Origin of the sequence: Streptomyces sp. NRRL S-646, from assembly GCF_000720765.1 — a bacterium.
Taxonomy (GTDB): Bacteria; Actinomycetota; Actinomycetes; order Streptomycetales; family Streptomycetaceae; genus Streptomyces.
Genome location: NZ_JODC01000005.1, coordinates 566619 through 622313, shown reverse-complemented (window position 1 = coordinate 622313; position 55695 = coordinate 566619). Strand labels below are relative to the sequence as shown.

Sequence of the window (55695 nt, the reverse complement as noted above, 5' to 3'; positions counted from 1 at the left end):
AGCGGGTCCGCTCACGAAGGACCGCGGTCGCTCCACGAAAGACCAGAGCCGGTCGGCGACAGGCCGAGGTCGATTGGCGAGGGGCGGAGGCCGTCGGCGACAGGCCGAGGTCGATTGAAGAACGGGGGAAGCCGTCGGCAAAAGGCCGCGGTCGCTCCAAGAAAGGCCGAGGCCCGTCGGCGACAGGCCGAAGGCCATTGAAGAACGGCGGAGGCCGTCGGCGAGAGCCGAGGTCGGTTGACGAAAGGCGGGGCCATTGACGCGAGACGGGGGTTCGTTGGCGAAGAACCGGGCTCGGTCGGCCAAAGGCCGTGACTCAGTGACGGAAAACCCGGGCACGCCGACGAGATGTCCGGATACGCCGACGACAGGCCCGGATGCGCCGACGACAGGCCTGGCACGGTCGGCGAACGACACGGAACCATCGGCGAAAGGCACGGTGCCGTTGCCGAAAGGCGCGGTGCCCTTGCCGAAGGGAGATCGGGCCGCAGGCGGCCCGCCGGCGCTGCGCTCGCGAGCGGCGGCCGCCGGATCACGGCTGGACGCTCGCGTATGTGACCGCGTTCCTCGGCCATGGTCACTGTGCTCGTACGGGAATTCACTTGTGGTGACGGGAGGTGCCGGGGAAGATCTCGGCTCTAGGCGGGAGTGGACGACATGATCGATGGACCGTATTTCTGGCTGACGGTGCTGGGGGTGCTCGGGACCGGTCTGGTCGCCGGGGTTTTCTGCGGCTTCTCGACGTTCGTGATGAAGGGGCTCGCCGCGCTGCCGCCCGCGCAGGGCGTGGCCGCGATGAACGCGATCAACGTGACCGCGGTGATGCCGGCGTTCATGCTGGTGTTCGTGGGGTCGGCGGTGCTGTGCGCGGTGCTCGCCGTGGTGACGTTCGTGCTGTGGCCGGACGACGGGAGGGTGGAGCTGCTGGTGGGCAGCGCCCTGTATCTGTTCGGCTCGTTCGGGGTGACCATGGTTGCGAACGTGCCGCGCAACGACACGCTGGCCAAGCTGGACCCGGGCACCCCGGAAGCCGCCGCGTACTGGCCGTCGTACATACGCGAGTGGACGTTCTGGAATCACGTGCGGATGGTCGCCTCGGCCGGTTCCGCGGTGGCGTATGTGCTGGCGCTGACCTGAGTGCTGGAGGAATCCTGGGAAAGGCGGGGCGGAAAGCGCTGTCCGTCCCCTCTGCGCACGGGGCCGTGGAGTCGTATCGTGGCCGAAAGAGTGCCGCCCGATGACGCACGGCTCGTCGTACGCGTAGGCAAGGAACACGGCCATGGCCGATCCCAAGGGATTCATGACCACGCCTCGCCAGGACTGGCCCCGCCGCCCGGTCGTGGAACGGGTCCAGGACTGGGACGAGGTCTACGTCCCGGGGGCGCTGCTGCCCATCATCAACAAGCAGGCCGACCGCTGTATGGACTGCGGCATACCGTTCTGCCACGACGCCTGTCCGCTCGGGAATCTGATACCGGAGTGGAACGACCTGGTCAGCCGGGACGACTGGCGGCAGGCGGCCGACCGGCTGCATGCCACGAACAACTTCCCCGAGTTCACCGGGCGGTTGTGTCCCGCGCCGTGCGAGGCGGGGTGTGTGCTCGCCATCAACCAGCCCGCGGTCACGATCAAGAACGTCGAGGTCGCCATCGCGGACCAGGCCTGGGAGCTGGGGTTCGCACCGCCGCGGCCGCCGGACCGGCTGTCCGGGCGGACCGTCGCGGTGATCGGGTCCGGGCCCACCGGGCTGGCCGCGGCTCAGCAGCTGACGCGGGCCGGGCACACCGTCGCCGTGTACGAGAAGGACGACCGGCTCGGCGGGCTGATGCGGTACGGCATCCCCGAGTTCAAGATGGAGAAGCACCATCTGGACCGGCGGCTGGAGCAGATGCGGGCCGAGGGGACCAAGTTCCGTACCTCGACGGCGGTCGGGCGGGACGTCGGAGCGGCGGAGCTGCGGGCGCGGTACGACGCCGTGGTGATCGCGACGGGGGCGACCGCGTGGCGTGAACTGCCCGTACCCGGGCGGGAGTTGGCCGGGATACAGCAGGCGATGGAGTATCTGCCGCTGTCCAACCGGGTGCGTGAAGGGGACTTGGAGAGCTCTCCGATGTCCGCCGCCGGGAAGCACGTCGTCATCGTCGGGGGCGGAGACACGGGGGCGGACTGTCTGGGGACCGCGGTGCGTGAAGGGGCCGCGTCCGTCACGCAGTTGGACATCTACGCCCAGCCCGGCGCCGACCGAGACGAGGACGCCGAGCCGTGGCCGACGTACCCGAAGATCTACCGGTTGTCGGCCGCGCACGAGGAGGCGCGGGATCTGGAGACGGCGCCGGCGGCGGACGCGGACGCGCGGCTGTTCGCTGCGTCCACGCTCCGCTTCACCGGCGACGAGAGCGGGCATGTGCGGTCGCTGCACCTGGTCGAGGTGGACGCGGCCCGACGCCCACGGCCCGACACCGGGCGGACGCTCCCCGCCGACCTCGTGCTGCTCGCGCTCGGCTTCTCCGGACCCGACCGGGAGGACGGGCTCGTCGATCAGCTGGGGCTGGCGATGGAGACCCGCGGGACGATCACCCGGGATGCAGGGTTCGCGACGAACGTGCCCGGTGTGTTCGCGGCCGGGGACGCCGCGCGGGGGCAGTCGCTGATCGTGTGGGCGATCGCGGAGGGGCGGGCGGTGGCGGCGGCCGTCGACCGTTATCTGACCGGGAGTTCGCGGCTGCCGGCGCCCATCGGGCCGTACGACCGTCCGATGACGGTGTAGCAGCCGTCGGCCCGCCTAACGGCGCCGTTCGTCCGTCCCCGCCACCTTGCCCGTGGAGAGGGCCACCCGGTTCCAGGTGTTGATCGTGAGGATCAGGGCGAGGACGTGGGCCAGTTCCTGCTCGTCGAATTGGGCTGCGGCCTGTGCGTAGACCTCGTCGGGGACGCCGCCGTCGGCCACCAGCGTCACCGCCTCGGTCAGGGCGAGGGCGGCCTGTTCCCGCTCGGTGAAGAAGTGGCGGGCCTCGCGCCAGACGGCGACCATGTGCAGCCGGTCCTCGCTCTCGCCGGCCTTGCGGGCATCGCCCGTGTGCATGTGCAGGCAGTACGCGCAGTGGTTGAGGTGCGAGGCGCGGATCTGGATCAGTTCGACGAGGGCCGGGTCGAGCCCCTCGCGGGCAGCGGCGTCGAAGCCGATGAGCGCGCGGAAGACCTTCGGGGCGGACTTCGCGAAGTCCAGGCGGGCCGTCGTGATGTGCGTCGTGTTCGTCGTCATGCCCTTCAATCTACGGGCCTGAAAGACCGGCTGTAGGGTGCATTTTCATGGGGAAATCGTGGGTCAATTCTGCTGAGCTGATCGGGGCCGACCTGCATCTGGAGCTGGCCGGGTCGGGCGGGCGGCGGGCGGCGCTCATCGGGGCGTTGCGCGAGGCCGTGCGCAGTGGGCGGCTCGCTCCGGGCACCCGGCTGCCGCCGTACCGCTCGCTCGCAGCCGACCTCGGCGTTGCCCGCAACACGGTGGCCGACGCGTACGCGGAGCTGGTCGCGGAGGGCTGGCTGACCGCACGTCAGGGGTCGGGCACACGGGTCGCCGAACGTGCCGAACCCCTGCGTCACGCCGCCCGCGCGCCCCGGAACGCACCTGCACGCGCGCGTGGGTCAATGGCACCTCCACGCGCGCGTGGCCCTCGCCACGATCTGCGCCAGGGCACCCCGGATGCGTCCGCGTTTCCGCGTTCGGCCTGGCTGGCGTCCTATCGGCGGGCCCTGCAGCAGGCCCCCAGCGAGGTGTTCGGCCCCGGCGATCCCGCCGGCCGGATCGAGCTCAGGGAGGCGCTCACGGAGTACCTGGCACGCGCGCGTGGTGTGCGCACCGAGCCGGACCGGATCGTGATCTGCTCCGGCTTCGCGCACGGGCTGCGGCTCCTCTTCGGCGGCCGGGACCGTGTCCTCACCGGACCGCTGGCCGTGGAGGCGTACGGCCTGCCGTTCCACCGGGAGTTGCTCGCTTCCGCCGGCGTGCGGACCGTACCGCTCCCCCTGGACGACCAGGGCGCACGCCTCGACCGGCTGGCGCGGGAGCGGGCCGTTCTGCTCACGCCTGCGCACCAGTTCCCGACCGGAGGGCCGCTGCACGCGGAGCGCAGGGCCGCGGTGGTGGACTGGGCACGCGCGCGTGGCGGCGTGGTGGTGGAGGACGACTACGACGGGGAGTTCCGTTACGACCGCAGGCCCGTCGGGGCGGTTCAGGGGCTCGACCCCGAGCGGGTGATCCTGCTGGGCTCGGTCAGCAAGAGCCTGTCGCCGGCGGTGCGGCTGGGCTGGATGGTGCTGCCCGGGCGGTACGTGGATGGTGTGCTTGCGGCCAAGGGTGAGCGCGAGGCGTGGGCGAGCGTCCTCGACCAGCTGAGCCTTGCCGACTTCATCGTCTCCGGCTCGTACGACCGGCATGTGCGGCGCATGCGGCTGCGGTACCGCAGCCGTCGCGACCGCCTCGTCGCGGCTCTCGCCGCGCAGGCACCTCACATCGAGGTCACAGGGGTCGCGGCGGGGTTGCACGCGGTGCTGCGGCTGCCGCCCGGCACGGAACGGTCCGCCGTAAAGGCCGCCGCCTGGCAGGGAGTCGCCCTGGACGGGCTGGCCGAATTCCGCCACCCGGCAACGGACATGGCGGCTCAGGACGGCCTGGTCGTGGGGTACGCGACGCCCTCCGAGCATGCGTACGGGGCGGCGTTGGAGGCACTGTGCGGGGTGCTGCCGCCGGCGGCGGACAAGCCGGGTCCCGCCTCCGGATGAGCCGCCGCCCCGGGGCGGTCATTGCTTGCGGCCCACCGCCCCGTACCCCGGAATCAGCCCGCGTCCTGACCGGCGGCCTTGAGCTGCTCGGTCGGGGCCTTCGGCTCCTCGGAGGTGGAGTCGGCGGTCGCGTGGCCGGCCACCAGGTGGCTGCCGGAGGGGGGTTCGGACAGCAGCCGGCGGACGAGTTCGTGCGCGCCGTCCTCGTCGGGGACGAAGTGGAACAGCGCGATCAGCGAAAGGGCCAGAGGGCGGCCGAAGTCGAGGATCTTCTTCGCCCCGTCGAGCATGGCATCCGGCTCGCGGACGGCGGCCTGCAGATTCCCGGTGACGCCGTCGCCCGTGCCACGCAGCAGGTCGGTGGCGTCGGCGAACACGATCGGGTCGTCGTCGCAGCAGACCGGGACGGCCACCAAGTGGCGCGGTGCATGAACGCCCGGTTGACCCGCGCCATCACCGGCACCCGCGGGTCGAGGGCGAGCATCTGTGCCCCATGGCCTCGTCCGCCAGGTAGTTGTCCTTGCCGCCGAGGTACCAGCCGTACATCCGCGCGGGAAGCGGCTTGCCGGTGTCGATCTCAACCATTAATTGATGGTCCATCAGTTCGCAATCAGGACTTGGTTCACAGTCAAGAGGGGCAGTTGAGCAAGTGTCCGAGCAGGCGTCGGACCAACACGTCACGACAGCAGGAAGTCCGCCTCCCCCGCCTTGGCGCCCTCGATGAACGCCGTCATCTCGTCGGTGGTGTAGATCAGCGCCGGCCCGTCAGGGTCGGTGGACTGGCGGACGGCGATCCGGCCGTCGGCCAGCTTCATCGCCTCCAGGCAGTTGCCGCCGTTGCCGCCGCTCCACGGCTTGAGCCAGCCCTCGCTGCCCAACTCCCGCGCGGGCATGCCGTTGTAGACGTGTTTGCGCGGCTTGATGCGATCCATTCACAGCTCCTTGCGGAGATCCTCGAGGATCTCCTTCGTGCGATGTGCCGTAGCGGCCTGCGCCGCCATGCGGTCCATGACCTCGAGGTGGGCCGCCACCTCGGCGCGCGCGTCGAGATAGACGGCGCCGGTCAGGTACTCGCTGTAGACCATGTCCGGCAGTTCTGACATGGCAAATCGGAACAGCACGAAGGGCCCGTACGTGCCGGGGTGCGGGCCGCCCGCGAAGGGCGCGACCTGCACGGTCACGTTGGGCAGCTTCGTGGCCTCGAGCAGTCTGTCGATCTGGGCACGCATCACCTCCGGGCCGCCGACCGGGCGGCGCAGCGCGGTCTCGTCCAGGACGGCCCAGAAGCGTGGCGCACCCTCACGGGTGAGCAGTTCCTGGCGTTGTATGCGCAGGGCGACATGGCGCTCGATGTCCTCGGGGCTGGTCTGGCCGATCGCGCCCGACCGCAGGACTCCGCGGGCGTAGTCCTCGGTCTGCAGCAGGCCGGGGACGAAGTGGGGGTCGTAGGAGCGGATGAGGCTCGCGGCGCCCTCGAGGCTGACGTACATGGAGAACCAGCCGGGCAGGATGTCGTGGAACCGCTGCCACCAGCCGGGCCTGTTGGCCTCCTCGGCCAGCTGCACGAAGACATCGGCCTCCTCGTCGCCGACGCCGTAGGACTTCAGGAGCAGCTGGAGGTACGGGATTTTGAGGGCGACCTCGGCCATCTCCATGCGGCGGACGGTGGCGGGGGCGACCCGGAGGATGCGGGCGGCCTCCTCGCGCTTGAGGCCGGCGTGCTCCCGCAGGTCCAACAGACGACGGCCGAGGACGACTTGACCGACCGTCGGCGCGGACCGCGGTTCGCTCACCCTCCACCTCCCGTGGCCGCTTGGAGTCCAAAAAGCATGCTGACAGCCATACGGCGCCATCCGAAGACCTATTCGAAGATCTGTACGGTTTCGTACGGGTCTCCGTCGATCCCAACTGGCGCCGTCTGACGTGCTGTTGCGAGCAGTGTGCCACGGCCTTCCACACCGTCACAGGCCACTCTGTAATTTTCAGAGTGACACTTGCCAAGTGTTCACGCCGGGGCGATAGTGGCAAGCGTGATTCCGTCCGCGCCCTTAGGAACAGACGCCGCCGAAGGCCACCCCCACAGCCTCGGTGCACGCCACGAGGGGGCTCCTGCCGAGCGCCGGTTCCGCTTCGAGCTGGCCGCGCACCCGGCTTCTCCCGCGCAGGCCAGACGCCTGACGAGGGCCCGGCTGAACGTCTGGTCGGTGTGCGAGGACATCTGCGACACCGCGGCTCTGGTCATCACCGAGCTGGTCACCAACGCCCTCGTGCACACAGCGAGCAGTCACATCGTCTGCGAGCTGCGCGACGGCGACGAACTGGTGCGCATAGCCGTGCGTGACGAGGGCTGCTCCCCGGGTGCGCCCCGTGCGTCGCGGGCGCGGCCCGAGGAGGAGCACGGGAGGGGTTTGCTCCTCATCGACGCGCTGTGTGACGCATGGGGCGCCCATGAGCACGGTCCGGGGCTGCTGGTCTGGGCGGAGCTGCCGCGCCAGGCCGATACGCCCCGCCATGACTGCGGGCCTTGCAACGACCTCGGCTGGGGGGCCCGCCCCAAGCCGGGTCCGGCCGGTGGTTCGGGCGACGAGGACGAGGCGGCCGCACCGCACGGTCGGGACGCACGCCACGGGCAGCACGGGACGGGGGCCGCATGGCGGTGAGCGCTGCGTCCGGCGGCCGGGTGCTGAGCCTGGACACGCTGGTCCGCCTCCGGCGCGGAGTGCACACGCCGGGCACGCCCCGGCGGCTGCCCGTGCCGGACGGCATGACGGCCCCGATGGGCTGCGACGCGGTGGAGGTGCCCGCCCGCTTCGGCCCGCTGGTGCTGTCCCGGCTGCCGCGCGCGGGGTGCGTGTACGCCGATGCGGCGCACTGGTGGTGGCTCGTCCCGTCCGACTCCGACTACGCACTGGAGTGGCCGACGCCCGCGCAGTACGCCGCCGGGGCGCTAGTTCCGGACGCCCCGGCGGTCCCCGACCTCATCCACCGGCCGACCGGCACACTCCCCTACACCCCGCCGATCCCGCTGTATCTGGTGCTGTGCCGGGTGACGGGGACGACGCCGACGTGGTCGCGGCCGGCCGTCGCATGACCCGCGTGGTTGCGTAAACATCGCGCCCCAGCAGGGCGCACGCCCGCGCGCTCGACCCACCGCGGCATGCGCTCTCCCCCGAGGGGTCCGGCCCCGCGATAGTGGCCGTTCGTCGACGTGGATCGGGGGAGGCCGACGTGGCGGAACCACAGGACTCGGGCGGGCGCAGGAAGGCACGGAGCTCGGGCAGGCGGGAGAAGAAGCGCGGCGACGGGCCGCCCGAGGTCTCCGAGTCGGAACAGCTGCTCTTCGGTGGGCCGTTGCGCTACGACCTGGGCTGGAACCAGCACCGGGACGCGTTTTTGGAGCTGAACTTCCGGGCCATGGTGACGCGGCTGCCGGCCCTGCTGGGCTCCAGTTTCCGGCTCGCCTGGCAGGCCGACCGGCGGGCCGCGCGGATCGTGCTGGCGGCCGAGGCGGGCCGGGGTGCGGCCCAGGCGGTGGGTCTGCTCGCCATGAACAGCGTGCTGGGGCGGCTGATCGGCGGCGGTGCGATCGCGGACCGGCTGCGCGAGGCCGTACCGGTGCTGGCCGCCATGGCCGCCGTGGCCCTGCTCGGAGCGCTGCTGCGGGGTGCGTCGACGTATGCGACCGGACGCCTTGAGCCCAAGGTGGAGCGGGTCGCGACCGAGCTGTATCTGGAGCGCGCGGCGGCGGTCGAACTGGCCGCGATCGAGGACCACGCCTTCCACAAGCTGCTGGACACCGCGCAGTACGGCGCCGGATCGGCGCGGCGGATGATCTCGTACTCCACGCGCGTGGTGAGCGCGCTGATCTCGCTGATCGCGGCGGCGGGCGTGCTGACGGTGCTGCACCCCGTGCTGCTCCCGCTGCTGGCGACGATGACGCTGCCGACCGCGTGGAGCGCGCTGACGAATGCCCGGCGGCGCTACGAGTCCTGGCACACCTGGGTGCAGCATGCCCGGGCCGGCTATCTGCTCAGCGGCCTGCTCACCGAACCGGCCGCGGCGCCCGAGATCCGGGTGCACGGCGTCGGCCCCTTCCTGCTGCGGCACTATCACGCCATGTCGGAGACTGCAGAGGCCGAGCAGGCGCGGCTGGCCCGCCTTGCGGCACGCACCGGGCTGATCGCCGCGGCCTGGACGGGCCTGGCGAACGTGGCGACGTATGCGACGCTCGGCGGACTGCTGCTCGCCGGGGCGATGGCCCTGTCCGTGGCCGGCACGGCGGTGATCGCGATCCGCACCGGCTCGTCGAGCCTGGACAACCTGGTCGTGGCGGTCAACTCGCTCCACGAGGACGCCCTGTTCGTGGGCGATCTGCAGAAGCTGTACGTCGAGGCGGCCGAGCGGGCGATCCCGGTCGGCGGCGACACGCTGCCCGAGGACCCGCGGGAGATCCGCTTCGAGAACGTCACGTTCAGCTACCCGGGAGAGTCCGCCCGCCCCGCCCTCGACGACGTCTCGCTCACTCTCCCGCTGGGCCGGATCGTCGCGCTGGTCGGTGAGAACGGCTCCGGCAAGACCACTTTGATCAAGCTGCTCGCGGGTCTGTACAAGCCGGACGGCGGCCGGATCCTGTGGGACGGCGTCGACGCGGCGACCGCGGACCGGCACCAGCTCGCCGAGCGGGTCGCGATGGTGGCCCAGGACTTCAAGCGCTGGCCGTTCACGGCTCGCGTCAACGTGGCCATCGGCCGCTCCTCCGCGCCCCTCACCGAGGAGCGCATGACCACGTCGCTCGCCGAGGCCGGCGCCGAGGACGTGGTGGCCGATCTGCCGCGCGGCCTGGACACGCTGCTGGCCCGCCAGTTCAACGGCGGCCACGAGCTGTCCGGCGGCCAGTGGCAGCGGCTCGGCGTGGCACGGGCCGCCTACCGGCGCGGCCGGATCCTGGTCGTGGACGAGCCGACGGCGGCCCTGGACGCGCGCGCCGAGCTGGAGGTCTTCGAGAAGATCCGCGCCCTGGCCTCGGCCGGGCAGACCGTCGTGCTGATCACCCACCGGCTGGCGTCGGTGCGCCACGCGGACCTGGTGCACGTCCTCGACCAGGGCCGCCTCGCGGAGTCCGGCACCCCGGACGAGCTGCTGGCGAGCGGCGGTATCTACGCGGAGCTGTACTCGCTCCAGGCCGAGCAGTACACGGCGCCGGTGCCGAAGCCCGGATGAGCCGGCGCCGATGCGGAGCGGTCAGGCGACCGCGTCGATGCTCGCCTCGCCGCGGACGACCACGAGAAACATGTCCGTCGCAAGGTCCATGACGACCTCCGCGGCCAGCCCTTCCAGGCGCCGCGCATGCGCGAACTCCTCGGCCGGCCACGATCCCCGCGGCCCGCCCGCGGGAAAGCGTTCGAGCACTGTTCGCCCGTTCACCATCCTGCACCTCCAGAAAGCGTCGTACTTGTAGGAGTTAACGCCTTCCAGGGGCCGAACGCCTCGCTCAGTTGCCGGACTGAGACGTAGTTGACACTCGTTCACCGCGGAGTGTGAGGATCCGGTCACTTAGTGAAGATCCCGGCCACATATCGACTACTTTCTGTTTCATTCCTCGTACGCGGCGTACAGAGGTGCTCGACGGGACGTCGGCCAGGGCCGTGCGTACGCCGTCGTGTCGGCGGGATCCATGGGACCAGCGCAGGGCACCGGGGCTCACGGGTTGGCCGACTGCGTGATCCCCTGAGCGAGTTGTCCGACGACGTGGAAGACGCCCTGACCGAAGGCGGTCGGGGCGATCAGCACGCCGAAGGCCAGGGCGAGAAAGACGGTCAGCCACTGGTCGGAGCGGCTGCGGGCCTGCACATCGCGATGCCGTATTCGCACGAAGACGACGACAGCGAGCAGCACCGCCACATCGATCGTGAGTTCCACCGACCGACCTCCCGTCAGACGAGACGTCCCGTACGTCCCGGCCTTCCTGTGTAGCGTGAAACCACTTGGCGCGACTTCCCGATCACCCGCGGTTGGCGCCAAAACGCTTCTCCTGGGCCGATTTCCAGGTCTTGTAATCCTGGATCCGGCGGCCATGGCTGCGATCGAGGAGTGCGGGCATTCGCTCCCCCAGCTCCCGTACCACCGCCGGGACATCGAGGGTGAGCAGCTCCCGGTCCCGCATCAGTACCCGTCCGTCGACGATCGTCGTCCGTACGTCGAAGGAGCGGGCGCTGTGCACGAGGGTGGCGGCGAGGTCGTGGACGGGCTGGGTGTGCGGGCCGGTGAGGTCGACGAGGACGATGTCCGCGCGCCGGCCGGGGGCGAGGGTGCCGAGGGTATCGCCGAGGCCGACCGCACGGGCGCTCTGCAGTGTTGCGTGGTGCAGGGCTTGACGGGCTGTCAGCCAGCGGGGGTCGCCGGCGGTCTGCTTCTGGATGAGGGCGGTGAGCGCCATCGACTCCCACACGTCGAGGGAGTTGTTGGAGGCGGCGCCGTCCGTGGCGAGCCCGACGGGGATGCCGATGTCCCGTAGGGCACGGATGGGCGTGGTGGTGGGCCAGGCGAACTTGAGGTAGCCGCGGGGCGCGGTGGCGACGGCCACCCGGCCTGCGGCGCGTTCGAGCACGGGCAGGTCGCGCTCGGTGATGCCGGTGCCGTGGGCGATGAGGACGTCGGCGTCGAGGATGCCGGTGCGCTCGAGGACCTCGATCGGGGTGACGCCGTGGCGTTCGAGGCTGACGTCGGTCTGGTCGCGGTTCTCGGCAGCGTGGAGGTGGACGGGCAGGCCGTGCGTGCGGGCGAGTTCGGCGGTGGCGGTGAGGTCGGCGTCGTCGACGGTGTACGGCGCGTGCGGGGCGAGCGCGGTGGTGATGCGACCGCCGGCGCCGCCCCGGTGTCGTAGCGCGAACTCCAGGGATTTCTCCCGCCCTTGAGGCCCCTGGGAGGAGAAGTACGCCTCCCCCAGATGGGCCCGGATCCCGCACTCCTCGACCACGGCGGCGACCGCGTCCATGGCGAAGTAGTGGTCCGCGAAACAGGTGACGCCGCCGCGGATCATCTCGGCGCAGGCGAGCCGCGCTCCCAACTCCACATCTTTTTCGGTGAGGTTGGATTCGACGGGCCAGACGACGTCGTTGAACCACTCCTCGGTGGGCAGGTCCTCGGCAACACCGCGCAGCGCGACCATCGGGGCGTGGGTGTGGCAGTTGATCAGGCCGGGCATGGCGACCTGGCCGCGCCCGTCGATGCGCTCGGCCGCGGCGAGGTGCTCGACCGCGGAGGCGGCCGTCACCGACTCGACGACACCGTCCCGTACGACGACGGCGGCGTCCTCCTCGAACCCGACCCGTCCCCGATCGTCGTGCACGAGGACGGTGCAGCCGGTGATGACGAGCTCGGCGGGAGAGTCGGTCATCCCGCCAACGTACGACGCCGTCGTCAGGTGGCGTGAGCCGAACCGCGCATCCTGTCCCGCCCGGTCGCGGAATGGGCCGGTCTCGGGGACCCTGTCCTCACCACAGCTCGCCGCACGGCTTCTGGAAGGGGCCCGGCATGCTCCTCGGCACCTGGAACCTGGAGAACCTGTACCGGCCCGGCGGCCCCTTCGGGCCCAAGGACAAGGCGGCCTACGAGACGAAGCTCGCCTCCCTCGCCGCCGTGATCACGGAGCTCGACCCGACGCTGCTCGGCGTGCAGGAGGTCGGCGAGCCCGAGGCGCTGGACGACCTGGTCGGCATGCTGGACGGCGACTGGCATGTCGCGCTGTCCGGGCATCCGGACGGCCGGGGCATCCGGGTCGGCTTCCTCAGCCGTACGGCGGTGGAACTGGTGGCCGACACGAACGCGTTCCCGGCGAAGCTGCGGCCCGTGCAGGAGGACGACTCCGGTGCGCCGGTGTCGGCGGCGGGGCGCGGCTTCCTGGCGGTCGAGGTCGCGACGGACTTCGGCCCGTTGCGGGTGGCCGTGGCCCACCTCAAGTCGAAGCTGCTGACCTATCCGGGAAACCGTTTCTTCCCCCATGACGAGGGCGAACGGGCCCGCTACGGCGCCTACGCCCTCTACCGGCGGGCCGCCGAGGCGGCGACCCTGCGCGCGCTGGCCGACACCCTGCTGGCCGGGGACGGACGCGAACGGGACGTCGCCGTACTGGGCGACCTGAACGACGAGGTGCAGGCCGCGACCACGCAGATCCTGCTCGGCCCGCCCGGCTCGGAGATCGGCACACCGGGCTACGACCGGCCCGACGAGGGCGATGCGGAACGGCTGTGGGACGTGGCCCCGCTGATCCCCGCCGAGCAGCGCTACTCCCGTATCAACTCCGGGCGCCGTGAACTGATCGACCACATCCTGGCCGGCCACCGCCTGGTGAAGCGGGTGACGGCGGCGGGGACGGGCCTGCCGGGCGAGGGGAAGTTGCGGCTGCCGTCGGTGGGGCCGGATCCGGCGGACCGGCGGGGGCAGCCGGGGTCGGATCATGCGCCGGTGTGGGTGCGGGTGGGGCAGTGACGGAGCCGGCGGGGCGCGCCCCAGGCAGACCCGGGAGAGCACGCCCCGCCGCAGGGCCGGCTAGCGGTCGAGACGGGCAAGGAGCAGGTTCGGGTCCTGCTGGGTGAAGTACGCGGCGCTGTTGACGTAGAGCGTGCTGCCGCACACGGCCAGGGAGGTCGGGTTGGACAGGCCGTCCGCCTGCGTGAGGACGACGGAGTGGGTGCCGTCGGGGCGCACCTCGACGACCTCGCTGAGGCCGATCAGGGCGGCGAGGACGGTGTCGTCGTGCGGTCCGGGGAAGGCGAAGTCGTCGACGTTGGTGAGCCCGGTCGCCCGGGTCTCGACCGCCCCCGCGGAGCCGTTCGGCCGTACGGGAATGCGCAGCAGCGTGCCCCGGTCGCTGTTGGACACCCATACGGCTCCGCCGTGGACCTTGACGCCGTTGGCGCCGAAACCGGCGCCCGTGACCGGGACCGGATCGAGGGCGGTGTCCTTGGCCCACACGGTCGGTGTGCCCCCGGCCTGCGGAACCCGCCACACGATGCCCTGTGCCGAGTCGGCGGCGTAGAGCACTCCGTGGCGCTCGTCGAGGGCGAGGCCGTTGGGCAGTGCGGTGGTCGGAAGCTGCGCGATCTGCCGGGGCGCGCTGCCGTCGCGGGCGATGCGCCAGATGCCGGTCTTGGCGGTGCCGGTGGCGTAGTCGACGTAGAGCGTGCCGTCGTGGGCGCGGGCGATGCCGAAGACGGTCGCGGCCTTCAGCACGGGGGTGTTCGGGTTCGGCTCCTCGGGCAGGGTCGCGCGGACCGACGCGTGCCCGTCCCGGGTGACATGGGCGACCTGCCGGGCGGAGGCGAAGGTCAGGTCGGCGGAGCCGTCGGGTTCGACCGTGATGTTCTCCGGTGTCTGTCCCGCGGCAAGGTCGAAGTGGGCGACTATGCGGGGCTGGGACACGGTCGGTTCGTCTGCGGACGCGGGAGCGGTTGCGAGCACCGCCAGTGCAACGGCGGCCGTGGCGGTACCGACCAGGTGCGGGAGTCTGGGCATGAAGCTCTGCTTGGACATGAACCTCTCCTGGGACTGGGGCACGAAGGCACCAGTCTGCGACGCGCGACAGGAACTGTCGTACGAATTTCCTTGCCCCGCCCGGGAGTTCACCCTGCGGTCACCCGGATCTTCGACTGCCCGCGCGGGAGTTTTCCTCCCAGTCATCCATGAACCACGCCCGCAGGACACGAGATCCTCGGCCGGCCGGCCCGCGGCCTCGGCGTTCGCGGTCGCGGCGCGGGTGTCAGACGGCGACGGGCAGCTCGGGCAGTCGTAGCCCCGTCCGTTCGCGTCCCTTCTCGAACTGTCCGAGCAGCTCGGCGAGTTGCTTTCGCTGACGGGCGGACAGACATCCCGAGTCGTCGAGCTGCACGGCACAGGCGGTGGTCGTGTCGACGAGTTGCTCGAGGATGGCGACGACGTCGTCCGCGCCCTCCGAGTGGCGGGCCAGTGCCGGGAGTTCGGCGGCGGCGAGGGCGATGGCGGTGTGGGCTTCGGCGAGTGTGCGGTAGGCCTCACGGCGGAGGGTCCAGCGGGTGGCTCGGGAGTCGGGGCCGGCCATCGGGTCGCGGGCCTCACGCAGCACATGGGCGAGGTAGGCGTGCGCGGCGCTGCCCGCCACGACGAGCCGGGCCTGCACCGTCCCGCCCTTCTGCCCCGGCATCGACAGATGCCCGACGATGAGGACGATCGCGCAGGCCAGCAGGGTCTCACCGATCCGGCTCGCGGAGGCCTGCGGCTCCCCGCCGACCATCACCAGGGCGAGCACGAGCACGGTGACGACGGCGGTCTGCGCGGCGAAGTGCCGTGTGGCGACGGGGATGAGAGCCCCGCTGACGGCCACGAGCGCGACGAGCCCTTCGGGCCGCGGCAGCACGGCGGCGAACCCGGCGAAGACGAGGGCCCCCAGCACCGTCCCGGCCGCCCGGCACAGCACCCGCGAGACGAGCGGCCCGAGGTCGGGCTTGACGAGGAAGACAGCGGTCGCGGGCAACCAGTACCAGTGCGCGTGCTGCCCGTACCAGCGGGCGTGGTGCAGAGCCTGCGCCACGGCCGCGCTGGCCCCGAAGCACAGGGCGACCCGCAGCCCGTACTCGCGTCCGCCGGCCCCGAAGGCGATGCGGAAAAGGTCCTTGGCCGTACGCCGCCGGGTGTGCAGGTCGCCCCCCTCCCCCTGGTCGAAGGCGTCGGCGGCATGGAGCAGGGCGTCGTCGAGAGCGCGCAGGGCGGGAGCCGAGCGGTGGGGTGCGGGCAGCGGCCCGGTGTGCGTGTTCTCCCGTACGGCGGCCGCGAGCCGCCGGGGCCCTTCGGATGTCCGCCCGCCGACGGCCTCCCCGGCCCACGCGAGAGCCGTCGCGGCCTCTGCGAGAGGGAGGGCGGCGGCGTACTGCGCGTGCAGCCGCCGCTCCGCGGAGGAGGAGGCGTAACGCCGCAGCCGGGGGCCTGCGAGGGCGTCCTGCGCATGGTCGAGGGCCGCGGTCAGCGCGGCACGGCGCGCGATGCCGTCCTCCGAGCCCGCCGCATCGAGCAGATCGGCCACGGCGTCGTACACGGCCGCTACGGCATCCCGCTCCCCGTCGAACCGGAAGTCACCGGCGGTGGCACCGGGGGTGGGGAGCAGCAGCCGCAGGGCGAGCAGCCACCCGGCGCCCGCGAGAAAGGCAAGGGCACGCAGCCATCCCGCCTCCGGGACCGGCATCCCGGCCCCGATCGCGGAGGCGACGAGCAACTGCGTCCCGGCACCGGAGGCGACGGGCCCGACGGCGCTGATGCCTCCGGCGAGCAGCCCGATGCCGGTGAGCAGGAGGGTGAGCACGACCGCTCCGACATGCTCCCCGGCATACGTCCCGGCGAGCAGCCCACCGGCCCCCGCGAGCGCGGGCACCCCGAGCCGCTTGACTGAGGCGCGCCGGCTGCCGGGCCGGTCGTTGATCCCGGCGAGCATGGCGGCGATGGCGGCGACGACACCGAGGGAGGTGCGATCGATGAGCACCGCGGCGAGGAGGAGCGGCCCGGCGGCGAGAGCACCGCGCACCACGGCGCTCCAGGGGATGGGGCCGCGCTGGGCGCGGAGGGTGTGGGCGAGCCAGGGCGGGAGGGCGAAGGGGCGGCGATCACCGGTGCGGGCGGTGGGGCGGGACACGGGGCTGGGCTCCTGTCGTCTCGGCGAGGGCGAGGGTGGGCCTTCGGGCGACGGTGGCCGAATTACGGGTTGTGGTCCCCACGGTAGATCGCGTCGTTGGAGCGAACGGGACGATTGCGTTTCCTGGATGTGACGGTTGGCCGGAAGGCCGCGTTCTTTATGAACGCAATTCCCCGACGAACGCAGGCGGACCCGGGGGCGTAGCCTGCCCCCGGGCCCTGGTATGCCGTCCACATTCACACGCCGGCACGCTTGAGAACCCAGATCAGTCGTTAGGTCGTCGCGTCCTGCCTTTGGACCACCGCACATCGAGCTGTGCGGACTGGACTTGAACCAGCATTTCGACGCGCTGGGGCCTGGGCCCGGTCGATCCGGCGATCGACGGCGAATGCTGAGTCTGGAGCGAGAGTCTGAGTTTGATCGCGGTCTGCCTCTGCCAATTGGGCTACCGCGGCACGGGGATCACTGCAATTGGGGATCACAGCAATTGCTCTTGATGCCGCGGGGAGGGTTCGAACCTCCACTGGAACCGCGCAGTCACGACAAGCTTCAGCTTCAGCTTGCGCTCTTCGCGCACCCCGGCCGCAAAGGACCGGGGAGTCTCAAAGGCTACCCGAACAGGTAGCCGAACACGGCGTCACCGACCCGCTGGTCGACGACGTCCGTGCCGTTCGCCTCCTCACGTGCGAACTTCACGGCCTGCTGCAACTTCTCGACGCGGTCGAGGAGTTCGTTGACGCGGCGGGCGGGGAGAGCACCGGAGAACTTCACGGTGGTCCAGTACCCGACGGGAATGTCCTCGTAGTAGACCTCGACCTGAGCGGGATGCTTCTCGGTCGCCTCGGCCTTGACGTGGTTCCGCGGCACCTTCTTGGTCCGCAGCGTCCGTACCGGCTCCGTCTTCCAGGCATCCGTGGAGGGGTCCTGCACCCACGACTCGGAGGCGTCGAGAACGGGAAGCTTCCGTACGAAGGTGTTGAGATCGACGAGCTGCTTCTCGAGAAACAGCAGATAGGAGACGGGAACGTCCGCCACAAGCACCCGCCCGTCCACCTTCACATCGGCACGGGCGGCGCAGTTGGCCCAGTCCTTGGTGGCGGTCACGTCGAACAACCGGGTCAGGGTCGCCGCGGTTTCCCGCAACACGTCCTCGGCCTGCACCTGCACCCGCGTCGACTCGGGCGGCAGCTGCTCGCCCTCCTCGTCCTTCGGCTGGTACGTACGCGAGATACCGGCCAGCAAAGCGGGCTTCTGCAGCCCGTGATGAGCGGCCGTCAGGTCCTGGTGCGCCTTGGACTTGATGCCCTTCTCCACTGCGATGATCTGATTGAGTTTCGCCACGTCCGGGACGTTAGCAGCGACAACTAGGGTCTCTCGAAGGATTATTCGCCGCCATCGGTGGACGTTGCGCCCGCCAGGACGCCTGCCTCGGCGACGAACCCGGAAGGGACCGTCTGCCCGAGTGAGCGCGCTGCGCACGTGAGCCGCGACAGCTGGGTTGGATCACTGCGGTGATCGTGCGTACGAGATCAGGGGGCCACAGGGGCACACTCGAAGAGCGCCTCCGCGTCGACGATCACCCGCATCAACACCTCAGGATCCGAGCCCAGCTGCTCGAGTACCGAATCGATCCCCCGCAGCCCGGCCCGCTCCAGCAACCGCTTCTCATTCGTCACCCACTCCCCTCGTGCGGCCAGCACGGCGTGCCCGGTCTGTACGGCCGCCGTGGCGACGGCCCCGGCGACCTCGGTGAGGCGGCCGTGTGGGGCGTGGTTGGCCTTCGCGTAGGCGAGCGTGACCCGGGCGGTGCCCCGCCAGCGCTTGGCGGCGGAGACCCGCAGCTTCTCCGGATACGCGGCCGGCCTGGGCGCCTCACCCCGAAGCACTCGATTGACCGCCAGTTCGGCGACGACCAGATAGCTCGGGATCCCGGCGAGATGGAACATCAACGGTTCCACCCGGAACCGCCCCTCCTCCGCCTCCGCCAACTCGTGCTCGACGACATCGAGATCGCGGTAGTGGACGTCGACGCGACGCCCGTCGATCGTCAGCCAGGCACCTCCGTTGAAGACACCGCCGCCCCATCCCCCGACTTCGGAGACCTCACCCTCCCAGCCGAGGGCACGCAGGTCGGCGGGGTCGAAAGGCCCTCGGTAGTAGACGGCCAGGTCCCAGTCGCTGTCGGGCCGGTGCGTGCCCTGAGCGCGGGAACCGCCGAGGGCGACGGCCCGGACAGCAGGAAGGGTGGCGAGGCGGTCGGCGACGGTGTCGAGGAACTCCTGGTCGTCTCTGGTCATCTCCACCATGCCGGCCATCCTGCCAGGGCGTGACCGACACCACCTCATCGACGTGGGCAGCGGCCGCAGCGCCTACGGCACTCTCACCCTGTACGACGACGACCGCCCTCGAGGGGAACAGCATGCAGACCGAAGACGGACGAGTACTTGCGCAGTTGGAGCAGGCTCTCCAGCCCTCCGCCACCATCCCACCGGGTGACAACTGGGCCGCAGCCCCCGATCTGCTGCTGTACCTCGTGGAGCAGATACGGTCGCGGCGCCCCGCACTCATCGTCGAACTGGGCAGCGGCACCTCCACGTTGTGGCTTGCGACTGCCCTGCGCACCTTCCGCATACCAGGCCGCGTTGTCAGCCTGGAACACGATCCGGCCTATCACGAACAGACCGCGCAGGGACTCGACCGCCTGGATCTCGGTGACTTCGCCGAGGTGCGGCTTGCTCCGCTGGAGCGGTTCACCATCCAGGGCGAGACCTGGCCCTGGTACGCCGAATCGGCCTGGCGCGATCTGAGGGGTTGCGGCCTGCTGTTCGTGGACGGCCCTCCCGGATGGTCCGCGCCACTCGCCCGCTACCCGGCCGTCCCCCTGCTCGCCGACGCCCTCACCCCAGGAGCCGCGGTCCTCCTCGACGACCACGATCGCGCCGATGAGCAGGTCATAGTTGCCCGCTGGCTCCAGCAGCACCCCACCTGGTCCCTCGAACGCCTCGCGCACCGGAAGGGAACGGCGGTGCTGCACGTCCCGGACACGGAACCGAGTTGAGAGCTCGAAGAAATGGTTTGAGCGAGGCCGAGCCCCCTGTTACTTTCCTGATGGACCGTGAAGTCGTCGTATGGAGGTGAGACCCGTGAACACAGTTACCCATGGGTGCTCCCTCAACCCGTCACGGTCCGGCGGCTGACGTTCGGTGTCGCCAGGAGCGCCTGAGATCGAGGCACTCCTGGAGGGAGACTCCGATGAACACAAAGCCTTTCACATCCGGCCTGGGCGAGAACGCGGTAGTGATCACGCGCGTCGCGGACAGGCAATGGCATGCACTGGAGGACGACCTGGTGGTCGGCCGCGGGCATGCGCAGCGCAGGCCCGACGGACGCCTGTTCGTCAGTATCGACGCCTGGCACGACGCCACCTTCGACCGGCTCGCCGAGGCGATGCTGGCCCAACTGCCGACGCCGCTGTACACGGTGGTCGACGAAGCCGACGTCGAACTGACGGCCGGCTGGCGGCGGGCGGGTTTCACGATCCGGCGCCGCGAGTGGGAGTACGTCGTGCCGACCGACCCGCAGATCACAGGGCTCGAAGCGGTCCTGCCGCCCTCGGGCGTGACGATCGTGCCCGCCGGCCAGGTGGACGAGGGCCTGCTACGGGCGGTGGACCGCGCGATCCGTGACGAAGTCGAGGCGAGCGTCGGGTGGCAGTCGATGCCCGCGGAGGTGATTCCCCGCCCCGAAGGGGACACCATCGTCGACCCGTCGAAGTACGCGGTGGCCGCGGCGCCGGATCGCTACCTGGGTCTGATCCGGGTGGTGACGGTGATCCGGCCGCGCATCGGGCTGGTCGCGGTGCGGGCGGGCGAGCAGCGCCGCGGCATCGCGCGGGCGCTGCTGGCCCACGCGCTGGGGACGCTGCACCGCTCCGGGTTCGCCACGGCGTGGGCCGAAGTCCACGAGTCCAACCGAGCAGCCTCGGCGCTGTTCGAGGGCATCGGCGCCCGGCCGGCGAGCAGCAATCTGGAGCTGGTGCGATGACGAAGAACAAGAACGTCATCGAGGTAGAGGGCAAGGTCGTCGAGTGTCTGCGAAGCGCCATGTTCACCGTGGAGCTCGAAAACGGCCACCAGGTGCTCGCGCACATCAGCGGGAAGATCCGCAAGAACTACATCAAGATCATGCTTGAGGACCGGGTACTGGTGGAACTCCCGCCGTACGACCTGACGCGCGGCCGGATCGTGTTCCGGTACCGGAACTAGCGACGGCCGGCGTCTTCCGCGGTGGCTGATCCCGGGGTCCCGGTCACGGCGTTTCCGCGTGACCGGGGCCCGACCTGATTCTGGGGGAAATTCGGATGCGCTCCCTGCGGCCGGACTGGACCATCGGTGAGTTGTCCGTCGCCCACTCCGGGAGCCACCCCATGGTCCGTCGCGTCACCGTCCCGTCCCTCTTCCCGCCGCCCCGCTACTCGCACGCCTCCGTCGTCGAAGCCGGCACCAAGTTTGCGTTCCTCGCCGGCTCCGTCCCCCTCGACGCCGAGGGAAAGCTGGTCGGCGAGGGCGATCCGGTGCGGCAGGCCGAGCAGGTGCTGGCCAATCTTGAGGTGCAACTGCACGCGGTCGGCAGCGACTTGTCCCACGTTGTGGCCACGGACGTGTACGTCGTCAGCAGTGAGACCGCCGTGCTCTCCGCCGTCTGGGACGTCGTCGAGGCGTCCGGGCTGAGTGTCGGGCCGCACTCGTCGACGCTGATCGGCGTGGCGTGTCTGGGGTACACGGGGCAGCTGGTGGAGATTACAGCCACCGCCGTAGTTCCCGAGCTTTCCCGAGTCTCGTAAGAGGTCGCATGTTGATCGAGCATCGCGGGCGGCGTCCCGTCGTCTCCGATTCCGCGTACGTCGCCCCGTCAGCTGTCCTGTGCGGTGCCGTGACCCTCGGCGAGCGGGCCAGGGTGCTGCACGGTGCCGTGCTCACCGCCGAGGACGGGGAGGTCCGCGTCGGCTCGGACGTCGTCGTCATGGAGAACGCGCTGGTGCGTGGGCGGGCCGGCCACCCCGCCTTCATCGGTGACGCCGTGCTCGTCGGACCGCACGCCCATGTCAACGGCGCGACCATCGAGGACGAGGTGTTCGTCGCCACCGGGGCCTCCGTCTTCCCGGGGGCGGTCGCGGGCGCCGGCTCCGAGTTGCGGATCAACAGCGTGCTGCACGTCAACTCGGTGCTGCCGCCCGGCACCGTCGTACCCATCGGCTGGATCGCGGCCGGGACGCCCACCGCTCGGCTCTTCGCACCCGGCGAGCACGACGAACTATGGGCTGAGCAGCAGGAGTTGGACTTCCCCGGCACGCTCTACGGAGTCCCGCGCGGCACCTCCATGCGGGACATCATGGCGCGCCAGGTCGACTACTACGGCGCCCATCACCACGACCTCACCCTCGACGACTGACGGGATCGCACTTGCCTTCCGAAGCCTTTCCCATAGCTCTCCGCCGAGCCGCCTCGGGCCCCGATGCCGCCGCCGCGGCCGACGTCTGGCTGTCCTCCTTCGCCGCCGCCCTGCCCACGGTCGTCAGCCCCCGCTCCGCCGACGAGGTGCGCAACTACTTCCGGGACGTCGTCGTACCCCTGCGCGAGACCTGGGTCGCAGATGCCGGAGCGGAGGGTGGCATCGTCGGCTTGATGGTGCTCCGCGGCGACGAGCTCTCCCAGCTGTACCTGCGTCCCGACTGGCGTGGGCGCGGCATCGGTGACCGTTTCGTCGCGCTCGCCAAGGAGCGGAGTCCCGGCGGGCTCAGCCTGTGGACCTTCCAGGTCAACAAGCCGGCCCACCGGTTCTACGAGCGGCACGGCTTCGTCGCCGTCGAGTACACCGACGGCGGCGGGAACGAGGAGCAGGAGCCGGACGTGCAGTACGTGTGGCGCCCATGAACGCCCCTGAATACCCTTGAAGGCCCTTGATGTTCAGGGCCTCCCAGGACCGTGGTCCCGGTACGCCCATGCCGCCGCCTGTGCCGCGAGCCCCACGACGTCCACTTCCCCGGCGTCGCCGTCGAGGTGCCGGTACTCCACCGCCGTGAGGATCACGATCCGTTCGCGCAGGCCCAGGTGGTCGTGGAAGCCGGAGGCGAGGATGTCGGCGGCGGCCTCGCCCGCCGGGACGCCGGCCGCATGGTGGGCGTGGACGAGGGCTTCCAGCTCCCGCAGGTAGGTGACGTAGCTGCGGACGTCCTCGACGCTCATCACCGGCCCGTGTCCGGGAATGACCACCTCGGGGTCCAGGGCCAGGATCGTCTCGCAGGCCGCGGCGACCCGGGCGAGCGGGCCGTCCCAGTGGACGGGGTGGTCGTCGGCGAACAGGACGTCCCCCGCGCACACGACCCGCTGCCCGGGCAGGTGGACTATGAGGTCACCGGCCGAGTGCGCGGGGCCCACCTCGATCAGTTCGGCCTCGATGTCGCCCACCGTCAGGGCGTGCCGGCCCGAGAAGGTGGTGGTGGGCGGGACGGCCTCCGCGCCCTCGTACGTGTAACGGCCGAAGTGCTCGCGCGCATACCAGCCCAGCGGCTGGTCGGCCGGTGTCTGGTGGGTGAGGAAGTGCATCTGCTGCGGGGAGGGTTCGCGGCAGAGGTGCTCCGCGCTCGCCTTCGTGGCGATGATCTCGGCACCCGGGAAGCAGCCGTTGCCGAACGTGTGGTCACCGTTGACGTGGGTGTTGACGATCGTCGTCACGGCTGCCGCGCCCGCGGGCAGGACCGGGCGGGCCGCGGCGAGCAGGGCCTCGGTCATCGGCTGGTCGTAGGGGGTGTCGACCAGGGCCGCCTGCTCGCCGGAGGTGATGAGCAGGCAGTTCGCGAAGCCCCAGGTGCCCGCGTGGCCCGGGGACCACAGGTGGAGTCCGTCGGCGACCGGGAGGAGTCCGTCAGGAAGGTTCATGGCGCTCATTGTCGGGGACGGTGATCGCGAGTTGTGCGGTCGGGTGCGCCCCACGTCCTCCTCTTCGGCACCGGCTTCGCATAACTCCCCGCCCGGCTGGTCGTCAGTTTCAGCGCCACCAGCGACTCCGCCAGTTTCACGGCCGCCCCGACCCCGTCCACCACTGGCAGCCCGAGCTTCTCCCCCACCACCCGCTGCAGTCCGGTCATCCCGGCGCACCCGAGCACCAGGACCTCGGCCCCGGCCTCCCGTGCCCGTTCGGCAGCCGTCAGGAAAGCGGCCTCCGTGCGGTCCGCGTCGCCCAGGTCGAGGACTCCCAGGCCGGTCCCGACGACGGCGGCGCAGTTGCGCCCGACCCCCGCCAGTTCGAGGCTGTCCTCGATCTGGCCGCACGACCGCTCCAGCGTCGTCACGACCCCGTACCGGCGCCCCAGCAGGCAGGCCAGATGGGCCGCGGCCTCCGTGATGTCGACGACCGGTACGTCGACCAACTCCCGTACGCCTTCCCGCCCGTGCTCCCCGAAGCCGGCCATCACGACGGCGTCGTACGACGGGCCCTCGTACGTGCGCAGCAGGTCGATGACGGCCGTGGCCGACAGATGGCTGTCGAGCCAGCCCTCCGCCGACTCCGGGCCCCATGCGGGGGTCAGACCGAGCACGGTGGTGCCCGGGCCTGCGGCGGCCCGGGCACCTCGTACGATCTCCTCGGTCATCTCCTGCGTGGTGTTGCAGTTGGTGACGACGATCCGCACGCTCGTCAGACCTCCACGGCAGTCGGCTCGGTGGCGCGTTCGGTGGCTCGCTCGGACCGGCAGATCACCAGGTACAGGCCGGCGCCCAGGGCCGTGCCGATGAACCAGGAGTACGGGGCCACGTCGCTGAAGGTCTTCACCAGCGCGAGCACCGCCGCGACCGCCGCCGATGGCAGGAACGCCGCCAGGGCCTTGGGGTTGACGCCCTTGCGGTAGTAGTAGCGGGAGCCGGGGCGGGCGTCGAAGAGCTCGTCCACGTCGACGCGGCCGCGCTTGACGAGGTAGTAGTCGACCATGATCACGCCGAACAGCGGGCCGAGGAAGGCGCCGAGGCCACCGAGGAAGTAGTTGACGACCGTGGGGTTGGAGAACAGGTTCCACGGAGTCACGACCAGGGCCGCCACCGTGCTGATCATGCCGCCGACCTTGAAGCTGATCTTCTGCGGCCAGACGTTGGCCAGGTCGTACGCCGGTGAGACGAAGTTGGCGACGATGTTGACGCCCATGGTGGCGACGGCGAAGGTGCACGCGGCCACGACCAGCACCCAGGTGTTGCCCACCTTCGCCACCAGCTCGGCGGGGTCCGTGATCGCCTGGCCGAACACCTTCAGCGAGCCGGCCGTGACGATCACCGACACGACCACGAAGGCCGTCGAGTTGATGGGCAGGCCCCAGAAGTTGCCGCGGCGGACGGTGCGGTAGTCAGGTGCGAAGCGGGAGAAGTCGCAGAAGTTGAGCATGAGCGTGCCGTAGGTGGCGAGGATCAGGCCGATCGCACCGAACCACTGCCGCCACTGCTCGCCGGTCGAGACCGGGTGCGGGGTGGAGGTGAGCGAGATGCTCCAGTCGGCCTTCGACAGGACCCAGATCGCCAGCGCGATCATGACGAGCCAGATCGCCGGGCCGCAGAAGTCCTGGAACTTGCGCACGGACTCCATGCCCTGGCTGATGATCAGCGCCTGGATCAGCCACAGCGACAGGAACGACACCCAGCCGAGCGCGTTGAGACCCAGGAAGGAGTGGTGCGTCCAGGACTCCAGGCCCGGCCAGGCGGCCAGCAGCATCACGTTGACGGCGACGGAGGCGAGGTAGGTCTGGATGCCGTACCACATGATGGCGATCACGGCCCGGATGAGGGCCGGGATGTTGGCGCCCCAGACGCCGAAGCTGATGCGGCTGACGACCGGGAAGGGTACGCCGTGGCGCTGGCCGATCTTCCCCATCCAGTTCATGCCGATGTAGATGATCACGAAGCCGACGAGCAGGGAGGTGAAGACCTGCCACACGTTCATGCCGAGCACCAGCAGGCCGGCGGCGAAGGTGTAGTTGCCGAGGTTGTGGACGTCGGACATCCACATGGCGAAGAGGTCGAAGACCTTCCAGTTGCGCTTCTCTGCGGGCGCGAGGTCTTCGTTGGTGAGCCGGGGATCGGGGACGAATGCTGGTGCGCCGGTGGCTTCGGCACGGTCGGCGAGGGACACGGGGCCTCCATGGGACGGGAGCGGAGGGTGGAGACGGCAGCCGTTTGGTATACCAAACTGCGGACATGGTCCCGCCGTCAAGCATTCCGGCCGATGTCGTCATTGTTAACGCTCGGTAAAACAGCCCCGGTGTCGGAGAAGATGGCTTCATGAGTTCCACGACGACGAAGATCGAACCCCTGGGCGCGGTCCGCGAGCGGGTCCTGGCGAGTCTGCGGCAGGAGATCATCGCGGGCAGCCTCCGCCCTGGTGACCGGCTGGTCGAGCGGGAACTCGCCGAACGGCTCGGGGTCTCCCGGGTGCCGGTCCGCGAGGCGATCCGCGCTCTGGTCGCCGAGGGGTTCGTCCACTTCGAGACGCCGCGCCGCACGGTCGTACGCCGTCTCACCCCGCACGACGTCCAGGAGCTCTTCGAACTGCGCGAGGCCCTGGAGGTGTACGCCGCCGGGCTCGCCGCCGCCCGCGCCACTCCGGAGGACCTGGCCGAGGTCCAGTCGCTGCTCGACCTCGCGGCCACCGCGACCGAGGCGGGGGACGCGGAAGTGATCACGGACGTCAACAGCCGCCTGCACGACCGCATCGTGGCGATGGCAGGCAACAGCCTGCTGACCGAAGCCCTGGAACCGGTCGCCGGGCGACTGCGGTGGATGACCCGGCGGAACGAGGAGTGGCCGCAACTCCTCGTGGAACACCGCGAGTTGTACGAGGCGATTGCCTCCGGAGACCCGGACCGCGCCCGCACGCACGCCCTCGCCCATGTGCGCACCAACTACCGCTCGACGGTGCGGCACCTGTTCGGCGAGGCCGAGATGCCCGACTGACATCGCCCTGGAAAATCCCGCCCCGACTCGACCATGGACGCAGCTGGTGACGGAAGCCGGATACGACGACGCCGTCCGGGTTCCGTACGCGCTGGTGGCCGTCCGGCAGGGGGCGACGGTCGCCATGATCAGCACGTCGGACCGGGGCAAGGAAGCGGCCGCCGTACCGGACGTTGTCGTCGGCACTCAGCTGAAGAAGCTCGGTGCGCAGCTCACCTCCGAGTGACCGCGTACTTGTCCGTCGACGCCACCAGCGCATCGGCGACTCCCGGCGCCCGCGTGTCGTGCCCGACCTCGTCGACGACGATCAACTCACTGCCGGGCCAGGCGTGGTGGAGCCGCCAGACGGTGCCGAGGAGGTTGCCGAAGTCGAGGCTGCCCTGGACGAGGGTGCCGGGAATGTCCTTGAGCAGCGGCGCGTCCCGCAGGACCACGCCTTTGTCGTTGCCCTCGCCGAAGAAGCAGTCGTTGCCCCAGTAGTGCGTGACCGTCCGGGCGAAGCCCATGCGGAACTCGGGGTCCTCGAAACGCCGGACCGAACGCGGCGGCGCGGGAATGATCGCCGTCTCCCAGTCCGTCCAGGCGCGCGCCGCCCGCTTGCGCACGGCGGGGTCGGGGGACTCGAGGAGGCGGTTGTACGCGGCGGCGAGGTTGCCGTCCCGCTCGCCGGCGGGCAGTTCGGCCAGGAACCGCTCGAAGGCTTCCGGGAAGATCTTTCCCAGTCCCCGGGTCAGCAGCGCGTGTTCGGCGTCGGCGCCGGTGGCGACGAGGGTCAGGAGCAGCTCGGACACCGCCGCCGGATGCGTCTGTGCGTACCGCAGCCCGAGCACCGAGCCCCACGACGCGCCCCACACCAGCCAGCGCTCGATCCGCAGGTGAGCACGGAGCAGCTCCAGGTCGGCGATGAGATGAGCCGTGGTGTTGACACTCATGTCGGTGTCGTACGCGCTCGCATGCGGCGTCGAGCGTCCGCAGCCGCGCTGGTCGAGCAGCACGATCCGGTAGGCGGCGGGGTCGAAAAGGCGCCGTGAGTAGGGGGTGCAGCCGGACCCCGGCCCGCCGTGCAGCACGACCGCGGGCTTGCCGCGCGGGTTTCCGCAGGTCTCCCAGTACACGCGATTGCCGTCGCCGACGTCGAGCATGCCGTGGTCGTAGGGTTCGATGTCCGGGTGGAGGGGCATCCGGGCACCGTAACGCGCCTACGGCAGTCCCCGCCCCTCATTTCACGCGCAGCCCCGCCGCCGCCCCCGCCCTGCGCAGCACGTCCCGCAGCATCTCGGGGGTGAGCTTGCCGGTGAAGGTGTTGCGCTGGCTGACGTGGAAGCAGCCGAAGAGGTCGAGGCCGTCGAGCGGCACGCGTGCGCCGTGGGCGAAGACGGGCCGGGGCCGGGGCACCGTCCAGCCCGCCTCTGCGAACGCGGGCAGCGCGGCCTGCCAGCCGAACGCACCGAGCACAACGACCGCACGCAGGGTCGGCCGCAGCAGCGTGAGCTCCTGGACCAGCCAGGGGCGGCAGGTGTCGCGCTCCCCCGGGGTGGGCTTGTTCTCGGGCGGGGCGCAGTGCACGGGCGCGGTGACGCGGACGCCGTGCAGTTCCAGGCCGTCGTCTGCGGCCACCGACGTGGGCTGCGAGGCGAGGCCGACGTCGTACATCGCCCGGTACAGCACGTCCCCGGAGCGGTCGCCGGTGAACATGCGGCCGGTGCGGTTGCCGCCGTGGGCGGCGGGCGCGAGGCCGATGATCAGGAGCGAGGCGTCGGAGGGACCGAAGCCGGGCACGGGGCGCGCCCAGTACGTCCACTCCTGGAAGGCCGCGCGCTTGGTCCGCCCGACCTCCTCCCGCCACTCCACGAGCCGCGGACACGCGGCACAGCCCGCGATACGGGTGTCGAGCTCGGCCAGGCTGTCCATGCCCCCACCGTATGACCACCGGATGGGCGGGCGTCGAGCGGCGGGTCCGCCGATCCCGGCCCATGCTGGAGTCATGGACGTGCAACCCCCTGTCGTCCCCCCTGTCGTCGTGCTTCCGCCGCAGTCGGACGGTGGACGGCGCGTGACGATCCGCGGCAAGCGCGTAGGCACCGCCTACACGCTCTTCGACGTGCTGGACTTCCTGCACAGTGCGGGCCTGCCCGCCGAGGAGGACCGGGCCGTCGACGACCCCGAGCTGATCGAATGGCGTGGTGGCGGGCCGTACGTGTGGAACGGCACGACGTAGCCGCCGGGCGCACACTGGGGGCAACAGGCCATGCGGCAGGAGCCGAACCTGGAGGTGGGCCATGAGCACCCTCGAAGAACACGTCGACGTCGGAGTTCCGATCGACCGGGCCTGGGACAGCCTCCACCGGGTGGAGAACTACTCACGCTTCGTGGAGGGAGTGCGCGAGGCCCATGCGGAACCGGAGGGGCGGGCGCATCTGGACGTCGAGGCCGGCGGCCGGGGCCGGGGATTCGACGCCGAGGTCTCCGACCGCAGCGGGGAACGCGTGATGGAGTGGCACACCATGGGCACCCCCGAGCTGACGGGCTCCTTCTCCCTGCAGCCGATCGACCGGAACCACACCCGGGTCCAGGCACGCCTCGAGTACGACCCCGACGCCCTGAGGGCAGCCTTCGGCGGTCCGAGGGGCTTCGCCCAGGCCAGCACGATCGAGCGGATCGTCCGCACCGATCTGCAGCACTTCAAGAAGTACGTGGAGCGCGGGCGCTGACACGCGGCTGCCGCCGGGACACCTGACCGGCACGGAAATCCGCCCGGTTCACCCGCTTCGGAGAGCTAAGGTCGGGAGCATGGCTTCCGAAGCTGACGAGGAGAAGGGCGGGCGGGGCTCCACCGAGCCCGAACAGGCCGCACCCAAGGCCGTCGAGCCCGAGGCGGCCGGCCCCGAAGCGATCGACCCCAAGATCGCCGCCGCCATCGCCGCCGCAGAGGCCGCGGGCCCGGCGGACGGCGTGACCGTGCGGATCGACAGCTGGATCTGGGCCGTGCGTCTGGCCAAGACCCGCTCGGTCGGCGCGGCCGCCTGCAAGGGCGGGCATGTGCAGGTGAACGGGGTACGTGTGAAGCCCGCGCACACCGTGCGGATCGGTGACGAGGTGCGCGTGCGGCAGGAGGGCTGGGAGCGGATCGTCGTCGTCAAGCGGCTGATCCGCAAGCGGGTGGGCGCCCCCGTGGCCGCCCAGTGCTACGTCGACAACTCGCCGCCCCCGCCGCCCCGCCAGTCCTTCGCCCCGGCCGGCATCCGCGACCGTGGCACGGGCCGCCCGACCAAGCGGGACCGCCGCGACATGGAACGCCTGCGGGGGCTCGTGGAGGGCGGCAAGCCGAGGCCGAGCGGACGATGACACACGGAGGTGGCGTCCGGCTCGGACCGGACGCCACCTGCGGCTTCGGGGCTCACACCCGTCGTCGTACGAGCTTCAGCAGTTCCCCGGTGGAGCCCCGCCGGGCCCAGGCGATGAGGGCCAGCGGCACGATCAGGATCAGCGGGGTCGCGGCGTTCTGACCGTCGAAGACGGTGGTCTGGACGACGAACGCGCCCACCATGAGACCGCTCAGTGCAATCGCGGCGACCGACTGCAGCACCGGGATCAACAGGGCCACCGCACCGGCCAGTTCGAGGGCGCCGATGGTGTACATGCCCGTGCTGCCCCAGCCGATCTTGTCGAAGGCGTCGGCGGCGTAGTGGTTCCCGATCAGCTTGGGCAGGGCGCTCGCGATGCCGTAGAAGAGGGCGAGCAGCACCTGCAGGGTGCGCAGCGCGATCCGGGCGCGGCGGCCGCGGGCGGTCGCGGACTCGGCGACGACGGGGGCGGAAGCGACGCGGGCGGTGGTCTCGGACATGGGGTTCTCCTGTGGTGAGCGGTTCGTCGTGCTGTCACAGGGATAGACCGGCCGTCGCTTCGGAACTCATCGCCGCTGAGCGGACTTTCGCGGGGTTCCCTACAACGGGAACCAGCCGTGCCCGATGTACCAGTGGCGGCCCGCCCTCAGGTGGTCGCCGACCGCCCGCTCCACCGCCGTACGCCGGGGCAGGCTCTCGACGGGCAACTCCGGGTCGCCGAACACGAACTGGACCGGTTCCTTGTCGGCCGGCTCCCGGTCCTCGCGGGCGACCCGGAAGCGGTCCTGGAAGCGCACGATGTTGGAGTCCGCCGGCAGATACTCCTTCAACTGCGCATCCAGCAGCCAGGAGTGGCACAGCGCGGCCCGGTACTTCTCCTCGGGGTAGTGCAGCGCGAAGAACTCCGTCGCCAGCGCGAGCGAGCGCTCGCAGGCCGCCGGTGACAGCGGGCCGAGGTAGTCGGGGATGTGGACGTTCAGACAGGGCGTACCGGGCGCCGCGTCCAGGCCGGCCGCCGCGAGGACCCGCGACGTGCGCTGCCCGTGCCGCGCCCGCTCGAACTGCAGCCGCCCCAGCTGGTACAGCTCGCCCCGGAAGTGGTGGGTCAGCCACCACGGCGCCTGCACACCCGCCCGGCGGTGCCGCCTGCGGTGCACGGCCATGTTCCGTCCGAGGTCGGCGAGGGTGTGCCGGGAGACCTCGTCCGGGACGCCCCGCGCACGGTGGTACGCGCGCGTGTACGGCAGCGCGGCCACGAACACGTACACAGGGAAGCAGCGCTGCAGCGGCCCCGACGCCCAGTCCAGCTGGGGCAGGTCGACGGCGGTGCCGACCTCCCCCATCCCCCGGACGAGTTCCTCCACCGACGTCTCGAGGGCGCGCGACAGCTCCGGGTCGTCCGTCACCCGTCGGCCCATCCGTACGAGTTGGTTGATGTCCTCGTGCGGTACGGCGAGGTCCAGCAGCACCTCGGCGAGCTCATCGGCATCCGGCAGCACGCGGCGACCCCCTAGTCCCGTTCCCCTTGGTGAACGTCCGTCCCGAAGAGTACGTTGCAAACAGGAGTAGTGATCCCGATGCGTACGGGCAGTGAGCCGACGACCGCGCGCAGTGCACTGCGGGCGCGCTTCTGGCTGAGCGTGTGGGGGCTGGTCTGGGCGATCTTCGGCACGGCCGCGTTCGCCCTGGTCGGACGCCCCGGGTGGGCAGCGGCGTGCGGTGTGCTGTGGCTGGTGGTCACGGTCGACATGACCGTCATCGTCAAGCACATGCGCGAGGGCCCGCACTACCAGCCCGGCCGGGACATACCTCCGTACCGGCCGCCGGAGAGCAGGCCGCGGCCCCACTAGCCGGTGCTCACGCGTCGAACCGCGCCGCTTTCAGGTACTGCGGGTTGGGGTCGAGCGCGGCCGCCAGTCTGAAATGGCGCTTGGCCAGCTCGGCCTCGCCCCGGCGCTCATAGGTCCGGGCGAGCGCGAAGTGCGCGAACGCGTTGTCCGGCTCGCGCTCCAGGACGATCGTGAACTCCAGCTCGGCGGGCCGCAGTTGCGCGGCGGCGAAGAAGGCACGCGCGCGCAGCAGGCGGGCCGCGGTGTTCTCCGGGTGGGCGGCGATGACCGAGTCGAGCAGCTTCACCGCGCCCCGCGGGTCCCGTGCGTTGAGCAGCTGCTCGGCGGCACGGAAGTCGATGACATGCGTCTCCGGAGTACGTCCGGTCGATCCGCTGGTCTCGGGCACGGCAGAGTCCTTCCCTCACTCGAAGGGTTCAACGCCCCGATCAGGGGGCCCTATTCCTGCGGCGACCGTGGCGTACCGGACGACCCGGACGCGGCCTGCGCTCTGCGTACGAGGTCCGCCCAGACGTCCTTCACCCGGCGCTGCAGCTCTTCCAGCGGTACGTCGTTGTCGATCACGACGTCCGCGATCTCCCGGCGCTTTTCGCGCGCCGCCTGGGCGGCCATGCGCGCGCGGGCGTCCTGCTCGGTCATGCCGCGCAGCCGTACGAGCCGGTCGAGCTGGGTCTCGGGGCTCGCGTCGACGACGATCACGAGGTCGTACAGCGGGGCGAGGCCGTTCTCCGCGAGCAGCGGCACGTCGTGGACGACGACCGCGTCCTCGGCGGCGGCCGCCTCGAGTTCGCGGGAGCGCGCGCCCACCAGGGGATGCACGATCGAGTTCAGGACGGCCAGCTTCTCCGGGTCGGCGAAGACGATCGAGCCGAGCTTCGGCCGGTCGAGACTGCCGTCGGCGGCGAGCACCCCCTCGCCGAAGGCCTCGACGACCGCCGCCAGCCCGGGTGTCCCCGGCGCGACGACCTCGCGAGCGATCCGGTCGGCGTCGATCAGCACGGCACCGCACTCGACGAGCAGCCGCGACACCTCGCTCTTGCCGGCACCGATCCCGCCGGTCAGCCCCACAGTCAGCATGAGCGGCAGCTTAGGGCCTGCCACTGACAGCGGGACCACCGGAGGTCAGTTGTCGCCCTCCCGTTCCGCCAGGAAGCGTTCGAACTCGAGGCCGATCTCGTCCGCCGACGGGATGTCGACGGGCTCGGCCAGCATGTTGCCCCGGCTCTCGGCGCCCGCAACGGCGTCGTACTGGTTCTCCAGGCCCGAGACGAGGGTGGTGAGCTCCTCGTCGCCCTCCTGGATCTGCCGGTCGATCTCGGTCTGGGTGCGGTGCGCGTCCGTGCGCAGGGAGTGCGCGATGCCGGGGAGCACCAGGCCGGTGGCGGCCGTGATGGCCTCCAGGACGGTCAGGGCGGCGTCCGGGTACGGGGACCGCGCGATGTAGTGCGGCACGTGCGCGGCGACACCGAGGACGTCGAAACCGGCCTCCATGAGGCGGTACTCGACCAGGGACTCGGCGCTGCCGGGGACCTGCGCCTCGTCGAAGGGGCTGCGGTGGCCCGGGACGAGGTCGTTGCGGTTGCCGTGCGGGGTCAGGCCCACGGGGCGGGTGTGCGGCACGCCCATCGGAATGCCGTGGAAGTTCACGGACAGGCGCACGCCCAGCCGCTCCACGATCTGCTGGACGGCCGCGGCGAACCGCTCCCACTCCACGTCCGGCTCCGGGCCGGAGAGCAGCAGGAAGGGCGCTCCGGTGGTGTCCTGGACGAGCCGTACGTCGATCGTGGGCTCCTCGTACTCGGTCCACTGGTCGCGCTTGAAGGTCAGCAGCGGACGGCGGGCACGGTAGTCCACGAGCCGGTCGTGGTCGAAGCGGGCGACGACCTGGTTGGGCTGCGAGTCGAGGATCCGGTCGACGATCTGGTCGCCGGTCTCGCCCGCGTCGATGTATCCGTCGAAGTGGTAGAGCATGACAAGACCGGCCGACTCCTGGGCAAGCGCCATGTCGACGACAGCCAGCCCCTTCGGCTCCCATGCGTACAAACCCTGCGGATCAAGCACAGTGACCGCTCCTCCTCGTGTTCGTACGTTCCAACACGCCCTGGAACAGCGGCATTCCCACCCAGCCCCCTGATCAGCCCTCTCTTACGCCCTTTTCATGACAGGGGGAGGGCCTTTCATGGCAAGGGGGGGAAGGGCAGCGCCGCCCCGACAGGGGCGCGGGGCCGTATCGATTTGCGGCTCCGCCGCGTGGGCGCGACAAGCCCCCACCGGCCTGCAGACGAACGACACCCCCCTGGGCAACGCTGAAGGGCCGCACCTCGAAAGGTGCGGCCCTTCAGTTACCGGCTAAGCCTCAGCGAGCCAGCGTTCAGCTCTGCCCGCCAGCCAGCTTCTCGCGGAGAGCGGCAAGCGCCTCGTCGGACGCCAGCGCGCCGGAGGTGTCCGCACCCTCGGAGGAGTACGAACCGCCGCCGCCACCCGCGGCCGGAGCCGCACCCGCAGCGTCGCCGCCCTCGGCCGCAGCAGCGGCGTCGGCCTCGCGGGACTTGATGACCTGCTGCTGGTGCTGCTCGAAGCGCTGCTGCGCCTCGGCGTACTGGTGCTCCCACGCCTCGCGCTGGGTCTCGTAGCCCTCGAGCCAGTCGTTGGTCTCGGGGTCGAAGCCCTCGGGGTAGATGTAGTTGCCCTGGTCGTCGTAGGACGCGGCCATGCCGTACAGGGTCGGGTCGAACTCGACCGTGGCCGGGTCGGCACCGAAGGCCTCGTTGGCCTGCTTCAGCGAGAGGCTGATGCGACGGCGCTCGAGGTCGATGTCGATGACCTTGACGAAGATCTCGTCGTTGACCTGGACGACCTGCTCCGGGATCTCCACGTGGCGCTCGGCCAGCTCGGAGATGTGGACCAGACCCTCGATGCCCTCGTCCACGCGGACGAACGCACCGAACGGAACCAGCTTCGTGACCTTGCCGGGCACGACCTGGCCGATCTGGTGCGTGCGGGCGAACTGCTGCCACGGGTCTTCCTGGGTCGCCTTCAGCGACAGGGAGACGCGCTCGCGGTCCATGTCGACGTCGAGGACCTCGACGGTGACTTCCTGGCCGACCTCGACAACCTCGGAGGGGTGGTCGATGTGCTTCCAGGACAGCTCGGAGACGTGGACCAGACCGTCGACGCCACCCAGGTCCACGAAGGCACCGAAGTTGACGATCGAGGAGACCACACCGGAGCGGACCTGACCCTTCTGCAGGGTCGTGAGGAACGTCTGGCGGACCTCGGACTGGGTCTGCTCCAGCCAGGCACGGCGGGACAGGACCACGTTGTTGCGGTTCTTGTCCAGCTCGATGATCTTCGCCTCGAGCTCCTTGCCCACGTAGGGCTGGAGGTCGCGGACACGGCGCATCTCGACGAGGGAGGCCGGCAGGAAGCCACGGAGGCCGATGTCGAGGATGAGACCACCCTTGACGACCTCGATGACGGTACCGGTGACGATGCCGTCCTCTTCCTTGATCTTCTCGATGGTGCCCCAGGCACGCTCGTACTGGGCGCGCTTCTTCGAGAGGATCAGGCGGCCTTCCTTGTCCTCCTTCTGGAGAACAAGGGCTTCGATCTCGTCACCGACGGCGACGACCTCGTTCGGGTCGACGTCGTGCTTGATCGAGAGCTCGCGGCTCGGGATGACACCTTCGGTCTTGTAACCGATGTCGAGCAGGACCTCGTCCCGGTCGACCTTCACGATGACGCCGTCGACGATGTCGCCGTCGTTGAAGTACTTGATCGTCTCGTCGATCGCGGCGAGGAAGGCTTCCTCGTTACCGATGTCGTTGACCGCAACCTGCGGGGTGGTGGCGGTGGTCTCGGTGCTGCTCGTCATGTGGGAAAGGGCTCCGGTACGGACATTGAAGTCGTAGGTACTGCTACGCCGGGAGCCCGTATCGCTCTGAAGAAGCCGGACAGCCAAGGAAGCGCCCCAACAGCCAACTGGAAATCCAGATACTGGTGATGGCGCCTCGACAACCGAGGGGACATGCAACAGATGCGAGCGCAGCCTGCTACGTCTGAGGTGCGCAGGCCCGCAGCGCAACTTGTAGCATACGGGGGCAGCCGGACAGGGTCAATGCGCGAACGCGCACACCCGGGGCGGATCGCCGCATACCCGGCACAAGAACTGTCTCTGAAGGCCACGCAGGCCTGCGAGACCTCTTCCGTGACACTGCCGCGAGGCCGACTGCGCCATAAGGGTGACGGAAGAGTACGACGAGGGAGCCGATCATCCAAGAGCCCGTATCTTCCGATTCCGCGTTCGAGCCGGAGGCCACCCGCCGCGCGTCCGACGTCACGGAGAGCGCCCGCGCCAACCGGGGCTGGTGGGACCGGAACGCGGACGAGTACCAGGTCGAGCACGGCACGTTCCTGGGCGACGACCGTTTCGTGTGGGGTCCCGAGGGCCTCGACGAGGTGGAGGCGGAGCTGCTCGGCCCGCCGGAGGACCTCAAGGGCAAGGCCGTCCTGGAGATCGGCGCCGGTGCGGCCCAGTGCGCGCGCTGGCTGGCCGCCCAGGGGGCCCGCCCGGTCGCCCTGGACATCTCACACCGTCAGCTGCAGCACGCGCTGCGCATCGGCGGAACGTTCCCTCTGGTGTGCGCCGACGCGGGTGCGCTGCCCTTCGCGGACGGCTCCTTCGACCTGGCGTGCTCGGCGTACGGGGCGCTGCCGTTCGTGGCCGATCCGGTGCGGGTCCTCACGGAGGTGCGGCGGGTGCTGCGTCCGGGCGGGCGTTTCGTCTTCTCGGTGACCCACCCGATCCGCTGGGCGTTCCCGGACGAGCCGGGCCCCGAGGGGCTGTCCGTGGCCGCCTCCTACTTCGACCGCACTCCCTATGTCGAGCAGGACGAGGAGGGCCGCGCGGTCTACGTCGAGCACCACAGGACGCTCGGCGACCGGGTCCGGGACATCGTCGCGTCGGGTCTTGGGCTGGTGGACCTGGTCGAGCCGGAGTGGCCGGCCTGGAACACCTCCGAGTGGGGCGGCTGGTCGCCGTTGCGCGGGAATCTCATTCCGGGGACGGCAATCTTCGTGTGCGTACGAGACTGAGTGCGTGATCCGTTACGACGCCCTGGACGCGCTGCCGGTACGTGGTGCGCTGCCCGCTCTGCACGACGCGCTGGAGGGGCACGGCACGGCTGTTCTCGTGGCGCCGCCCGGCACCGGCAAGACGACGCTGGTGCCGTTGGCGCTTGCGGGGTTGCTCGGGGACGGGCCGGCGCGCCGTGTGATCGTGGCCGAACCACGCCGTATCGCGGCCCGTGCCGCTGCCCGGCGCATGGCGTGGCTGCTGGGCGAGAAGGCCGGCGAGAGTGTCGGGTACACCGTGCGCGGCGAGCGGGTCGTCGGGCGGCACGCGCGCGTGGAGGTCGTGACGACCGGGGTGCTGCTGCAGCGGCTGCAGCGCGATCAGGAGCTGGCCGGGGTGGACGTGGTGGTGCTCGACGAGTGCCATGAGCGGCATCTGGACGCGGACACCTCGGCGGCCTTCCTGTGGGACGTGCGGGAGACGCTGCGGCCGGAGCTGCGCCTGGTGGCCGCCTCGGCGACCACGGACGCCGAGGGGTGGGCCCGGCTGCTGGGCGGGGCGCCCGTGGTGGAGGCCGAGGGCGTCTCGCATCCGGTGGAGGTGCTCTGGTCGCCGCCGGCCCGCCCGGTGCCGCCGCCGCACGGCATGCGGGTCGATCCGGCGCTGCTGACGCATGTGGCGTCGGTGGTGCGGCGGGCGCTGGCCGAGCGGGACGGGGACGTGTTGTGCTTCCTGCCGGGCGTGGGCGAGATCGCGCGTGTGGCGGGGCAGCTGGGGGACCTGGGCGGCGTGGAGGTGCTGCAGGTGCACGGGCGGGCGCCGGCCGCCGTGCAGGACGCGGTGCTGGTTCCCGGGCAGCGGCGCCGGGTCGTCCTTGCGACCTCGGTGGCCGAGTCGTCGCTGACGGTTCCGGGAGTGCGAGTGGTCGTCGACTCGGGCCTGGCGCGGGAGCCGCGGGTGGATCATGCGCGCGGGCTGAGTGCGCTGACGACGGTGCGGGCCTCGCAGGCGGCCGGGCGGCAGCGGGCGGGCCGGGCCGGGCGTGAGGCGCCGGGTGCGGTGTACCGGTGCTGGACGGAGACCGAGGACGCCCGCCTGCCGCGTTTCCCGGCGCCGGAGATCAAACTGGCCGACCTGACGGCGTTCGCCCTGCAGACGGCGTGCTGGGGCGATCCGGAGGCGTCCGGGCTGGCGCTGCTGGATCCGCCGCCGGGCGGGGCGATGGCGGCGGCGCGGGCCGTGCTGACGGCGATCGGGGCGGTGGACGCCGACGGGCGGGCCACGGAGCGGGGCGCCGCGCTGGCCCGGCTCGGGGTGCATCCGCGGTTGGGGCGGGCGCTGCTGGACACGGCCGGCAAGGGCGCCGAGGCGGTTGCGCTGCTCTCGGAGGAGGCGCCGCGCGAGTACGGCGACGACCTGGCCGCCGCTCTGCGCGCCGCGCGCCGCGGCGGTGACGCCTATGCGAAGCGGTGGCGGACGGAGGTGCAGCGCCTGCGGGCCGTCGCGAAGGAGTTCGCGCCGCCGTCGGGCGAGGGGTCTGTTCCGGGGGCGGGCGCACGGGCCGGCGGCGGAGACGACCGTCTCGTCGGTCTCGTGGCGGCCCTCGCCTTCCCCGAGCGTGTCGCCAAGGCCGACGGTGGCTCCTATCTCATGGCCTCCGGCACCCGGGCCGAACTCCGCGACGGCAGTCCCCTGCGCGGTGCCCCGTGGATCGCCGTCGCCGTCGCGGACCGTCCCGTGGGCAGGGGCCACGCGCGCGTGCAGCTCGCCGCCGTGGTGGACGAGGACATGGCCCGGTCGGCGGCGGCCTCGCTGTACTCCGGGGGACAGGAGGTCCACTGGGCCGACGGGGACGTCGTGGCGCGGCGGGTGGAGCGGCTGGGGGCGATCGAGCTGGCGGTGCGGCCCCTCGCGGACGCCGACCCCGTGCTCGTACGCAATGCGCTTGTGGACGGGCTGCGACAGGAAGGGCTGGGCCTCCTGCGGTGGTCGGCCGATGCCGACGTGCTCCGACAGCGGCTCGCCTTCTTGCGGCTGCATCTCGGGGAGCCGTGGCCCGAGGTCTCCGACGATGCGCTGCACGCGCGCGTGGACGAGTGGCTGGAGCCCGAGCTGGGCCGGGCCCGGCGGCGGGCCGACCTCGCACGGATCGACGCCGGCCAGGCACTCACCCGCCTGCTGCCGTGGGCCTCGGGAGAGGCGGGGCGGCTCGACGAGCTCGCCCCGGAGCGGATCGCCGTCCCCAGTGGGTCCAGGATCCGGATCGACTACGGCGATCCCGAACAGCCGGTGCTCGCCGTGAAGTTGCAGGAGATGTTCGGGCTGCAGGAGTCGCCCGCCGTCGCGGGGGTGCCGCTGCTGGTGCATCTGCTCTCCCCCGCCGGCCGTCCGGCGGCCGTCACGGCCGACCTCGCCTCCTTCTGGAGGGACGGCTACAAGGGCGTACGGGCGGAGCTGCGCGGCCGGTATCCGAAGCATCCGTGGCCCGAGGATCCCGCCGGTGCGGAGCCGACCCGGCGCACCAATGCGCGGCTCAGGCGGTGACCGGTTCCGGCGTGGTGGACTCGGCCGGTTCCGGGTCGCCGGGGCGGCGGCTGCGGGCCTCAAGCCACAGTGACAGGGCGAGCAGCAGGACGCCGAGGGTCAGGAAGCCCCAGGGCAGGTAGGACGTCATCAGCAGGACCAGGGTGCGGTTGGACTTGACCAGGGCGACCGTGTGCCTGATGTAGTCCTCGCGCATCTTGACGTGGCCGGCGAAGGCCGTGACCTTCTCCCGGCCGCCCAGGAGGGTGCCGCCGCGGAGTTCCTCCTTGTGGATCTCCTCGCCGTACACGGGCGCGCCGGTGACGGGCTCGACCCAGAACTTGCGGACCGTGGTGTACCAGCGGGTGGTGCCGGTCTTGGCGACCGACTCGGGGGTGATGCCCTGGACGGGCATGGTCCTGGGGAACTTGACCTTCGTCCAGGGGATGGTCTGCTCGAAGTAGTAGACCTTCAGGCCGCGGAAGTTCCGGGTGCCCTTGTAGTTGATGGGGTTGGTGGTGCGGGTCTGGGCGTCGAAGTACTCGTAGTCCCGTTTCTGGGTCAGGAAGGGCCACTTGAACTCGATGCCGGTCCGCTTGACCGGGTCGCCGTCGACCATCTCGCCGGTGGCGTGGACGGGGGCCTGGGTGTGGGCGTTGAAGATGTAGCGCTCGGGGATCCGGGAGACCATCTTGCCGTCGGGGCCCTGGACGTAGGAGAGGCCGTCCCAGACGACGACGTCCCGGCCCGCCGTCTTCTCGATCTGCTTCGCGGCCTCCACGTTTCCCTTGAGGGTCTGCACGATGGTGACCTCGCGGACCGTGCGCGCCTTCATGGTGCCGTAGTCGAGGAGGGTCGCGTTCTTCGCCTCCAGGACCATGTCCTGGTACTGGTCGGCCGGGATCTTGGCCAGGCGCGGGAAGGCGTACCAGCGCAGCAGCGGGGACAGCGCCGCGAAGAACACGGCGAAGGCGAGCAGGACCAGACTGGCCTTGCGGCGCATCTCGGCCTCCCTCCCGGGCGGTTACGGGTGTGCGGGCACCGTCGTCAGCAGCGGTTTCGGGGACGTCTTGCCCGTGGGACTGCCCATGGCCGTGATCGTGAGGACCAGCGCGAGGGCGAGGGCGAGACCGGTCGCGGCGGCGGTCAGGGCGCGCATGCCTGCCTCCCGGCGGACGGGAACACGGACTGGAACTGATACATCGTCAGGTCCGGCACCGTAGCAACGGCAGGGCGAGATGAGAACACGTTGCACACACAACGACGGCGGCGGCGCCCTCTGGCCGAGGAGCGCCGCCGCCGTCGTACGGAACGGTTATGCGGAGGGACTGGGCGACGGGCTGGGACTGGCCGAGGAGCCGGCCGCCGCGACCGTCAGCTGGATGTTGAGGGTCGCGCCGCCCGCAGTGGTGATGCGGAGGATGAAGTTGCCGGTGTTGTCGTCGGCGTACAGCTTCGGCAGCGTCAGCAGACCCTTGGCGTCCGTCGTCAGGCCGGTCAAGGTGCGCACGGTCTTGCCGTCGGCGTCCTTGAAGTAGGGGCCCTTGTCGTTCTCGGTCGGGTCGAGCACCGACTTGATCAGCGTTGCGGTGACCGCGACCTTGTCGGCGACGGCGCCCTTGTAGGTGGCCTTCACCTCGGCCTGGTCCGCGAACTCGCCGCCCGGCGTGCAGGTCAGCGCGGTGTCGCTGGTGCGCACCACGCTGTCGGCGACGCGCTCGGTGACGGTGGCGGTGTAGTCGAGTCCGGTGACCGCGCGGCCCACGACCGTGGCACGGACGGTGAACTCGCCGGTCTTCTCGCCCGCCTGCAGGGCGGGGGCGACGGCCACGCCGGAGCTGTTGGTGACGACCGTGGCGACGGACTCGCCGCCGCTGAAGGTGCTGTCGGTGTCGCCGACGACGGTGAAGCGGACCCTGACCTTGCCGACCGCCTTGCCGGACTTGGTCACGGCCTTGGTGCTGACCTTCTTGGTGAACGCGTCGCCGGCCATCGCGGTGAGCTTCGCGGTGCCCGCGTCCGCCAGGTGGTCCACGGTGTCGGTGGGGGTGGGCGACGGGCTGCCCGGCGTGCTCGGCGTGCCGGGCGTGCCGGGCGTGTTCGACGGCGGCGCACTGGGGCTCGGAGAGCCGGTGCTCGGCGGTGTGGTCTTCGGGGGCGGGGTGGGCGACGGCTTGGGGTTGGCCTTCTGGCCGTCGTCGCTGCGGCCCGAGGGGACGCTGCCGCTGCCGTCCGGGATCTCGTGGGTGCCCTTGCGGTAGTACTCCAGCCACGACAGGACGAGGTTCAGGTAGTCCTGGGAGTTGTTGTAGCTGAGGATCGCGTGGTTGAGGTCGGCCGGGACGGACAGGTCCCAGCCGTTGCGGCACAGGTAGTGGCCGGCGGCCAGAGCGGCGTCGTAGACGTTGTTGGGATCCCTGACCCCGTCGCCGTTGCCGTCGCGGCCCGCCCACGCCCAGGTCGACGGGATGAACTGCATGGGGCCGACGGCCTGGTCGTAGCTGCTGTTGCCGTCGTACTTGCCGCCGTCGGTGTCCTTGATCAGCGCGAAGCCGTTGCCGTCGAGCTGCGGGCCGAGGATCGGAGAGATCGTGGTGCCGTCCGCGTTGACGCGGCCGCCGCGGGCCTGGCCCGACTCCACCTTGCCGATCGCGGCGAGCAGTTGCCAGGGCAGGTTGCAGCCGGGCTTGGACTCGCGCAGCTCGGCCTCGGCCTTCTTGTAGGCGTCGAGGACGGTGGCGGGAATGCCCGCCTCTGCCGCGCCCTGCGCCACGGGGGTGCCGGTGGCGCCCGGAGTGGGCGAGGGGTTCGGGCTGTTGAGCGGGGGGAGATCGGTGTAGTACGGCGAGTTGCCGGTCGCGGCTCCGTCGCCTGCGGACGCATCGGGCGAGGGCTGGGCCTCCGAGGCGGTCTGTCTGCCATGGTCGTCGACCGTGACACCAGGAGCCTGCGACGCGGACAGAGCCGCGACCGCGAGTGCTGCCACGGCGGTGGTTGCCGCTCCCTTGGCCAGCCTCCTGCCGAATTGCGCCGCCATAGAGTGAACCCCTCCCGTGGACGCACCAGCGTCCGCCTTCGTCTGTCCGGCGCGTGATGCGCCCGCCCTGTTGTGACGATCGACCCGGCGTGCGGGTTGCCCTCGTATCGCTCTCTTGTTCTCTGTCGAGTTCCTGTCGAGCTGCTGCGCTCACCAGTTCGACCGTGCCGCCCGACACGGTGACCCAGGCGACCCTACGACAACTTCCTTTCCACGGGGACCCGTTCGTGCCCGATATTCACCAGTTGGCCATGTGCGAACGGCGCGGAATCGCGGCACGCATACTGGACCGGAGCGATCACCCGGGCCGTCCGCTCGGGCAAGGTCCGGCGTGAGGAGCCCAGTTGCCGTTCACCCTGAGCCATGCGGCTGCCGTCCTGCCCGCCGTCCGCGGCGACGGGACCGGCCGGGGACGGCTGGTTCCGGCCGTCCTCGTGGCCGGTTCCTTCGCGCCCGACATGACCTATTACGCGGCAAGTGCGGTGCCCGGTGCGATGGAGTTCGGAGAGGTCACGCACTCCTTCCCCGGCGTCTTCTCGGTCGACGTGCTGGTGGCCTGGGCGTTGGCCGGGCTGTGGCTGCTGGTGCGGGAGCCGCTGGTGGCGCTGCTGCCGCGGCCCTGGCAGCCGCGGCCGGCCGCCCTGCTGCGCTGCGGGGCGCCACGCGCGCGCTTACGGCCGTCCCTGGCCGCGTGGTGGTATGCGTCCGCGGCGCTCGGCGCCCTGACCCACGTGGTGTGGGACGCCTTCACGCATCACGACCGGTGGGGGGTGCGGCTGTTTCCCGTGCTGGGACGGGGGCTGTGGGGGTCTCCCCTGTACTGGTACCTGCAGTACGGGGGTTCGCTGGTGGCCGCGGTGGTGATCGCGCTGTGGGTGATGCGGGCACTGCGGAGGGCGTCTGCGCACCCGGTTTCGGCTGCGGTCCCCGTGTTGTCGCTGCGGGACCGGTGGTGCGCCTGTGTGGTGATCTGCGGGTGCGCAGGGGTCTGGGCCGTGGAGCGGGCCGCGCGGTGGTGGGCGTTCTGGGGCGCGGTGGCCAAGCCCTGGGAGCTGATTCCGGCCCTGTGCTTCGGCGCGGGCGCGGGACTGCTGCTCGGGCTGCTGCTGTACGTGGTGGGGGTGCGGGTGTGGCGGCCGGTGCCGTCTGCCGCAGAGCCTGAGCGGGTCAGCGTGGAGCAGGGCCGTCCGGCCGGTCGGTGAGGGTGCTCGCGGTCACGATGAACACCCTCACGGTGCGGGCGTGGCGGCTGCGGCGGACGCGGACGAGCAGCCCGGTGACGTAACTGCGGCCCAGGCCCGCCCACAGCCGCCAGGCCGGCGGCTCTGCGGGCCCCCTCCCGGGCCGGGGCAGCCGGCGCCGGAGGTCCGCCGCCGTGCGGCGCAGGACGACGACGAGGTCGGTGGGGATGCGGGCGGTGCTTGCACGAGCGGCGAAGGCCGGCACCGGTGCGGGTGGCACGGCGGGCGCCGTCTCGGCACTCGCCTGCGCTCTCGCCGGCCGGCGGTTGAGCATGCGTATACCCATGCCCGCATCCTTACGGTACGAGGGCGGTGGGGGCCTTTCCGCGGGGGCCACCTGAGTGACGGTTCCCTGCGGGGCTTGACGGGTTCGGCGGAGCTGCTCCTTGCGCAGAGGCTCGCCTGCCCCCTCGCCGGAGGCCAGGCGGACTCGGTGAGGTCCCTGCGGTTCGCGCGCCCAAAAAAAAGGGGGGCGCGGGGCCGTGGGGCCGTGGCGCCCGTCGTGGCTCCCCCGCGCGGAGAGCTCGACCGCGCCCCGAAGGGGCGCGGGGAACTGCGCGACAAGCCACGACGGGCCCGCAGGCGGCCGACAACCCCCTGGGCGGGGACGCACCCCTGGCCGTAGGGCTGGCTCGCCGCCCAGCCGGGCAACGCCGAACCCCCGCCAACCGCCGGAGGCTAGTGCGCCGCCGACTCCCAGTCGGAGCCCACCCCCACCGAGACGCCCAGCGGCACCGTCAGGTGCACGGCGTCGGCCATTTCGCGGCGGACGATCTCCTCCGCGGCGGCGCGCTCGCCGGGGGCGATCTCCAGGACGATTTCGTCGTGGACCTGCAGGAGCATGCGGGAGGTGAGGTCCGCCGCCCGCAGCGCGTCGTCCACCTTCAGCATGGCGATCTTGACGATGTCCGCGGCGGTGCCCTGGATCGGCGCGTTCAGAGCCATGCGCTCGGCGGCCTCGCGGCGCTGGCGGTTGTCGCTGTTGAGGTCGGGCAGGTAGCGGCGGCGGCCGAAGAGGGTCGCCGTGTAGCCCGTGGCCCGCGCCTCGTCGACGGCCCGGCGCAGATAGTCCCGGACGCCGCCGAACCGCTCGAAGTACGTGTCCATCAGGACCCGGGCCTCGCCCGCATCGATGTTCAGCTGCTGGGACAGGCCGAAGGCCGACAGACCGTACGCCAGGCCGTACGACATGGCCTTGATCTTGCGTCGCATCTCCGCGTCGACGTGCTCCCGGTCGACCGAGAAGACCTGCGCCGCGACCGTGTTGTGCAGGTCCTCTCCGGAGGTGAACGCCTCGATCAGGCCCTCGTCCTCGGAGAGGTGGGCCATCACGCGCAGCTCGATCTGGCTGTAGTCGGCGGTCATCAGCGACTCGAAGCCCTCGCCGACGACGAAGCCGCGGCGGATGGCCCGGCCCTCGTCCGTGCGGACGGGGATGTTCTGCAGGTTGGGGTCCGTGGACGACAGGCGGCCGGTCGCGGCGACCGTCTGGTTGAAGGTGGTGTGGATGCGGCCGTCGGCGGCGATCGTCTTGATCAGGCCCTCGACGGTGACGCGCAGCTTCGCCTGCTCGCGGTGGCGGAGCATGACGACGGGCAGTTCGTTGTCCGTCTGGGTGGCCAGCCAGGCCAGGGCGTCGGCGTCCGTGGTGTAGCCGGTCTTGGTCTTCTTCGTCTTGGGCAGACCCAGCTCGCCGAAGAGGACCTCCTGGAGCTGCTTGGGCGAGCCCAGGTTGAACTCGTGGCCCGCCGCCGCGTGTGCCTCCTTCACCGCCTGCTGCACGGCGCCCGCGAACATCTGCTCCATGGCCTCCAGGTGGGCGCGGTCGGCGGCGATGCCGTGCCGCTCCATGCGGGCGAGCAGGATCGAGGTGGGCAGCTCCATGTCGCGCAGCAGGTCCGCGGCGCCGACCTCCTCCAGGCGGCCGCGGAAGGCCTCGCCGAGGTCGAGGATGGCGCGGGCCTGCACCATGAGCGCCTCGGCCTCCGCGCCGTCGTCGGCGCCGAAGGCGAGCTGGCCGTCGGCCGCGGCGGCGGGAGCCAGCTCACGGCCCAGGTATTCCAGGGACAGCGCGTCCAGGTCGAAGGAGCGGCGGCCCGGCTTGACGAGGTAGGCGGCCAGCGCGGTGTCCATCGAGACACCTGCGACGGACCAGCCGTGCTCGGCGAGGACGCGCATGGCGCCCTTGGCGTTGTGCAGGACCTTGGGGCGGTCCTCGGCGGCCAGCCAGGCCGCCCACGCGTTCTCGTCGGCCTCGTCCAGCTGGGAGGGGTCGAACCAGGCGGCCGGCCCTTCCGCGGTGGCGAGCGCGACCTCGGCGACCGAGCCGGTGCCCAGCGCCCAGGTGTCGACCGTGGCCACGCCGAGCGTCTGGCTGCCGTGCTCGGTGAGCCAGCCGGCCAGCTCGCCCGTGCCCAGCACGGTCCCGTCCAGCTCCACGCCGGGTGCCACCGGTGTCGCCTCGGCCGCCTCGCCGCCCGGGTCCACGGCGAGTAGCCGCTCGCGCAGCGAGGGGTTCCTGATCTCCAGGGTGTCCAGGACCATCGCGAGGGCCGTGCGGTCGTACGGGGCGCGCTCCAGGTCGGCGACCGCCTTGGGCAGCTCGACCGTGCGCACCATCTCGGTCAGGCGGCGGTTGAGCTTGACCGCCTCCAGATGCTCGCGCAGGTTCTGCCCGGCCTTGCCCTTGACCTCCTCGACGCGCTCGACGAGCTCCGCGAACGAACCGAACTGGTTGATCCACTTCGCGGCGGTCTTCTCACCGACCCCGGGGATGCCCGGCAGATTGTCGGACGGGTCGCCGCGCAGCGCCGCGAAGTCGGGGTACTGCGCGGGCGTCAGCCCGTACTTCTCGAAGACCTTCTCCGGAGTGAACCGGGTCAGCTCGGAGACGCCCTTCGTCGGATACAGCACCGTCGTGTGCTCGCTGACCAGCTGGAAGGAGTCGCGGTCGCCGGTGACGATCAGCACCTCGAAGCCCTCGGCCTCCGCCTGGGTGGCGAGGGTGGCGATGATGTCGTCCGCCTCGAAGCCGTCGACCGCGAACCGCGACGCGTGCATTGCGTCGAGGAGCTCGCCGATCAGCTCGACCTGGCCCTTGAACTCGTCCGGGGTCTTGGAGCGGTTGGCCTTGTACTCCGTGAACTCCTCGGAGCGCCAGGTCTTGCGGGAGACGTCGAAGGCCACCGCGAAGTGCGTGGGCTCCTCGTCACGCAGGGTGTTGGCCAACATCGACGCGAAGCCGTAGATCGCGTTCGTCGGCTGGCCCGTCGCCGTCGTGAAGTTCTCCGCGGGCAGCGCGAAGAACGCACGGTAGGCCAGCGAGTGCCCGTCCATGAGCATGAGGCGGGGCCGCGCGTCGCCGCCGGCGGTCTTGTCGGTCGTCTTCGATGCTGTTTCTGCCACGCCCCGATCCTGCCACGTGCCACTGACAGTCGTGGCTCCCCGCCGGATCGGCACCTGCCCCACCGCCTTGAGAGCCGGGAAGGCCGCCGACGCCGCCGCCGAAGCCGATCCCAACCCGGCGCAGAGAAACGGCAACCGGCGCCGGCACCCCCAGCGCCGCCGTCGCGGTCGATCACCGTCACAGCGGAAAGACCCGGCGCCCCGCGCCGGCACGACCGGTGATCACGTCCCGCGCACAGAACCGGCTGCCGCCGCTGTCAGTCGCGCGTGCGAGGATCGAAGTGGTAGCTCGCAGGTGTCTGTGAAGGAGAGTGCGCGATGGCGACGAAGCCGCCCAAAGGTGATCCGGTCCAGGACGCGCCGCAGGTCGCCGGGCCCAAGCACGCGGCGGCGGGACTGCCGGCCATCGGGCACACCCTGCGCATCGCCCAGCAGCAGATGGGCGTGAAGCGGACCGCGCTGACGCTGCTGCGCGTCAACCAGAAGGACGGCTTCGACTGCCCGGGCTGCGCCTGGCCGGAGCCGGACCACCGGCACAAGGCGGAGTTCTGTGAGAACGGCGCGAAGGCGGTCGCCGAGGAGGCCACCCTGCGCCGGGTCACCCCGGAGTTCTTCGCCGCGCACTCCGTCGCCGACCTCGCCGGCCGCAGCGGCTACTGGCTGGGCCAGCAGGGCCGGCTCACCCACCCCATGCATCTCCCCGAAGGGGGCACGCACTACGAGCCGGTGAGCTGGGAGCGCGCCTTCGACATCGTCGCCGAGGAGCTCGCCGCCCTCGGCTCCCCCGACGAGGCGCTCTTCTACACCTCGGGGCGCACCAGCAACGAAGCGGCCTTCCTCTACCAGCTGTTCGCCCGCCAGCTCGGCACGAACAACCTGCCCGACTGCTCCAACATGTGCCACGAGTCGTCCGGTTCGGCCCTGAGCGAGACGATCGGCATCGGCAAGGGCAGCGTCCTGCTGGAGGACCTCTACAAGGCCGACCTGATCATCGTCGCCGGCCAGAACCCGGGCACCAACCACCCGCGCATGCTCTCCGCCCTGGAGAAGGCCAAGGCCAACGGCGCGAAGATCATCAGCGTCAACCCGCTGCCCGAGGCCGGCCTGGAGCGGTTCAAGAACCCGCAGACCCCGCAGGGCATGCTCAAGGGCGCCGCCCTCAACGACCTGTTCCTGCAGATCCGCATCGGCGGCGACCAGGCCCTGTTCCGCCTCCTCAACAAGCTCGTCCTGACGGAACATGAAAGCGCCTCCGGCGCGGGCTCGGGCGCGGTCGACGAGGAGTTCGTACGCGAACACACCCACGGCTACGAGGAGTTCGCCGCGGCCGCCAAGGCCGCCGACTGGGACGAGACCCTGACCGCGACCGGTCTCACGCGCGCGGAGATCGACGCCGCCCTGAAGATGGTCCTCGCCTCCAAGCGCACCATCGTGTGCTGGGCGATGGGCCTCACCCAGCACAAGCACTCCGTGCCGACCATCCGCGAGGTCGTCAACTTCCTTCTGCTGCGCGGCAACATCGGCCGCCCGGGCGCGGGCGTGTGCCCGGTGCGCGGCCACTCGAACGTGCAGGGCGACCGGACGATGGGCATCTTCGAGCGCCCCGCCCCCGCCTTCCTGGACGCCCTGGAGAAGGAGTTCGGCTTCGCACCCCCGCGCGAACACGGCTACGACGTCGTCCAGGCCATCCGCGCCCTGCGCGACGGCCGGGCGAAGGTGTTCTTCGCGATGGGCGGCAACTTCGTGTCCGCCTCCCCCGACACCGAGGTCACCGAGGCGGCCATGCGGCGCGCCCGCCTCACCGTGCACGTGTCGACCAAGCTCAACCGCTCGCACGCCGTCACGGGCGCGCGTGCCCTGATCCTGCCCACCCTGGGCCGCACCGAGCGCGACCTGCAGGGCAGCGGCGAGCAGTTCGTGACCGTCGAGGACTCCATGGGCATGGTGCACGCCTCCCGCGGCCGCCTGGAGCCCGCGAGCAGCCACCTGCTGTCGGAGCCGGCCATCGTCTGCCGCCTGGCCCGCCGTGTACTCGGCGAGGACAGCACGGTGCCCTGGGAGGAGTTCGAGAAGGACTACGCCACCATCCGCGACCGCATCGCGCGCGTGGTCCCCGGCTTCGAGGACTTCAACGCGCGCGTGGCCCGCCCCGGCGGCTTCACCCTCCCCCACGCCCCGCGCGACGAACGCCGCTTCCCGACCGCCACCGGCAAAGCGAACTTCACGGCGGCTCCCGTCGAGTACCCGAAGCTGCCCGAAGGCCGTCTGCTGCTGCAGACGCTGCGCTCGCACGACCAGTACAACACCACCATCTACGGCCTCGACGACCGCTACCGCGGCATCAAGAACGGCCGCCGCGTCGTCCTGGTCAACCCCGAGGACGCGCGGACACTCGGCGTCGCCGACGGGTCGTACGTGGACCTGGTCGGCGAGTGGAAGGACGGCGTCGAGCGCAGGGCGCCCGGCTTCCGCGTCGTGCACTACCCGACGGCACGCGGCTGCGCCGCCGCCTACTACCCGGAGACCAACGTCCTGGTGCCGCTGGACTCCACCGCGGACACCAGTAACACCCCGGCCAGCAAGTCCGTCGTCGTGCGTCTGGAACAATCGGCCACCGACTGAGCGTTTGCTCAGGCAGGCTGGACGAGTGATCAGGACGAACGGAGCCGGGCCCATGGGCGAGCAGCAGTACGTGAAGTTCCCGCAGGAGGTCATCGACGAGTACGCCGCACTCGGCGTCGACCTCCCGGCCCTCTTCTCCGCCGGACACCTCGGCACCCGCATGGGCGTGGAGATCCTCGAGGCCTCCGCGGACCGCGTCGTCGGCACCATGCCCGTCGAGGGCAACACCCAGCCCTACGGCCTGCTGCACGGCGGCGCCTCCGCCGTCCTCGCCGAGACCCTCGGCTCCGTCGGCTCCATGCTTCACGGCGGCAGCTCCAAGATCGCGGTCGGCGTCGACCTGAACTGCACCCACCACCGCGGCGTACGCTCCGGCCTGGTCACCGGCGTCGCCACGCCCCTGCACCGCGGCCGCTCCACCGCCACGTACGAGATCGTGATCAGCGACGAGGACGGACGGCGCGTGTGCAGCGCACGCCTGACGTGTCTGCTGCGGGACGTTCAGCTGCCCGCCTCGGGCTGACGCACCGTTGCCCTCAATCCCACCGGGCACTGTCCGGCAGCGTCCGCCACGCCTACCGTTTCCCCATGAGGCCCGGGACATGAGCGGCATCGGCCCCGTCGAACCCGCCGATCGCATCGAGGCGCACACCGACGACGATCCCGACAGCCCCCTTGACGCACCGCCACCCGATGTCATCGGCGTCGACTCACCCCGCCTGACCAACCGTTGGCACGCGCTGACGCCACGCACCCGCACCACCGCACTTGCGGCGGCCGCGGCCGCCTTGGCCGCGGCCGTGTGGCTGCTGGCCGCCCCGCCCCCCACCACACCGCCGAAAGGGCCGTCCACGCCCTGGCCCTCGACCACAACAGCCTTCTATTACAAGGGAGTTGCCAGCCAGCCCGCCACGGCCTCCACCAGGGACTTCCACTTCGACGTCTCCGTACGCAACGGGCCGCCCGTCACCGTCTCCGCCATCACCGCCGCCCCCGTCGGCATACGCACCCTCGTCAAACCTCCCACTGCCTTCACCGTGCGCGCCGGAACCACACACCGCGTCACCGTGGGGATCACCGTGACCCAGTGCAGCGGACTACCCCTCAACGTCAACCTCCCTTTCCTCGACGTAACGCTGCGTAACACGCACGCAATCCAGCACTACAGCTTCATCTTTGGCGGCCGCTACGCGCGCGACCTCTCCGACCTCCTCCACACAGCCTGCGACAGCACCCGGACCCCGCCCTCGCCCCACGTCCAACCGGAAGTGCGCGTTCTCACGATGTGGACCCGACGCGTTCCCGCCAAACCGGCCGAGAGCGACCTTCCCCCGATCTCACCCTCCACCAGGTCATAACAAGAAAGTCACAAGCCAGCCCACAGCGATGCCACCGCCTGACAGACAGGCTTAGAGTCACGCCCAGTCACCGCGCCGCCGGGCGCGTCTGCATCACGGCCCAGCTCGACCCCAGTACGGCCCGGCGAGACACACGGCAGCCCAGCAGGACTGCCGGCGCCAGGGAGAGGATTCAACGTGCGACACCGTTCTTTGGTCATACTCACCTCCGTGCTCACGACGGGCGCCCTCACGCTCACCGCATGCGGTTCGCGCGACGACAACAAAGGTGGGGACAGCGGCAGCAAGAAGACCGAGGTCATCATCGGCGTCGACGCACCGCTGACCGGCCAGAACTCCGCAACCGGTCTCGGCATCCAGGGCGGCGTCCAGGTAGCCGTCGACGACGCCAACAAGAACAACCTCGTTCCCGGCGTCACCTTCAAGGTCCAGGCCCTCGACGACAAGGCCATCCCCGCCAGCGGCCAGCAGAACGCCACCCAGCTCGTCAACAACGACAAGGTGCTCGGCGTCGTCGGCCCGCTGAACTCCGGCGTGGCCACCCAGATGCAGCAGGTCTTCGCCACCGCCAACCTGGTCGAGATCTCGCCGTCCAACACCGCCCCTGAGCTCACCCAGGGCAAGAACTGGCAGACGAAGAAGGTCCGCCCCTTCAAGACCTACTTCCGCACCGCCACCACCGACGCCCTCCAGGGCGGCTTCGCGGCCGACTACGCGTACAACACGCTCAAGAAGAAGAACGTCTTCGTCGTCGACGACAAGCAGACCTACGGCGCCGGCCTGGCCAAGCTGTTCACCGCCGGCTTCACCAAGGCCGGCGGCAAGGTCGCCGGCACCGACCACGTCAACACCGGCGACACCGACTTCTCCGCCCTCGTCACCAAGATCAAGAACTCCAAGGCCGACCTGGTCTACTACGGCGGCCAGTACGACGAGTCCGAGAAGCTCACCAAGCAGCTCAAGGACGGCGGCGCCAAGATCCCGCTCTTCGGCGGCGACGGCATGTTCAGCGACACCTACATCCAGACCGCCGGCAAGACCTCCGAAGGCGACCTCGCCACCTCCGTCGGCCAGCCCGTCGACTCCCTCGCCTCCGCCCAGGACTTCATCAAGAAGTACAAGGCAGCCGGCCTCAAGGGCGACTACGGCACCTACGGCGGCTACTCCTACGACGCCGCCACCGCCATCATCAAGGCCATCGGCAACGTCGTGAAGGACGGCAAGGTCCCCTCCGACGCCCGCGCCAAGATCGTCGACGAGGTCGGCAAGACCAAGTTCGACGGCGTCGCCGGCCCCGTCGCCTTCGACCAGTACGGCGACACCACCAACAAGCAGCTCACCGTCTACCAGGTCACCAACGGCAAGTGGAAGGCCGTCAAGAGCGGCACGTTCAACGGCTGACCAGACCAGCCCGAACCGCCGCTAGCACCACCCCAGGGCCGCGCGGCCGACCACACGTCACCCGCGCGGCCCGTTCCACGCCCCTGCTCACTCCCCACCACATGGAGGCCATGCGGTGAACACCCTGCCGCAGCAGCTGGCCAACGGGCTGTTCCTCGGCTCGATGTACGGGCTGATCGCCATCGGCTACACGATGGTGTACGGCATCGTCCAGCTCATCAACTTCGCCCATGGCGAGATCTTCATGACCGGCGGCTTCGGCGCGCTCACGGTCTACCTCTACGTCCTGCCCGACGGCACATCCATGTGGATAGCCCTCCCGGCGATGCTCATCGGAGGCGGACTCGTCTCCGTCCTCATCGCCGTCGGAGCCGAACGCTTCGCCTACCGACCCCTGCGCGGCGCCCCACGCCTGGCCCCCCTCATCACCGCCATCGGCCTCTCCCTCGCACTCCAGCAGGCCGTCTTCAACTGGTACCCGGACGCCAAGACCGACCGCAACTTCCCCCAGATCGACGCCGGCCCCTGGCACCTCGGCTCCATCAGCATCAGCAGCGGCTCCCTCTTCGTCATCATCGCCGCCCCCATCTGCATGGCAGCCCTCGCCTTCTTCGTCCGCCTCTCCCGCACCGGCCGCGCCATGCAGGCCACCGCGCAGGACCCGGACACCGCACAGCTGATGGGCATCGACACCAACCGCATCATCGTCATCGCATTCGCCATCGGCGGTTTCTTCGCCGCGGTCGCCGCCGTCGCATACGGCCTGCGCTACGGGCAGATCAAGTACGACATGGGCTTCCAGATGGGTCTCAAGGCCTTCACCGCAGCCGTGCTCGGCGGCATCGGCAACATCTACGGCGCCATGATCGGCGGCCTCGTCCTCGGCCTCGCCGAAACCATGGCCACCTCCTACATCGACAACATCCCCGGCATGCAGCAACTCGGCGGCGGCGGCTGGTCCTCCGTCTGGGCCTTCGTCCTCCTCATCCTCGTCCTGCTGTTCAGGCCACAAGGCCTGGTCGGCGAACGCGTAGCGGACAGGGCGTGACCACCATGACAACCACCGCAACGACCACCCCCACCACGCCGGACACCCCGCGCGGCCTCATCGCCCTGCCCCAGTCCGCCGCCCGCGTCCTCATAGCCGCAGGCGCCATCGGCACCATCGCCAGCACCTACATGTCCTGGACCTGGACCTCCGACTTCCCCGGAGACCTCACCTACTACGGCTCCCCCGCAGGCCTCCAGATCCTCGACCTCGTCGCCGGCGTCCTCACCCTGCTCTACGCGCTCACCCGCTGGAACATACGCGGCCTCAACTGGCTCAACCCCGCCGACGCCACCGCACCCGTCTTCCTCGCCGCCGCATCCGCCTTCGCCGTCAGCTGGTTCAGCGCACTCGCCATAGCCATCGACCTCGGCGGACTCGTCAACCTCGACCCCGGCGCCTACGTCGCCGCCGTCTCCTCCCTGATCGCCATCCTCGGCGCCCTCGCCCTGCCCAGCCCCGGCAACACCGCCAAAGCCTGGGTCAGCAAGCCCGACAACATCCCCCCCGCCGGCAAACTCCCCGCCTGGGGCGAACGCCTCGTCATCACCGCCGCCACCGCCGTCGGACTCATCGCCTTCGCCTACGGCATCGGCGTCGACCCCGACGCCAGCGAAACCTTCATCGGCTTCCTGCTGCTCGTCGTCTTCGGCTCCTGGGCACTCCTCGCCGCCGGACTCTTCGACCGGTTCTCCGTCCTCAACGCCCGGCACAAAGGTTTCGCCACCTCCATGGCCTTCCTCGCCGCCGCGATCTTCCCCTTCGTCGAGAACAACGAACACAACGCCAACCTCGGCGTGAACATCCTCGTCGTCGCCACCGTCGCCCTCGGCCTCAACATCGTCGTCGGCCTCACCGGACTCCTCGACCTCGGATACGTCGCCTTCCTCGGCGTCGGCGCCTACGCAGCCGCTCTCGTCTCCGGCTCCGAATTCTCCCGCTTCTCCGGCGTCCAATTCCCCTTCTGGGCCGCCATGCTCACCGGCATGGCCGCATCGCTCATCTTCGGCGTCCTCATCGGCGCCCCCACCCTGCGACTGCGCGGCGACTACCTCGCCATCGTCACCCTCGGCTTCGGAGAGATCTTCCGCATCACCGTCAACAACCTCGACGGCTCCTCCGGACCCAACATCACCAACGGGCCCAACGGCATCTCGATGATCCCCGACCTGGAGATCTTCGGCTTCAACTTCGGCAGCAGCCACGACATCGGCTCCGTCACCATCGGCCGATTCGCCAACTACCTCCTGCTGATGCTGATCATCACCGCCATCGTCGTCCTTGTCTTCAACCGCGCCGCCGACTCCCGCATCGGCCGCTCCTGGATCGCCATCCGCGAAGACGAAACCGCCGCCACCGCCATGGGCATCAACGGCTTCCGCGTCAAACTCATCGCCTTCGCACTCGGCGCCTCACTCGCCGGCCTCGCCGGCACCGTCAGCGCCCACGTCGGCTACAGCGTCAACCCCGCCCCCTACCAGTTCGCCGGCTCCGTACCGCCGAACTCCGCGTTCCTGCTCGCCGCGGTCGTCCTCGGCGGCATGGGCACCGTGGGCGGACCCATCCTCGGCGCCACCCTGCTCTACCTCCTCCCCGAGAAGCTCAGCTTCCTGAAGGAGTACCAGCTCTTCGCCTTCGGCCTGGCCCTCGTCATCCTGATGCGCTTCCGCCCCGAAGGCATCATCGCCAACCGGCGCCGCCAGCTCGAATTCCACGAAACAGAACAGGCCGACATCCCCGAACAGAGCCTTCCCGACACCACAGTCGGCGTCACCAAGGCAGGGGCGTAACCATCATGACCACCACCACGGCCACCAGCCCCGTCCTCGAAGCCAGCGGCGTCACCATGCGCTTCGGCGGCCTCACCGCCGTACGCAGCGTCGACCTCACCGTCAACTCCGGTGAAATCGTCGGCCTCATCGGACCCAACGGCGCCGGCAAGACCACCTTCTTCAACTGCCTGACCGGCCTGTACATCCCCACAGAGGGCAAGGTCGCCTACAAAGGCACCGTGCTGCCCCCGAAGCCCCATCTCGTCACCAGCGCCGGCATCGCCCGCACCTTCCAGAACATCCGGCTCTTCGCCAACATGACCGTCCTGGAAAACGTCCTCGTCGGCCGCCACACCCGCACCAAGGAAGGCCTCTGGTCCGCGCTCCTGCGAGGCCCCGGCTTCCGCAAGGCCGAAGCCGCCTCCCGCGAACGCGCCATGGAACTCCTCGAGTTCATCGGTCTCGCCCACAAGGCCGACCACCTCGCCCGCAACCTCCCCTACGGCGAGCAGCGCAAGCTCGAGATCGCCCGAGCCCTCGCGAGCGACCCCGGCCTGCTCCTCCTCGACGAGCCCACCGCCGGCATGAAC

The 55695-nt window shown here is 70.6% G+C and carries 55 protein-coding genes and 1 pseudogene (1 of these 56 cut by a window edge); 29 read left to right on the top strand and 27 right to left on the bottom strand.

What is annotated here, in order from left to right; translation table 11 throughout:
- Positions 1 to 657: 657 nt before the first annotated feature.
- Both IH68_RS0112760 and IH68_RS0112755 read left to right on the top strand, forming a co-directional pair.
- A complete protein-coding gene (locus tag IH68_RS0112760; protein ID WP_030933228.1) occupies positions 658 to 1137 on the top strand; it encodes a DUF1772 domain-containing protein in 480 nt (159 codons plus the stop codon).
- A gap of 142 nt (positions 1138 to 1279) precedes the next feature.
- Positions 1280 to 2767 carry a glutamate synthase subunit beta gene (locus IH68_RS0112755; protein WP_030933225.1) on the top strand — a complete coding sequence of 496 codons (1488 nt, stop codon included), beginning with the start codon at positions 1280 to 1282 and terminating at the stop codon, positions 2765 to 2767.
- A gap of 15 nt (positions 2768 to 2782) precedes the next feature.
- On the opposite strand, the gene IH68_RS0112750 is transcribed toward IH68_RS0112755, so the two are convergent.
- Positions 2783 to 3262, bottom strand: a complete 480-nt coding sequence (locus IH68_RS0112750; RefSeq protein WP_030933222.1) for a carboxymuconolactone decarboxylase family protein — start codon at positions 3260 to 3262, stop codon at positions 2783 to 2785.
- 47 nt (positions 3263 to 3309) lie between these two features.
- Between IH68_RS0112750 and IH68_RS0112745 the strand changes: the two genes are divergently transcribed.
- Positions 3310 to 4782, top strand: a complete 1473-nt coding sequence (locus IH68_RS0112745; RefSeq protein ID WP_030933219.1) for a PLP-dependent aminotransferase family protein — start codon at positions 3310 to 3312, stop codon at positions 4780 to 4782.
- Between the two features lie 74 nt (positions 4783 to 4856).
- Here the strand turns inward: IH68_RS0112745 and IH68_RS49765 are convergent.
- The 3 genes and pseudogenes from IH68_RS49765 to IH68_RS0112730 all read right to left on the bottom strand — a co-directional run.
- Positions 4857 to 5382: pseudogene (locus IH68_RS49765) on the bottom strand (SAM-dependent methyltransferase); the annotation flags it as partial.
- A gap of 77 nt (positions 5383 to 5459) precedes the next feature.
- The gene (locus tag IH68_RS0112735) at positions 5460 to 5714 is read right to left on the bottom strand and encodes a DUF397 domain-containing protein (RefSeq protein ID WP_030933216.1); all 255 of its coding nucleotides are present in this window, start codon (positions 5712 to 5714) and stop codon (positions 5460 to 5462) included.
- Positions 5715 to 6575, bottom strand: a complete 861-nt coding sequence (locus IH68_RS0112730) for a helix-turn-helix domain-containing protein (RefSeq protein ID WP_030933214.1) — start codon at positions 6573 to 6575, stop codon at positions 5715 to 5717.
- A gap of 228 nt (positions 6576 to 6803) precedes the next feature.
- On the opposite strand from IH68_RS0112730, the gene IH68_RS0112725 reads away from it, so the two are divergent.
- From IH68_RS0112725 to IH68_RS0112715, 3 genes are all read left to right on the top strand, one after another.
- Entirely contained in the window at positions 6804 to 7442 is a 639-nt protein-coding gene (locus tag IH68_RS0112725; RefSeq protein WP_030933210.1) for an ATP-binding protein, read from the top strand.
- Positions 7433 to 7873 (top strand): hypothetical protein, encoded by a 441-nt coding sequence (locus IH68_RS0112720; RefSeq protein WP_030933208.1) that lies wholly within the window; start codon positions 7433 to 7435, stop codon positions 7871 to 7873. Before IH68_RS0112725 ends, IH68_RS0112720 begins: the two co-directional genes overlap by 10 nt.
- 323 nt (positions 7874 to 8196) lie before the next feature.
- Positions 8197 to 10002 (top strand): ABC transporter ATP-binding protein, encoded by a 1806-nt coding sequence (locus tag IH68_RS0112715; protein WP_234341334.1) that lies wholly within the window; start codon positions 8197 to 8199, stop codon positions 10000 to 10002.
- Between the two features lie 21 nt (positions 10003 to 10023).
- Here the strand turns inward: IH68_RS0112715 and IH68_RS0112710 are convergent, their stop codons facing one another.
- The 3 genes from IH68_RS0112710 to IH68_RS0112700 form a co-directional block, all read right to left on the bottom strand.
- Positions 10024 to 10209 carry a hypothetical protein gene (locus IH68_RS0112710; RefSeq protein ID WP_030933202.1) on the bottom strand — a complete coding sequence of 62 codons (186 nt, stop codon included), beginning with the start codon at positions 10207 to 10209 and terminating at the stop codon, positions 10024 to 10026.
- A 273-nt stretch (positions 10210 to 10482) separates the two neighbouring features.
- Entirely contained in the window at positions 10483 to 10701 is a 219-nt protein-coding gene (locus IH68_RS0112705; protein ID WP_030933199.1) for a hypothetical protein, read from the bottom strand.
- Between the two features lie 82 nt (positions 10702 to 10783).
- Positions 10784 to 12178 (bottom strand): amidohydrolase, encoded by a 1395-nt coding sequence (locus tag IH68_RS0112700; RefSeq protein ID WP_051833389.1) that lies wholly within the window; start codon positions 12176 to 12178, stop codon positions 10784 to 10786.
- Between the two features lie 137 nt (positions 12179 to 12315).
- Between IH68_RS0112700 and IH68_RS0112695 the strand changes: the two genes are divergently transcribed.
- Positions 12316 to 13269 carry an endonuclease/exonuclease/phosphatase family protein gene (locus IH68_RS0112695; protein WP_030933193.1) on the top strand — a complete coding sequence of 318 codons (954 nt, stop codon included), beginning with the start codon at positions 12316 to 12318 and terminating at the stop codon, positions 13267 to 13269.
- A gap of 60 nt (positions 13270 to 13329) precedes the next feature.
- On the opposite strand, the gene IH68_RS0112690 is transcribed toward IH68_RS0112695, so the two are convergent.
- From IH68_RS0112690 to IH68_RS0112675, 4 genes are all read right to left on the bottom strand, one after another.
- Positions 13330 to 14295, bottom strand: coding sequence for an SMP-30/gluconolactonase/LRE family protein (locus tag IH68_RS0112690; RefSeq protein WP_030933190.1), 966 nt, complete (start codon positions 14293 to 14295; stop codon positions 13330 to 13332).
- 244 nt (positions 14296 to 14539) lie between these two features.
- On the bottom strand, positions 14540 to 16438 hold the full coding sequence (locus IH68_RS0112685) for an FUSC family protein (RefSeq protein ID WP_030933186.1): 1899 nt from the start codon (positions 16436 to 16438) through the stop codon (positions 14540 to 14542).
- Positions 16439 to 17047: 609 nt separating this feature from the next.
- Positions 17048 to 17779, bottom strand: coding sequence for a hypothetical protein (locus IH68_RS0112680; protein ID WP_030933182.1), 732 nt, complete (start codon positions 17777 to 17779; stop codon positions 17048 to 17050).
- A gap of 188 nt (positions 17780 to 17967) precedes the next feature.
- Entirely contained in the window at positions 17968 to 18744 is a 777-nt protein-coding gene (locus IH68_RS0112675; RefSeq protein ID WP_030933179.1) for a nucleotidyltransferase domain-containing protein, read from the bottom strand.
- A gap of 113 nt (positions 18745 to 18857) precedes the next feature.
- Here IH68_RS0112675 and IH68_RS0112670 point away from each other — a divergent pair, with 113 nt between their 5' ends.
- The 6 genes from IH68_RS0112670 to IH68_RS0112645 all read left to right on the top strand — a co-directional run bounded on the left by IH68_RS0112670 (position 18858) and on the right by IH68_RS0112645 (position 22371).
- Positions 18858 to 19496, top strand: a complete 639-nt coding sequence (locus IH68_RS0112670) for a class I SAM-dependent methyltransferase (RefSeq protein WP_051833387.1) — start codon at positions 18858 to 18860, stop codon at positions 19494 to 19496.
- Positions 19497 to 19690: 194 nt separating this feature from the next.
- On the top strand, positions 19691 to 20482 hold the full coding sequence (locus IH68_RS0112665) for a GNAT family N-acetyltransferase (RefSeq protein WP_030933173.1): 792 nt from the start codon (positions 19691 to 19693) through the stop codon (positions 20480 to 20482).
- On the top strand, positions 20479 to 20703 hold the full coding sequence (infA, locus tag IH68_RS0112660) for a translation initiation factor IF-1 (protein WP_010981942.1): 225 nt from the start codon (positions 20479 to 20481) through the stop codon (positions 20701 to 20703). Before IH68_RS0112665 ends, infA begins: the two co-directional genes overlap by 4 nt.
- Before the next feature lie 161 nt (positions 20704 to 20864).
- Positions 20865 to 21281 carry a RidA family protein gene (locus IH68_RS0112655; protein WP_030933168.1) on the top strand — a complete coding sequence of 139 codons (417 nt, stop codon included), beginning with the start codon at positions 20865 to 20867 and terminating at the stop codon, positions 21279 to 21281.
- A gap of 8 nt (positions 21282 to 21289) precedes the next feature.
- Positions 21290 to 21889: a gamma carbonic anhydrase family protein gene (locus IH68_RS0112650; RefSeq protein ID WP_030933166.1), complete on the top strand. Its 600-nt coding sequence runs from the start codon at positions 21290 to 21292 to the stop codon at positions 21887 to 21889.
- Positions 21890 to 21900: 11 nt separating this feature from the next.
- Positions 21901 to 22371 (top strand): GNAT family N-acetyltransferase, encoded by a 471-nt coding sequence (locus IH68_RS0112645; protein WP_030933164.1) that lies wholly within the window; start codon positions 21901 to 21903, stop codon positions 22369 to 22371.
- 33 nt (positions 22372 to 22404) lie between these two features.
- On the opposite strand, the gene IH68_RS0112640 is transcribed toward IH68_RS0112645, so the two are convergent.
- From IH68_RS0112640 to IH68_RS0112630, 3 genes are read right to left on the bottom strand one after another with little or no spacing between them, the layout of a single operon-like run.
- The gene (locus IH68_RS0112640) at positions 22405 to 23376 is read right to left on the bottom strand and encodes an MBL fold metallo-hydrolase (RefSeq protein ID WP_030933161.1); all 972 of its coding nucleotides are present in this window, start codon (positions 23374 to 23376) and stop codon (positions 22405 to 22407) included.
- Between the two features lie 5 nt (positions 23377 to 23381).
- The gene (locus IH68_RS0112635) at positions 23382 to 24128 is read right to left on the bottom strand and encodes an aspartate/glutamate racemase family protein (RefSeq protein WP_037884750.1); all 747 of its coding nucleotides are present in this window, start codon (positions 24126 to 24128) and stop codon (positions 23382 to 23384) included.
- Between the two features lie 5 nt (positions 24129 to 24133).
- The gene (locus tag IH68_RS0112630) at positions 24134 to 25609 is read right to left on the bottom strand and encodes an NCS1 family nucleobase:cation symporter-1 (RefSeq protein WP_030933158.1); all 1476 of its coding nucleotides are present in this window, start codon (positions 25607 to 25609) and stop codon (positions 24134 to 24136) included.
- A gap of 149 nt (positions 25610 to 25758) precedes the next feature.
- Here IH68_RS0112630 and IH68_RS0112625 point away from each other — a divergent pair, with 149 nt between their 5' ends.
- Together IH68_RS0112625 and IH68_RS0112620 are read left to right on the top strand one after the other, a co-directional pair.
- Positions 25759 to 26430, top strand: a complete 672-nt coding sequence (locus IH68_RS0112625; protein WP_030933155.1) for a GntR family transcriptional regulator — start codon at positions 25759 to 25761, stop codon at positions 26428 to 26430.
- 46 nt (positions 26431 to 26476) lie between these two features.
- Complete coding sequence (locus tag IH68_RS0112620) at positions 26477 to 26656, top strand: hypothetical protein (protein WP_030933153.1); 180 nt, start codon at positions 26477 to 26479, stop codon at positions 26654 to 26656.
- Here IH68_RS0112620 and pip read toward each other — a convergent pair.
- Positions 26643 to 27611, bottom strand: a complete 969-nt coding sequence (gene pip, locus IH68_RS0112615; protein ID WP_030933151.1) for a prolyl aminopeptidase — start codon at positions 27609 to 27611, stop codon at positions 26643 to 26645. The two genes, IH68_RS0112620 and pip, sit on opposite strands and share 14 nt — an antisense overlap.
- Positions 27612 to 27648: 37 nt before the next feature.
- Positions 27649 to 28341 (bottom strand): uracil-DNA glycosylase, encoded by a 693-nt coding sequence (locus IH68_RS0112610; protein WP_030933149.1) that lies wholly within the window; start codon positions 28339 to 28341, stop codon positions 27649 to 27651.
- A 73-nt stretch (positions 28342 to 28414) separates the two neighbouring features.
- Between IH68_RS0112610 and IH68_RS0112605 the strand changes: the two genes are divergently transcribed.
- The 3 genes from IH68_RS0112605 to IH68_RS0112595 all read left to right on the top strand — a co-directional run bounded on the left by IH68_RS0112605 (position 28415) and on the right by IH68_RS0112595 (position 29775).
- Positions 28415 to 28648 (top strand): hypothetical protein, encoded by a 234-nt coding sequence (locus IH68_RS0112605; RefSeq protein WP_030933147.1) that lies wholly within the window; start codon positions 28415 to 28417, stop codon positions 28646 to 28648.
- A gap of 61 nt (positions 28649 to 28709) precedes the next feature.
- Positions 28710 to 29141, top strand: coding sequence for an SRPBCC family protein (locus IH68_RS0112600; protein ID WP_030933145.1), 432 nt, complete (start codon positions 28710 to 28712; stop codon positions 29139 to 29141).
- Between the two features lie 79 nt (positions 29142 to 29220).
- Positions 29221 to 29775 carry an RNA-binding S4 domain-containing protein gene (locus IH68_RS0112595; protein WP_030933143.1) on the top strand — a complete coding sequence of 185 codons (555 nt, stop codon included), beginning with the start codon at positions 29221 to 29223 and terminating at the stop codon, positions 29773 to 29775.
- A gap of 52 nt (positions 29776 to 29827) precedes the next feature.
- On the opposite strand, the gene IH68_RS0112590 is transcribed toward IH68_RS0112595, so the two are convergent.
- Positions 29828 to 30274, bottom strand: a complete 447-nt coding sequence (locus IH68_RS0112590) for a DoxX family protein (RefSeq protein ID WP_030933139.1) — start codon at positions 30272 to 30274, stop codon at positions 29828 to 29830.
- Between the two features lie 99 nt (positions 30275 to 30373).
- A complete protein-coding gene (locus IH68_RS0112585; RefSeq protein ID WP_030933136.1) occupies positions 30374 to 31273 on the bottom strand; it encodes an acyltransferase domain-containing protein in 900 nt (299 codons plus the stop codon).
- 78 nt (positions 31274 to 31351) lie between these two features.
- On the opposite strand from IH68_RS0112585, the gene IH68_RS0112580 reads away from it, so the two are divergent.
- The gene (locus tag IH68_RS0112580; protein ID WP_030933132.1) at positions 31352 to 31624 is read left to right on the top strand and encodes a DUF6343 family protein; all 273 of its coding nucleotides are present in this window, start codon (positions 31352 to 31354) and stop codon (positions 31622 to 31624) included.
- A gap of 7 nt (positions 31625 to 31631) precedes the next feature.
- Here the strand turns inward: IH68_RS0112580 and IH68_RS0112575 are convergent, their stop codons facing one another.
- From IH68_RS0112575 to rpsA, 4 genes are all read right to left on the bottom strand, one after another.
- Complete coding sequence (locus IH68_RS0112575; protein ID WP_030933129.1) at positions 31632 to 32012, bottom strand: tetratricopeptide repeat protein; 381 nt, start codon at positions 32010 to 32012, stop codon at positions 31632 to 31634.
- A 50-nt stretch (positions 32013 to 32062) separates the two neighbouring features.
- Positions 32063 to 32701: a dephospho-CoA kinase gene (gene coaE, locus IH68_RS0112570; RefSeq protein WP_037884748.1), complete on the bottom strand. Its 639-nt coding sequence runs from the start codon at positions 32699 to 32701 to the stop codon at positions 32063 to 32065.
- A gap of 45 nt (positions 32702 to 32746) precedes the next feature.
- The gene (locus tag IH68_RS0112565; RefSeq protein WP_030933123.1) at positions 32747 to 33685 is read right to left on the bottom strand and encodes a PAC2 family protein; all 939 of its coding nucleotides are present in this window, start codon (positions 33683 to 33685) and stop codon (positions 32747 to 32749) included.
- 310 nt (positions 33686 to 33995) lie between these two features.
- Positions 33996 to 35498, bottom strand: a complete 1503-nt coding sequence (rpsA, locus tag IH68_RS0112560; RefSeq protein WP_030933120.1) for a 30S ribosomal protein S1 — start codon at positions 35496 to 35498, stop codon at positions 33996 to 33998.
- 398 nt (positions 35499 to 35896) lie between these two features.
- Here rpsA and IH68_RS0112555 point away from each other — a divergent pair, with 398 nt between their 5' ends.
- Positions 35897 to 36718 (top strand): class I SAM-dependent methyltransferase, encoded by an 822-nt coding sequence (locus tag IH68_RS0112555; RefSeq protein ID WP_030933117.1) that lies wholly within the window; start codon positions 35897 to 35899, stop codon positions 36716 to 36718.
- Between the two features lie 4 nt (positions 36719 to 36722).
- Positions 36723 to 39242, top strand: coding sequence for an ATP-dependent helicase HrpB (hrpB, locus tag IH68_RS0112550; RefSeq protein WP_030933114.1), 2520 nt, complete (start codon positions 36723 to 36725; stop codon positions 39240 to 39242).
- Here hrpB and IH68_RS0112545 read toward each other — a convergent pair.
- The 3 genes from IH68_RS0112545 to IH68_RS0112535 form a co-directional block, all read right to left on the bottom strand.
- Entirely contained in the window at positions 39232 to 40224 is a 993-nt protein-coding gene (locus IH68_RS0112545) for a DUF3068 domain-containing protein (RefSeq protein WP_030933110.1), read from the bottom strand. The two genes, hrpB and IH68_RS0112545, sit on opposite strands and share 11 nt — an antisense overlap.
- Positions 40225 to 40245: 21 nt before the next feature.
- The gene (locus IH68_RS55160; RefSeq protein ID WP_107057445.1) at positions 40246 to 40380 is read right to left on the bottom strand and encodes an SPW_0924 family protein; all 135 of its coding nucleotides are present in this window, start codon (positions 40378 to 40380) and stop codon (positions 40246 to 40248) included.
- A gap of 156 nt (positions 40381 to 40536) precedes the next feature.
- Complete coding sequence (locus tag IH68_RS0112535) at positions 40537 to 42258, bottom strand: lytic transglycosylase domain-containing protein (RefSeq protein WP_030933106.1); 1722 nt, start codon at positions 42256 to 42258, stop codon at positions 40537 to 40539.
- Between the two features lie 344 nt (positions 42259 to 42602).
- Between IH68_RS0112535 and IH68_RS0112530 the strand changes: the two genes are divergently transcribed.
- Positions 42603 to 43460: a DUF4184 family protein gene (locus IH68_RS0112530; protein ID WP_030933103.1), complete on the top strand. Its 858-nt coding sequence runs from the start codon at positions 42603 to 42605 to the stop codon at positions 43458 to 43460.
- On the opposite strand, the gene IH68_RS0112525 is transcribed toward IH68_RS0112530, so the two are convergent.
- Together IH68_RS0112525 and polA are read right to left on the bottom strand one after the other, a co-directional pair.
- Positions 43426 to 43785 carry a hypothetical protein gene (locus tag IH68_RS0112525; RefSeq protein ID WP_037884746.1) on the bottom strand — a complete coding sequence of 120 codons (360 nt, stop codon included), beginning with the start codon at positions 43783 to 43785 and terminating at the stop codon, positions 43426 to 43428. The genes IH68_RS0112530 and IH68_RS0112525 overlap by 35 nt on opposite strands.
- A 392-nt stretch (positions 43786 to 44177) precedes the next feature.
- On the bottom strand, positions 44178 to 46904 hold the full coding sequence (gene polA, locus IH68_RS0112520) for a DNA polymerase I (RefSeq protein ID WP_030933097.1): 2727 nt from the start codon (positions 46902 to 46904) through the stop codon (positions 44178 to 44180).
- Between the two features lie 318 nt (positions 46905 to 47222).
- On the opposite strand from polA, the gene IH68_RS0112515 reads away from it, so the two are divergent.
- From IH68_RS0112515 to IH68_RS0112485, 7 genes are all read left to right on the top strand, one after another.
- Positions 47223 to 49526 (top strand): FdhF/YdeP family oxidoreductase, encoded by a 2304-nt coding sequence (locus IH68_RS0112515; protein ID WP_030933094.1) that lies wholly within the window; start codon positions 47223 to 47225, stop codon positions 49524 to 49526.
- Positions 49527 to 49578: 52 nt separating this feature from the next.
- Positions 49579 to 50049 carry a hotdog fold thioesterase gene (locus tag IH68_RS0112510; RefSeq protein WP_030933091.1) on the top strand — a complete coding sequence of 157 codons (471 nt, stop codon included), beginning with the start codon at positions 49579 to 49581 and terminating at the stop codon, positions 50047 to 50049.
- 79 nt (positions 50050 to 50128) lie between these two features.
- Positions 50129 to 50884, top strand: coding sequence for a hypothetical protein (locus IH68_RS51725; protein WP_051833385.1), 756 nt, complete (start codon positions 50129 to 50131; stop codon positions 50882 to 50884).
- 177 nt (positions 50885 to 51061) lie between these two features.
- Positions 51062 to 52285: a branched-chain amino acid ABC transporter substrate-binding protein gene (locus IH68_RS0112500; RefSeq protein WP_030933088.1), complete on the top strand. Its 1224-nt coding sequence runs from the start codon at positions 51062 to 51064 to the stop codon at positions 52283 to 52285.
- A gap of 115 nt (positions 52286 to 52400) precedes the next feature.
- Positions 52401 to 53333, top strand: a complete 933-nt coding sequence (locus tag IH68_RS0112495; RefSeq protein WP_030933085.1) for a branched-chain amino acid ABC transporter permease — start codon at positions 52401 to 52403, stop codon at positions 53331 to 53333.
- Positions 53334 to 53338: 5 nt separating this feature from the next.
- A complete protein-coding gene (locus IH68_RS0112490; RefSeq protein WP_030933082.1) occupies positions 53339 to 55123 on the top strand; it encodes a branched-chain amino acid ABC transporter permease in 1785 nt (594 codons plus the stop codon).
- Between the two features lie 5 nt (positions 55124 to 55128).
- A protein-coding gene (locus IH68_RS0112485) for an ABC transporter ATP-binding protein (RefSeq protein WP_030933079.1) crosses the window boundary here: on the top strand, positions 55129 to 55695 show its 5' portion. 306 nt of this gene lie beyond the right edge of the window; 567 of the gene's 873 nt are visible here — the first part of the coding sequence; its start codon is at positions 55129 to 55131; its stop codon lies beyond the right edge, outside the window.

Bases quoted from the DNA above. Each gene is read 5' to 3' on its own strand.
- IH68_RS0112690 (WP_030933190.1), bottom strand. From the start codon at position 14,295: ATGCCCAGACTCCCGCACCTGGTCGGTACCGCCACGGCCGCCGTTGCA.
- rpsA (WP_030933120.1), bottom strand. From the start codon at position 35,498: ATGACGAGCAGCACCGAGACCACCGCCACCACCCCGCAGGTTGCGGTC.
- IH68_RS51725 (WP_051833385.1), top strand. From the start codon at position 50,129: ATGAGCGGCATCGGCCCCGTCGAACCCGCCGATCGCATCGAGGCGCAC.
- IH68_RS0112675 (WP_030933179.1), bottom strand. From the start codon at position 18,744: ATGGTGGAGATGACCAGAGACGACCAGGAGTTCCTCGACACCGTCGCC.
- IH68_RS0112605 (WP_030933147.1), top strand. From the start codon at position 28,415: ATGGACGTGCAACCCCCTGTCGTCCCCCCTGTCGTCGTGCTTCCGCCG.
- pip (WP_030933151.1), bottom strand. From the start codon at position 27,611: ATGCCCCTCCACCCGGACATCGAACCCTACGACCACGGCATGCTCGAC.
- IH68_RS0112590 (WP_030933139.1), bottom strand. From the start codon at position 30,274: ATGTCCGAGACCACCGCCCGCGTCGCTTCCGCCCCCGTCGTCGCCGAG.
- infA (WP_010981942.1), top strand. From the start codon at position 20,479: ATGACGAAGAACAAGAACGTCATCGAGGTAGAGGGCAAGGTCGTCGAG.
- IH68_RS0112670 (WP_051833387.1), top strand. From the start codon at position 18,858: ATGCAGACCGAAGACGGACGAGTACTTGCGCAGTTGGAGCAGGCTCTC.
- IH68_RS0112580 (WP_030933132.1), top strand. From the start codon at position 31,352: ATGCGTACGGGCAGTGAGCCGACGACCGCGCGCAGTGCACTGCGGGCG.
- IH68_RS0112665 (WP_030933173.1), top strand. From the start codon at position 19,691: ATGAACACAAAGCCTTTCACATCCGGCCTGGGCGAGAACGCGGTAGTG.
- IH68_RS0112525 (WP_037884746.1), bottom strand. From the start codon at position 43,785: ATGGGTATACGCATGCTCAACCGCCGGCCGGCGAGAGCGCAGGCGAGT.
- IH68_RS0112640 (WP_030933161.1), bottom strand. From the start codon at position 23,376: ATGAACCTTCCTGACGGACTCCTCCCGGTCGCCGACGGACTCCACCTG.
- IH68_RS0112545 (WP_030933110.1), bottom strand. From the start codon at position 40,224: ATGCGCCGCAAGGCCAGTCTGGTCCTGCTCGCCTTCGCCGTGTTCTTC.
- IH68_RS0112515 (WP_030933094.1), top strand. From the start codon at position 47,223: ATGGCGACGAAGCCGCCCAAAGGTGATCCGGTCCAGGACGCGCCGCAG.
- IH68_RS55160 (WP_107057445.1), bottom strand. From the start codon at position 40,380: ATGCGCGCCCTGACCGCCGCCGCGACCGGTCTCGCCCTCGCCCTCGCG.
- IH68_RS0112650 (WP_030933166.1), top strand. From the start codon at position 21,290: ATGTTGATCGAGCATCGCGGGCGGCGTCCCGTCGTCTCCGATTCCGCG.
- IH68_RS0112715 (WP_234341334.1), top strand. From the start codon at position 8,197: ATGGTGACGCGGCTGCCGGCCCTGCTGGGCTCCAGTTTCCGGCTCGCC.
- IH68_RS0112490 (WP_030933082.1), top strand. From the start codon at position 53,339: ATGACAACCACCGCAACGACCACCCCCACCACGCCGGACACCCCGCGC.
- IH68_RS0112755 (WP_030933225.1), top strand. From the start codon at position 1,280: ATGGCCGATCCCAAGGGATTCATGACCACGCCTCGCCAGGACTGGCCC.
- IH68_RS0112720 (WP_030933208.1), top strand. From the start codon at position 7,433: ATGGCGGTGAGCGCTGCGTCCGGCGGCCGGGTGCTGAGCCTGGACACG.
- IH68_RS0112760 (WP_030933228.1), top strand. From the start codon at position 658: ATGATCGATGGACCGTATTTCTGGCTGACGGTGCTGGGGGTGCTCGGG.
- IH68_RS0112625 (WP_030933155.1), top strand. From the start codon at position 25,759: ATGAGTTCCACGACGACGAAGATCGAACCCCTGGGCGCGGTCCGCGAG.
- IH68_RS0112535 (WP_030933106.1), bottom strand. From the start codon at position 42,258: ATGGCGGCGCAATTCGGCAGGAGGCTGGCCAAGGGAGCGGCAACCACC.
- IH68_RS0112735 (WP_030933216.1), bottom strand. From the start codon at position 5,714: ATGGATCGCATCAAGCCGCGCAAACACGTCTACAACGGCATGCCCGCG.
- IH68_RS0112745 (WP_030933219.1), top strand. From the start codon at position 3,310: ATGGGGAAATCGTGGGTCAATTCTGCTGAGCTGATCGGGGCCGACCTG.
- IH68_RS0112610 (WP_030933149.1), bottom strand. From the start codon at position 28,341: ATGGACAGCCTGGCCGAGCTCGACACCCGTATCGCGGGCTGTGCCGCG.
- IH68_RS0112750 (WP_030933222.1), bottom strand. From the start codon at position 3,262: ATGACGACGAACACGACGCACATCACGACGGCCCGCCTGGACTTCGCG.
- IH68_RS0112510 (WP_030933091.1), top strand. From the start codon at position 49,579: ATGGGCGAGCAGCAGTACGTGAAGTTCCCGCAGGAGGTCATCGACGAG.
- IH68_RS0112700 (WP_051833389.1), bottom strand. From the start codon at position 12,178: ATGACCGACTCTCCCGCCGAGCTCGTCATCACCGGCTGCACCGTCCTC.
- IH68_RS0112655 (WP_030933168.1), top strand. From the start codon at position 20,865: ATGGTCCGTCGCGTCACCGTCCCGTCCCTCTTCCCGCCGCCCCGCTAC.
- coaE (WP_037884748.1), bottom strand. From the start codon at position 32,701: ATGCTGACTGTGGGGCTGACCGGCGGGATCGGTGCCGGCAAGAGCGAG.
- IH68_RS0112595 (WP_030933143.1), top strand. From the start codon at position 29,221: ATGGCTTCCGAAGCTGACGAGGAGAAGGGCGGGCGGGGCTCCACCGAG.
- IH68_RS0112600 (WP_030933145.1), top strand. From the start codon at position 28,710: ATGAGCACCCTCGAAGAACACGTCGACGTCGGAGTTCCGATCGACCGG.
- IH68_RS0112710 (WP_030933202.1), bottom strand. From the start codon at position 10,209: ATGGTGAACGGGCGAACAGTGCTCGAACGCTTTCCCGCGGGCGGGCCG.
- IH68_RS0112695 (WP_030933193.1), top strand. From the start codon at position 12,316: ATGCTCCTCGGCACCTGGAACCTGGAGAACCTGTACCGGCCCGGCGGC.